The sequence below is a fragment of the Variovorax paradoxus NBRC 15149 genome (genome assembly GCF_001591365.1).
In the GTDB taxonomy this organism is placed as follows: Bacteria; Pseudomonadota; Gammaproteobacteria; order Burkholderiales; family Burkholderiaceae_C; genus Variovorax; species Variovorax paradoxus.
This window is the reverse complement of sequence record NZ_BCUT01000001.1, coordinates 1,779,555-1,835,372: the sequence shown is the minus strand read 5'-3', so window position 1 is coordinate 1,835,372 and position 55,818 is coordinate 1,779,555. Positions and strand designations below refer to the sequence as shown.

Here is a 55,818-nt window from a genome sequence, read left to right as displayed (position 1 = left end):
CCTCCTCCCCCCCACAGCGCCACCGGCCATGCGCCGGCGCGCAGCGACCGCTCCGACTGGGCGACGCTGCGCCGCCTTTTCCCCTATCTCTGGCAGTACAAGTGGCGGGTGATCGCCGCGCTCGGCTTCATGGTGGGCGCCAAGGTGGCCAACGTGGGCGTGCCGGTGCTGCTCAAGAACCTGATCGACACGATGACGCCCAGGCCGGACATGGCGCAGGCGCTGCTGATCGTGCCCATCGGGCTCCTGCTGGCCTACGGGCTGCTGCGCTTTTCGACCGCGCTCTTCGGCGAGCTGCGCGAGCTGATCTTCGCCAAGGCCACCGAGGGCACGGCGCGGCAGATCGCGCTGGAGGTGTTCGGCCACCTGCATTCGCTGAGCCTGCGCTTCCACCTGGAGCGCCAGACCGGCGGCATGACGCGCGACATCGAGCGCGGCACGCGCGGCGTGCATTCGCTCATCTCGATGTCGCTCTACAGCATCGTGCCCACCATCATCGAGCTGGCGCTGGTGCTCACCATCCTGGGCGTGAAGTTCGATTCGCTGTTCGTCTGGATCACGGGCGCGGCGCTGGTGCTCTACATCACCTTCACGGTCACCGTGACCGAGTGGCGCACCCAGTTCCGCAAGACCATGAACGAGCTCGACTCCATGGCCCAGAGCCGCGCGGTCGATTCGCTGCTGAACTACGAAACCGTCAAGTACTTCAACAACGAGGAATTCGAGGCGAAACGCTACGACGCCAGCCTGGACCGCTACCGCAAGGCCGCCATCAAGAGCCAGCGCACGCTGAGCATGCTCAACACCGGCCAGCAGCTGATCATCGCGACCAGCCTGGTGCTGATGCTCTGGCGCGCCACCTCGGGCGTGGTCGAAGGGCGCATGACGCTGGGCGACCTGGTGATGGTCAACGCCTTCATGATCCAGCTCTACATTCCGCTCAACTTCCTGGGCGTGATCTACCGCGAGATCAAGCAGAGCCTGACCGACCTGGACAAGATGTTCGTGCTGATGGAGAAGGAGCGCGAAGTGCGCGACGCGCCCGGCGCGCAGCCGCTGTCTTTGCTCCCTCTCCCTCCGGGAGAGGGCCGGGGTGAGGGCGGCGGCGTCGACTCCACCATCCGTTTCGAGGACGTGAGCTTCGCCTACGAGCCCGACCGGCCGATCCTCAAGCACGTGAGCTTCGAGATCCCGGCCGGCAAGACGGTGGCTGTGGTCGGCCCCTCGGGCTCGGGCAAGTCGACGCTCGCGCGGCTGCTCTACCGCTTCTACGACGTGCAGCAGGGCCGCATCACCATCGGCGGGCAGGACATCCGCGAAGTGCAGCAGTCCAGCGTGCGGCGCGCAATCGGCATCGTGCCGCAGGACACGGTGCTGTTCAACGACACGGTCGAATACAACATCGCCTACGGCCGCCCCGGCGCCACGCGCGAAGAGGTGGAAGGCGCAGCCCGCGCCGCGCGCATCCACGATTTCATCGCCGCCACGCCCAGGGGCTATGAAACCACCGTGGGCGAGCGCGGCCTCAAGCTGTCGGGCGGCGAGAAGCAGCGCGTGGCCATTGCGCGCACGCTGCTGAAGAACCCGCCGATCGTGATCTTCGACGAGGCCACCTCGGCGCTCGATTCGGCCAACGAGCGCGCCATCCAGTCGGAGCTCAGGAGCGCCGCGCAGGACAAGACCACGCTGGTGATCGCGCACCGCCTCTCGACGGTGGTCGATGCGCACGAGATCCTGGTGCTCGAGGCGGGCGTGATCGTCGAGCGCGGCACGCATGCCGAGCTGCTTGCGAAGCAGGGACGTTATGCGCAGATGTGGGCTTTGCAAAAGAGCGAAGCCACGCCGCTGATGTAGCCCGATCATTCTTTTTTACATCGATCCAGGAGTTCAGACGTGTCGACCAAGATTCCCCTGCTGGTGCTCAACAGCCTTTCGAGCGCCCACCAGGCCCAGATTGCCGAGGTCTATGACATGACCTATGCCTTCGACCCCGCCGCGCGCGCCGCCGCGATTGCCGAGCACGGCAAGAAATTCCGCGCGGTGCTGACCATCGGCGTGATCGGCATCACGCCCGAAGAAATTGCGGCCATGCCCGCGCTCGAGCTGATCTGCTGCCTGGGCGCGGGCTACGAAGGCGTGCCGCTCGAAGTGACGCGTGCGCGCGGCATTGCCACCGCCAATGGCGCCGGCACCAACGACGACTGCGTGGCCGACCATGCCTTCGGCCTCTTGATTGGCATCGTGCGCGAGTTCCGCAAGCTCGACCGGCTGTGCCGCGAAGGCGTGTGGCGCGAAGCCATTCCGCAGCCGCCGAACGTGTCGGGCAAGAAGCTCGGCATCCTGGGGCTCGGCACCATCGGCCAGAAGATCGCCAAGCGCGCGGCCGCCTTCGACATGGAGATCGGCTATCACAACCGCAAGCCGCGCGAAGGCGCGGCGCACCGCTACTTCGGCGACCTGAAGTCGCTGGCGGCCTGGGCCGATTTCCTGGTGCTGGCCGCGCCGGGCGGGCCGGCCACGCGCCATCTCGTGAACGCCGAAGTGCTCGATGCGCTCGGGCCGCAGGGCTACCTGGTCAGCATCGGCCGCGGCAGCGTGGTCGATACCGAGGCGCTGGCGGCGGCGCTGCGCGAGCACCGCATTGCAGGCGCGGGACTCGATGTGTACGAGAGCGAGCCCAAGCGGCCGGAGCCGCTCATCGGCCTCGACAACGTGCTGCTGACGCCGCACATGGCGGGCTGGTCGCCCGAGGCCACGCAGAAGTCGGTCGACCATTTTCTTGCGAATGCCGAAGGGCATTTTGCGGGGCGCGGTGTGTTGACGCCAGTCTGAAGGTCTTGCTCCTTCCCCCGCCGGGGGAAGGCTGGGATGGGGGCGGGCAGGGCGCCCAATGGATGCGCCGCTTGCCCCCACCCCTGCCCTCCCCCGGGAGGGGAGGGAGAGAGTCAAGCCAGGATCGACGGGCGTTGACGTCCCCAGCCGCAGGCCTGGTCATAGGCATGCCCGAGCCGCAGCACGTCCAGGTCCGCATGGATCGGCCCGGCCAGCTGCAGGCCCATCGGCAGCCCGCCTTCGCCGAAACCCGCGCGCACGTTGAGCGTCGGCAGGCCCGCCAGCGTGAACGGCGTCACGATCTCCATCCAGCGGTGGTAGGTGTCGCTCGGCACGCCGGCCACTTCGGCGGGCCAGTGCAGCTCGGCCTCGAAGGGGAACACCTGCGCCGTCGGCGCCAGCACGAAATCGAAGCGCTCGAACAGCCTGAAGAACGCGCGGTACACGTTCGAGCGGTAGAGCGAAGCCTGGTAGAGCGAGGCCGCATCGAGGTGCCGGCTCTGCTCGATTTCCCATTGCGCTTCCGGCTTGAGCTGCGCGAACAGCTGGGGGTCGCTGAGATACGCGCCGAGCTTGCCGCCCACCAGCAGCTGGCGCAGCCGCAGCCAGGCGCTCCAGTTGTGCTCGCGCGGCACGTCGAGCGTGCAGGGCTCGACCTCGCAGCCGATGGCGCGGAAGGTGCCGAGCGCCTGCTCCCCCAGTTCGCGGATGCCGGGCGCGAGCGGCAGTTCGGGCCAGAGGCTGCCGAGCCAGCCGATGCGCAGGCCTTTTCCGTCGCCGTCGAGCGCGATGGCATCGGCCGAGGGCAGCGCCTGCGGCGACGACAGCGGCACGCGCGCATCGAAGCCCGCCTGCACCGCGAGCAGCCGCGCGGTGTCTTCCACCGTGCGGCCCATCGGGCCTTCGGTGCCCAGCTGCTGGAAGAAGAGTTCCTGCTCGGGGTCGCCGGGCACGCGTCCGCGCGAGGGCCGCATGCCGATCACGTTGTTGAAGGCGGCCGGGTTGCGCAGCGAGCCCATCATGTCGCTGCCGTCGGCCACCGGCAGCATGCCCAGGGCCAGCGCCACGGCCGCGCCGCCGCTGCTGCCGCCGGCGCTGCGCTCCGGCGCATAGGCGTTGCGCGTGATGCCGAACACCGTGTTGTAGGTGTGCGAGCCCAGGCCGAATTCGGGCGTGTTGGTCTTGCCGATCACGATGGCGCCGGCTGCGCGCATGCGCGCGACGTGCAGGCTGTCGGTGCACGCCGGCGAGCGCGGTGGCAGCGGCGAGCCCATGGAGGTCGGCAGGCCGGCCGCATGGCTCAGGTCCTTCACCGCCAAGGGAAAGCCATGCATCCAGCCGCGCCGTTCGCCGCGCGCCAGTTCGGCATCGCGCTCGCGGGCTTCGGCCAGCAGCACCCCGGGTTCGCGCAGCGAGACGATCGCGTTGAAGCGCGGGTTGAGCGCCTCGATGCGGGCCAGCGAGGCCTGCATCAGCTCATGGCAGGACACGCTGCGGGCCGCGATGCGGCGCGAGAGTTCGGTGGCGCTGAGGTCGAGCAGATCGGCTGGAGGCATGGCGAATGCGGGAAAAGGAGGGGGAGCCCAGTATGGCGCGGCGCTCGCATAATCGCCGCGTATGGAAACAAAGTGGCTCGAAGACTTCATCAGCTTGGCGGAAACGCGCAGCTTCAGCCGCTCGGCCCAGTTGAGGCACGTGACCCAGCCCGCGTTCTCGCGCCGCATCCAGGCGCTCGAAGGCTGGGCCGGCACCGACCTGGTGGACCGCAGTTCCTACCCGACGCGCCTCACGCCTGCGGGCCAGACGCTCTATAGCCAGGCCATCGAGATGCTGCAGTCGCTGCAGAGCACCCGCGCCATGCTGCGCGGCCACTCGGCCGCCGGGCAGGACGTGATCGAGATCGCGGTGCCGCACACGCTGGCCTTCACCTTCTTTCCCTCCTGGGTGACCAGCCTGCGCGAGCACTTCGGCCCCATCAAGAGCCGGCTGATCGCGCTCAATGTGCACGACGCCGTGCTGCGCCTGGTCGAGGGCAGCTGCGACCTGCTGATCGCCTACCACCATCCTTCCCAGCCGCTGCAGCTGGACGCCAACAAGTACGAGATGGTCAGCCTGGGCGAGGAAACCGTGGCGCCCTGGGTCAAGGCCGACGCCGACGGCGCGCCGCGCTTCCGGCTGCCCGGCCGGCCGGGCCAGCCGCTGCCCTACCTGGGCTATGCGCCGGGTGCCTACCTGGGGCGCGTGGTCGACCAGCTGCTGAAGGAGTCGGGCACCGCCATCCACCTCGACCGGGTCTATGAAACCGATATGGCCGAAGGCCTCAAGGTCATGGCGCTCGAAGGCCACGGCATCGCCTTTTTGCCGCAGAGCGCGGTGCGCAAGGAAATCAAGGCGCGCAAGCTCGTGAGCGCGCTGCCGCCCGAGATCGACAGCCTGGAGGCGACGATGGAGATCCGGGCCTACCGCGAGCGGCCGAGCGCGCCGGCGCCGGTGAAGGCCGGCAGCGGCCGCGCCGCCAAGGTGCCGGTGTCCGAAGGCCTGCAGCCCAAGCGCACGGCCGATGCGCTGTGGTCGTACCTGGTCGGTGCCCAGCCGCCGGGCCGCTGACCGCCACCCGGCCGATCGACGCGCGGAATTTGTGCGCTGCACAATCTATAAATGCCGCGCATAAGCCTCCCCGCAAACGGCATTGGCGCCGCAGGTCCGCGGCCACTACAGTCGCGGCAGTTTTTTGCCGCTGTCACACAGCAATCTTCAGGGCACGCGCCATCCGCGTGCTTTTTTTTAGCCGAGGAACCTGTATGAGCCCGAATTTCAGGACCGAACACGACTTTCTCGGCGAAAAGCAGATTCCTGCCTTTGCCTACTGGGGCGTGCACACGGCGCGCGCGGTCGAGAACTTCGCCATCTCCGGCACCCGCGTGTCGGCCATGCCCGACCTGGTGCGCGCGCTGGCCTTCGTGAAGAAGGCCGCCACCCGCGCCAATGCCGACCTCGGCGCCATCGACCGCGACCGCGCGGCCGCCATCATCCTGGCCTGCGAGGACCTGATCGAAGGCAAATTGCTCGACGAATTCGTGGTCGACGTGATCCAGGGCGGCGCCGGCACCTCCACCAACATGAACGCCAACGAGGTGATCTGCAACCTCGCGCTCGAGAAGCTCGGCCACGAAAAGGGCCGCTACGACGTGCTGCATCCCAACGACCACGTCAACGCCTCGCAAAGCACCAACGACGTCTATCCGACGGCGGTGCGGCTCGCGCTGTGGTTTGCCATCGGCCGGCTGCTCGAATCCATGGCGGCGCTGCGCAAGAGCTTCGAAGCCAAGGCGCTCGAGTTCAAGGACATCCTGAAGATCGGCCGCACCCAGCTGCAGGACGCCGTGCCCATGACGCTGGGCCAGGAGTTCCTGACCTACGCCGTCATGATCGGCGAGGACGAGGCCCGCCTGGGCGAGGCGCGCGCGCTCATCGAGGAAATCAACCTGGGCGCCACCGCCATCGGCACCGGCATCAACGCGCCGCACGGCTATGCCAACCTGGCCTGCCAGTACCTGGCCGAGCAGACCGGCGTGCCGCTCAAGCAGTCGGCCAACCTGATCGAGGCCACGCAGGACACCGGCGCCTTCGTGCAGCTGTCGGGCGTGCTCAAGCGCGTGGCCACCAAGCTCAGCAAGACCTGCAACGACCTGCGCCTGCTCTCCAGCGGCCCGCAGGCGGGCTTCGGCGAGATCCGGCTGCCCGCGCGCCAGGCCGGCTCGTCGATCATGCCGGGCAAGGTGAACCCGGTGATCCCGGAAGTGATGAACCAGGTGGCCTTCGAGGTCATCGGCAACGACATCACCGTGACCATGGCGTCCGAGGCCGGCCAGCTGCAGCTCAACGCCTTTGAGCCGATCATGGGATGGAGCCTGTTCAAGAGCATCAAGCACCTGAGCAACGCCTGCAACACGCTGCAGCTCAACTGCGTCGAAGGCATCGAGGCGAACCGGGAGTTCCTGGCCAAGCGGGTGCGCGAATCGGTCACGCTGGTCACCGCGCTCAATCCGCTGATCGGCTACGAGAAGGCGGCGCTGATCGCCAAGACCGCGCTGGCCACCGGCGGGCCCATCGACCTGGTGGCCGAATCGCTCGGCATCATGACGCGCGCCGAGATGGAGGCGCTGCTCGTGCCCGAGAACCTGACCCAGCCGGTGCGCCTGTCCGCGCCGGTGCCGCCGGCTGCCGAGCCCTCGGGCACAAAGGCTGCTTAGTGAAAGTCGGACAATGCCAATGGGTCCACCTGCACCAAGGCGGCGCCCGGATGCGCGCGGCCGGTGCGGCCGTCGCCGAGAATGCACCGGGTTGGTCCGGGTATTCCCCATCACGTGAATGTCTAGAATTTCGTTGTATCTGTATCTTCCAGTCACCTCAGGAGTTTTCCGTATGAACAAGCAAGTATTGGCATTGGCAATTGCAGCCCTGGCTGCCGGCAGCGCTTTTGCCCAAGCCAATGACACCCTGGCCAAGATCAAGGCCTCGGGCAGCATCACCGAAGGCGTGCGGGAATCTTCCGGCCTGTCGTACACGCTGGGCAACGGCCAGTACACCGGCTTCCACTACGACATCTGCGCCAACATCATCAAGGACATCCAGAAGCACCTGGGCCTTGCCAAGCTGGAAACCAAGTACCAGCCCGTCACCTCGCAAAACCGCGTGCCCCTGGTGCAGAACGGCACCGTCGACCTGGAGTGCGGCTCCACCACCAACAACGCCACGCGCCAGAAGGATGTTTCCTTTGCCGTGACCACCTACGTGGAAGAAGTGCGCATCGCGGTCAAGGCCAACTCGGGCATCAACAGCATCAAGGACCTCAACGGCAAGACCGTGGCCACCACCACCGGCACCACCTCGGTGCAGACCCTGCGCAAGAACGAGCGCGCCGGCGGCATCGACTTCAAGGAGCTCTACGGCAAGGACCACTCCGACAGCTTCCTGCTGCTCGAATCGGGTCGCGCCGACGCCTTCGTGATGGACGGCTCCATCCTGGCCTCGAATATCGCCAAGTCGAAGTCGCCCGCCGACTTCAAGATCGTCGGCGAAGTGCTCAGCGTCGAGCCCATCGCCATCATGATCCGCAAGGACGACCCCGCCTTCAAGAAGGTGGTGGACGACAGCATCAAGGCACAGATCAAGAACGGCGACCTCGCCAAGCTCTGGGACAAGTGGTTCCTGAAGCCGATCCCGCCGGCCAACGTCACGGTGAACCTGCCGCTGTCCGACGCCACGAAGGCCGCCTGGGCCAACCCGAACGACAAGCCGATGGAAGACTACGCGGCCAAGAAGTAAACACGGCAAGGCCATCCGCGCAACGCCCGCCGCCCCCGGCGGGCGTTTGTTTTCGCAAATGCGGCGCGCGGGCACGGCCTCTGCAAGCTAGCAGTCTGGAAATCTGAAAGAAGGAGAGTCCCCGATGGGATCAAACTGGGATTGGCAGGTCTTCTTGCAAGACCCGGGCGGGAAGTACCCGACCTATTGGCAATGGATGCTGTCCGCATGGGGCTGGACCGTGTCCGTGGCCCTGCTGGCGCTCGTCGTTGCGCTGGTGCTGGGTTCGCTGGTCGGCATCATCCGCACCCTGCCCAACAGCCCGTGGCTCATACGCCTGGGCAATGCCTGGGTCGAGCTGTTCCGCAACATTCCGCTCCTGGTGCAGATCTTCCTCTGGTACCACGTGATTCCGGCGCTGGTGCCGGTCATGAAGGGCGTGCCGAGCTTCGTGCTGGTGGTGCTGGCGCTGGGCTTCTTCACCTCGGCGCGGATTGCCGAGCAGGTGCGCTCGGGCATCCAGGCGCTGCCCAAGGGCCAGCGCTACGCGGGCATGGCGGTGGGCTTCACAACGCCGCAGTACTACCGCTACGTCATCCTGCCGATGGCCTACCGCATCATCATTCCGCCGCTCACGAGCGAAACGATGAACATCTTCAAGAACTCGTCGGTGGCGTTTGCCGTGTCGGTGACCGAGCTCACGATGTTCGCGATGCAGGCGCAGGAAGAAACCTCGCGCGGCATCGAGGTGTACCTGGCGGTGACGGGGCTCTACGTGATCTCGGCCTTTGCGATCAACCGCATCATGGCGTACATCGAGAAGAAGACGCGCGTGCCGGGCTTCATCGTCTCGGCCAGCGCCGGCGGCGGGGGGCATTGACATGATGAATCTCGACCTGTCGTTCTACAACTGGGACGTCATCAGCAACTTCGTCGTCAAGGGCTTCTATTTCAGCATCATGCTGACGATCGTCGCCACCATTGGCGGCGTGCTCTTCGGCACCGTGCTGGCGCTGATGCGGCTGTCGGGCAAGAAGTGGCTCGACGCGCCGGCCGCCATCTACGTCAACGGCATGCGCAGCATTCCGCTGGTGATGGTGATCCTGTGGTTCTTCCTCTTGGTGCCGGCCTCGTTCTACGCGGCCTTCGGCTCCATCGGCTCGAACTACCGCTCGGAAATCTCGGCCGTGATCACCTTCATCGCGTTCGAGGCGGCCTACTTCAGCGAGATCATGCGCGCGGGCATCCAGTCGATTCCGCGCGGCCAGGTGAATGCGGGCCAGGCGGTCGGCATGACCTACGGCCAGAACATGCGCCTCGTGGTGCTGCCGCAGGCCTTCCGCAACATGCTGCCGGTGCTGCTCACGCAGACCATCATCCTGTTCCAGGACACCTCGCTGGTCTACGCCATCGGCGCCTACGACATGCTCAAGGGCTTCGAGACCGCGGGCAAGAACTTCGGCCGCCCGATCGAGGCCTACCTGCTCGCGGCCGTGGTTTACTTCATCATGTGCTATGCCTTGTCGTGGCTCGTCAAGCGCCTCCACAAGAAGATCGCCATCATTCGCTAGCCGAGTGGCTGAACCGGAGAAAGAAATGTCCGAAAAAATGATTGAAATCAAGAACGTCTCGAAGTGGTATGGCCCGGTGCAGGTGCTCAACGATTGTTCGGTGAGCATCTCCAAGGGCGACGTGGTGGTGGTGTGCGGGCCCTCGGGCTCGGGCAAGTCCACCCTCATCAAGACCGTGAACGCGCTCGAGCCCTTCCAGAAGGGCGAGATCACCGTCAACGGCATCCCGCTGCACGACCCCAAGACCAACCTGCCCAAGCTGCGCTCCAAGGTCGGCATGGTGTTCCAGCACTTCGAGCTGTTCCCGCACCTGTCGGTCACCGAGAACCTCACGATCGCGCAGATCAAGGTGCTGGGCCGCAGTCCCGACGAGGCCAAGACCCGCGGCCTCAAGATGCTCGACCGCGTGGGCCTGATGGCGCACAAGGACAAGTTCCCGGGCCAGCTCTCGGGCGGCCAGCAGCAGCGCGTGGCCATTGCCCGCGCGCTCAGCATGGACCCGATCGTGATGCTGTTCGACGAGCCCACCTCGGCGCTCGACCCCGAAATGGTCGGCGAAGTGCTCGACGTGATGGTGAGCCTGGCCAAGGACGGCATGACCATGATGGTGGTCACGCACGAAATGGCCTTTGCGCGCAAGGTGGCGAGCCGCGTGATCTTCATCGACGTGGGCGGCAAGATTTTGGAAGACTGCCCGAAGGACGAGTTCTTCAGCCACCCGGAGAACCGCCAGCCGCGCACCAAGGATTTCTTGAACAAAATTCTGCAGCACTGATCGATTCGCTGCGGCACCAAAAGCCACGCTGTTCGCAGCGTGGCTTTTTTATTTGCCCGGAGCCTACGGCAGCCGCGCGATGTGCTCCGTCAGCAGGTCGAAGAAGCCCTGCGCATCGCCATCGACGATCCAGTTCACGTTGGGTGGGCGGTGCAGGCTGCCGTGCCAGTCGGCCGCGGTCTGGCCGAAGCCCATGCCTTCGCGGCTGTCGACCTCGACGTGGATGCGCCTGCCCCGGAAGAGCGAGGGCCGCAGCAGATAGGCCGTGACGGTCGCGTCATGCACCGGCCCGCCGGGCATGCCGTAGTGCTGCATCTCCTGCGGCGCATAGGCGTCGAGGATGTCGGCGACGATCGCGCCGGCCCGGTTGCCCAGGCCGCGCAGCCGCGCGATGCGCTCGTCGCTCGTGAGGATCTTGTGCGTCACGTCGAGCGGCAGCATGGTGATCGGCACGCCGCACTTCAGCACGGCCTCGGCCGCATGCGGATCCGCGAACACGTTGAACTCCGCCGTGGGCGTGATGTTGCCGCCATTGAAGTGCGCGCCGGCCATGAGCACCAGTTCGCGCAGGCCGCGCACGATGTCGGGCGCCTGCTCGAGCGCGAGCGCCAGGTTGGTCTGCGGGCCGAGCATTGCGAGCGTGATGCTTTTTTCAGGCGCGGCGCGCAGCGTGCGGACCAGGTAGTCGACCGCATGGCCTTCAGCCAGCGGCGCGGCGGGCTCGTGCACCTTCACGCCGGTGATGCCTTCGCGGCCATGGATGTTGGCCGCGTAGATCGGCGTGCGCAGCAGCGGCCGTTCGGCGCCCGCGTACACCGGAATGCCGGGCCGCCCGGCCCATTCGCAGGCGAGGCGCGCATTGCGCGAGGTCTTGGCCAGCGGCACGTTGCCGGCCACCGTGGTCAGCGCCTGGACCGCGAGCGATTCGGGTGCCGCCAGGGCGAACAGCAGCGCGATCACGTCGTCCGCGCCGGGGTCCGTGTCGATGATCAGGGTGTGGTGCATGGCCGCATTGTCGCGGCCTCCACCCCGATCTGCAGGAACGCGAGCTTTACTTCTGGCGCGCCGCGATCGCCTTCTCGGCCTTGGCCACGAGGTCCGCGCCCACGGTCGACTTCCACTTGTCGTACACCGGCCGCGTGGCCTTCACGAAGGCTTCGCGCTCGTCGGGCGTGAGCTGGGTCACGGTGACGCCCATGGCGGCAATGTCCTTGAGCACCGGCTTGTCGGCTTCCACCAGGCCCTTGCGCGCGAGCGCGATTTCCTGCTTGCCGGCATCGACGGCGGCCTGGCGCACGATGGCCTGGTCGGCCGGCGTCCACGAGGCCCAGATTTCCTTGTTGACCACGAACACCAGCGGGTCGGCCACGTAGCCCCAGGTGGTCACGAACTTCTGGCCCACGGTGTGCATCTTGAGCACGGTGAACAGGAAGAGCGGGTTCTCCTGGCCGTCGACGGCGCCGCTGGCGAGCGCGGGCTGCGCGTCGGCCCAACTCATCTGCGTGGGATTGGCGCCGAGCGCGGTGAACATGTCGGAGTAGATCGGCGAGCCGACGACGCGGATCTTCATGCCCTTGAGGTCGGCAGGCGACTTGATCGGCTTCTTCGAGTTGGTGATCTCGCGGTAGCCGTTCTCGCCCCAGGCGAGCGGCACGACACCGGCCTTGTCGAGGGTCTTGAACATGTCCTTGCCGACCTCGCCCTGGGTGAGGGCGTCGATGGCCGCGTAGTCGGGCATCAGGAAGGGCATGGAAAAAAGGTTGAGCTGCTTGACCTGCGGCGACCAGTTGATGGTCGAGCCGACGGCCATGTCGATCACGCCCTGGCGCAGCGCGCTGAATTCGCGGGTCTGGTCGCCCTGGATGAGGGACACGCCGGGGTACAGCTTGATGTTGATGCGGCCCTGGGTGCGCTCCTTGACGAGGTCGGCCCAGATCTTTCCGGCCTGGCCCCAGGGGGTGGGCGGGCCGAGCACCAGGGACATCTTGTACTCGGGCTTGTAGGCGGCCTGCGCCATGGCGCCGGTCGAGAACATGCACAGGGCGGTTGCTGCGGCGGCAAGGCCGAGCAGGGTGCGGCGGAATTTCATGAGAGGTCTCCTTGTTTTCTGAACACAACTAAGCGATGGATGTTTTTGGGAGCGTTCGGGGCGATGCTGTTCGGGGCGTGTGCACAGATCACCGGGTACTCCCCTCCGCGAATGTCCCCCGGCCTGCGGCCTCCTCCTTGATTTCGCTGCGGGGAGCACCCGATGCTCTGTGCACGAGGGCACGCTCGTTGTGCATCGCTGATCAACCACCGCTCCGCATAACGCTCCCGCTGATGGGGTGCCTTGCGCAGCGAAATCAAGGGGGAGGCCGCAGGCCGGAGGACATTCGCGGAGCAAGGTACCCCGTCGGCGGGAGCGCGCCCTGAACAGCAAGCCTTGAACACAACGCGGCGCAAGGAAAAGCAGCGCCGCACTTCAATACCCCAGCTTGCGCGGCAACCAGAGCGCAAGTTCCGGAAACACGATCACCAGCACCATCACCACGAACATCGAGAACAGCATCCAGCCGACCCAGCGCACGGTTTCTTCCATGCGAACCTTCGCGATGCGGCAGGACACCATCAGGTTGACCGCAAGCGGCGGCGTGAACTGGCCCAATGCGACCTTGAGCGTGAGGATCACGCCGAACCACACCGGATCCCATTTGTAGTACTGCACGATCGGCAGCAGCAGCGGCACGAAGATCAGGAAGATCGACACACCGTCCAGGAACATGCCCACCGTGATGAGCAGCAGGATCAGGAGCGCCAGGATGCCGTATTCGCCGAGGCCCGAATTCACGATGGCGCGCGTCACCGGGTCGATGATGCCCAGCGTGGAAAGCGAGTACGCGAAGATGCCCGCGAGCGACACCACCAGCAAAATCACGGCCGAGAGCTCGCCCGATTCGCGCAGGATGACGAACAGGTCGCGCACCTTGATGGTCCGGTGCACGCACATGCCCACGAACAGGCCGTAGAACACCGCCACCACCGCGGCCTCGGTGGGCGTGAACCAGCCCGCGCGCATGCCGCCCAGGATGAGCACCGGCGCCGCCAGGCCCCAGATCGCTTCGCGCAGGCTCTTCCAGAACGGCGGGCGCGGCAGCGTCGCTTCGAGCGCGCCCATCTTGTGCTGGCGGGCCAGCAGCACGGCCGGGATCATCAGCGCCAGGCCGGCCATCACGCCCGGGATCATGCCGGCTGCAAAGAGCGCCGGCACCGAGGCGCCGGGCACCAGCACCGAGTAGACGATGAACGCGACCGAGGGCGGAATCAGGATGTCGGTGGCCGCTGCGGCGCCCACCACGCTGGCCGAGAAGGCGGCCGGGTAGCCCGCGCGCGACATGGCCGCGATCATCACCGCGCCCACGGCGGCGGCATTGGCCGGGCCCGAGCCCGAGATGCCGCCGAGGAACATCGCCACCGCAATCGCCACCAGCGGCAGCATGCCGGGCCCGCGCCCGACGATGGCCACCGCAAAGTTCACGAGCCGCAGCGCCACGCCCGAGCGGTCGAAGATGGAGCCCACCAGCACGAACATCGGGATGGCCAGCAGCGGGTACTTGCCGAGGCCGGCATAGAAGTTCTGCGGCACGGCCAGCAGGCCGAACCACTGGGCGTCGCTGTTGGCCAGCGCGATGCAGGCGGCGCCGGCCAGGCCCAGCGCGGCGCCGATGGGCACGCCCGCCAGCATCATCGCGACGAAGGCGACGAAGAGCAGGGTGGGGATCACGATGCGTCGCCCTTGCCGCCGGAGCTCTTCGTGTCGCTGCGGTATGCCTTGCGGCCGCGGCGGATCATGAGGCCCACCGCGCGCAGCGCGATGGCAAACGACACGATCGGCAGCCAGACCGAATACCACCACGCCGGCAGGCCGATGCCCGGCGTGGTCTCGTCGAAGCGGTAGTCGTCCCACACCATGCGGATGCTGAGCGCGCCGATCAGCGTGAACAGGATGGCGATCATGAGCGCGCCGAACTGCGCGAGCCGCTTGCGCCGCGCCATGGAGCCGCTTTCGGAAAAATATTCGATGCGGATGTGGCGGTCGCGCGCCACCGCGGCCGAGCCAGCCACCAGCGCCAGCATGATCATCAGGAAGACCGAGAACTCTTCGGTCCACGCGAACGAAGAGTCGGTGAAGTAGCGCACCAGCACGTTGGCAAAGGTGATGAGCGCCAGCGCGCCCATGATGATGACGGTGAGCCAGTCTTCGATGGCGAGCGGCACCCGGGTGGGCTCGTCGGCGGCTTCGATGTCTGGGGGAAGGGGGCTGGCGGCGTCCAGCAAGGGGCCGGACTCGTTGGGAGTGGTCATCGAGAGGGAGGGGGAAAGCAGCTATGGATGGTAACGATCCATGTCCATCCGTTCATCGGGGTTTTCCTAAGCTGCGGCCCCGTTGCACGCCCCTCCCGGCTCTCTCGAAGCGGGCTACTCGAGCTTGGCGCCCGAATCCTTGATCAGGCGCTCCCAGACCGGGCTTTCCTTCTTGTAGACGGCGGCAAAGGCCTCGGGTGAGCTCTCCTTCAGGTCGAAGCCCATTGCCGCCACGCGTGCCTGCACGTCGGGCTGGCGCGTGGCCTTGCCCACCTCTTCGGCAATGCGCTGCACGATCGGCTTGGGCGTGCCGGCCGGCATGGCAATCGCGAGCCAGCCGGCCACGCGGTAGGCCTCGTCGTCCAGGCCCTGCTCGGCCAAGGTGGGCACGTTGGGCAGCGTGGCCATGCGGCGCTCGCCGCTCACGCCGATGGCCCGGAGCTTGCCGGCCTCGATGTGCGGCTTGGCCACCAGCGCGCTCGCAAAGGCCATCTGGATCTGGCCGCCGATCAGGTCCTGCAGCATCGGCGCCTCGCCCTTGTAGGCGACGTGGTTCATCTCGGCCTTCTGCGTGAGGCTCATGTGTGCGCCGGCCAGGTGCGGGTAGGCGCCCACGCCGTACGAGCCGTAGGCCACCTTGCCCTTGTTGGCGGCCACGTACTTCAAGAGCTCGGGCCCGCTCTTCACCGGCACGCTGGGGTGCACCACCAGCACCAGCGGCGCGGTGGCGATCTGGTAGACCAGCGTGAGGTCGCGCTGCGTGTCGTAGGGCAGCTTCTGGTAGAGGAACTGGTTGGTCAGCAGCGAATTGCTCAGCGCCAGCACCAGGGTGTAGCCGTCGGGCGGCGCCTTGGCCACCGCATCGGTGCCGATGATGCCGGCAGCGCCGGGCTTGTTGTCGATGATCACGGGCTGGCCCAGGCCCGCCGCCATCTTCTCGCCGACCACGCGGGCCAGCACGTCGGTGGCGCCGCCCGCGGCAAAGGGCACCACCATGCGGATCGGCTTGCCCGGATAGGCCTGCGCCCAGGCGGCCGGGGTGGTGGCCGCGAGCGCGAGCGAAGCAATGCCGCAGTGCAGGGCGCGGCGGGTGATGCCGTGCGCGGTGTTGGTGGTGGTGAAGGTTGCGCTCATGTCCGATGTCTCCGGCGGTCGTTGTTGTCTGTCGAAAAAAGAAACCGGCACGCGGTGGCTATTCGGCCAGCACCTGCGTCTTGAAGGGAAGCGCCTCGAGCGCCGTGCGGATCCGAGCCTGCAGCGGCGCCGCGAGCGCGCCCGCGGCCGCGGCATCGATGCGCACCTGCACCAGGCTTTCGCCCTCGCTGCGCACGCGCGGCCAGGCGGCCGGCGGCGCGCCAAGCTCCCCGCACACCTGCGCCACCGTGGCCGCCACCACGCGGCTCGCGGCCATGGCGCGAAGCTCGGGCTTGTAGATCTTGCCGACGTTGGTCATCGGCATGTGCTCGATGATGCTCACCGAGCGGGGCTTGGCGGGCGCCTCGTCGACGCGCGCGGCGGTGAAGGCCAGCAGCTCCTCCTCGCTGGCCGAGGCGCCCGGCACCAGCGTGGCAAAGACCACCGGCAGCTCGCCCGCATAGGCATCGGGCGCACCCACGGCCGCGCACAGCTGCACCGCGGGATGCGCACCCAGCGCGTCCTCGATCACCTTGGGGTCGATGTTGTGGCCGCTGCGGATGATCAGGTCCTTCGAGCGGCCGCTGAGGTTGAGCCTGCCGTCGCCGTCGATCCAGCCCAGGTCGCCGGTCGCGAGCCAGCCGTCGGCGGTGAAGGCCTTGGCGTTGTCGGCCGGATCGACGAAGCCCGAGAACAGGTTGGGCGACTTGAACAGCACCATGCCCTGCTCGCCGGGCGGCAGCTCGCGGTCGCTGGCGTTGCCGTTCTCGTCGAGCGCCACGATGCGCATCCGCATGTGGGGCAGCGCAAAGCCGACGCAGCCCGCGGGCCCGTCCACGCCCGGCGGCGTGATGGTCGAGATGCCGGCCATCTCGGTCATGCCCAGGCTCTCGTGCACATGCAGGCCGAACAGGCGCTCGAAGCGCGCGGCCAGCTCGGGCGAGAGCACGGCGGCGCCCGTGCGGCAGTAGCCGATCGACGAGATGTCGGCGCCGTTGAGCGGCACGTTCGCGAGCGCCGCCAGCACCGTGGGCACGGCCGAGAGCGAGGTCGGCCGGTACTTCTCGACCAGCTTCCAGTAGTTGGCGAGCACCTCCTTGTTGCGCAGCAGCGAGGTCGTCGGGATGATCACTTCCATGCCCGCCGAGAGCGAGGCCAGCGAGGCCGGTAGCACGCCCGCCACGTGGAACAGCGGGTAGCCGTTGATCGAGATGCCCTGGTCGTTCATGCCCGCGACCTGCACGCTGGCCCAGGCCGTGAACACCTGCGCGCCGTGGCTGTGGCGCGCGAGCTTCGGCGCGCCGGTGGTGCCGCCGGTGTGGAAGTAGGCGGCGATGTCGCTGGGCGCAATGTCGCGGCCGCTCACGAGGCGATCGGACGGCTGTGCCGAACGCAGCACGTCGAAATCGGCCACGCCCTCGGGCAAGGCGCCGGCCGCGCCCGGTGCTTCGTCATGCGGTGCCACGCGCAGCACCGTGGTGAGCGTGGGCACCTGGCCGCGCAGGCGCATCGCCTTCGACCACATGCCCGATTCGCTGTCCGAGCCGTAGGCGATCAGCACCTTGGCGCGGCCCGCGGTCATCAGCGCCACCAGCTTCTCGTCGGTGAGCAGCGGGTTGAGCGGCTGCACGATGCCCGCCGCCTCGCCGCCCCAGAGCGCGAGGTGGTACTCGAGGCAGCCCGGCAGCAGCACCGCCACCGCATCCTGCGGACCCACGCCCAGCGCGTGCAGCATGTTCGCGGTCTGGTGGATGCGCGCGAGCAGTTCGGCGTACGACCAGCGGATCGGCGCGTCGGCCGGGTTGCCGGTGCGCAGGAAGGTCAGCGCGGTCTTGCCGCCGAAGGCCGCGCCCGCGTTGCGGAAGATCTCGTAGGTGCTGCGGACCGTCAGCGCCTCTTCGAGCGGCGTCTCCTCGAGCCTGCGGATGTCGGCGAGGCTGCGGACCGGGAGCGTCGGGCGAAAGGGTACGCCGGCCGGGTTCGTCTTCTTGCTGTCTGCCATGGCATGTCTCCTGGATATTTGTTGTGGTGCCGGCCGCGCGCAAAGCGCTGTTCTACTGGTTCGTGATCTTGTTGTCGCGAATGACCTTGCCCCAGCGCTCGAAATCCTGGCGCATGCGCACGCCGGTCTGCTCGGCCGTGCGATAGGCCGCGAAGGAGCCGACGCCCTCGAGCTTGTCCTGCACTTCCTTGTCGGCGAGCGCGGTCTTGAGCTCGGCGCTCATGCGCTCGACCACGTCCTTGGGCGTGCCGGCCGGTGCCAGCAGGCCGCCCCAGGACGTGGCATCGAAACCCGGGAAGCCCTGCTCGGCGACCGTCTTCACGTCGGGCAGCAGGCTCACGCGCTGGCCCGAGCCGACCGCGATCGCGCGCAGCGTACCCGAGCGGATGTGCGGCATCACCGCCACCAGGTCCGAGAACATCGCGGGCACCTGCCCGCCGATCAGGTCGGTCACGGCCGGTGCGCTGCCGCGGTAGGGCACGTGCTGCATCTCGAACTTGCCGATGTTCTTGAGCTGCTCGGTCGTCAGGTGGCCGAAGCTGCCTGCGCCGGCCGTCGTGTAGTTGAGCTTGCCGCCCTCGGCCTTGGCCTTGGCGATCAGGTCCTGCAGGCCGTTCACGCCGGGCAGTACCTTGGGGTTCACCACCATCACGATCGGCAGGTCGTACACCGTGCCCACGGGCGTGAAGCTCTTGAAGATGTCGTAGGGCGTCTGGCCGTACAGGTGCGCGGCCAGCAGCGTGGGCGTGGCCAGCATCACGAAGGTGTAGCCGTCGGGCGCGGCCTTGGCAGCCGCCGCCGCGCCGATGGTGCCCGAGGCGCCGCTGCGGTTGTCGATGAGGATGTTCTGCTTCAGGCCCTGCGACATCTTCTGCGCCACGATGCGCGTGGCGACGTCGGTCGGGCCGCCGGGCGGAAAGGGCACCACGAAGGTGATCGGCTTGGCGGGCCAGGCCTGCGCGAAGGCGGTGCCGGCCACGAGCGGAAGGGCCAGCGCGAGGAGTGCGCGGCGTGCGGGATTGCGAAGGGAGCGGGAAGAAGAAAAGGCCATGGACTTGTTCAGGAGGAATCGGAAAGGACGGGCGCCTTCAGACGACGCCGCTGGTTTTCAGTTGCGCGAGCCGGTCGTCCGACAGGCCGAGCAGGGACTGCAGCACCTCGTGCGTGCCTTCGCCCAGTTGCGGCGGCGCGCTGCGCACGGGCAGGCGCTCGCCGTCGAAGCGGTAGGGCGGGGCCAGCACGTTGACCTTGCCGGCCACCGGATGCGGCTGCTCGGTCACCAGGCCGGCATCGGCCGCGCGCCTGGAGTTGAGCGCTTCGAGCAGGCCCAGCACTTCGCCGCAGGGAATGCCCGAGGCGCTGAGCCTGGCCAGCAGGTCGGCGCGCTGGCGCTTGGCGAGCTCGGCGTGCAGCTCGGGCAGCAGCACCGCGCGGTTCGCCGAACGCAGGATGTTGGTCTTGAAGCGCTCGTCGGCCGCGAGGTCAGGCCGCTCGATCACTTCGGTGCAGAAGCGCGCGAACTGCGCGTTGTTGCCCACGGTGATCACGAGCGGGCCGTCGGCCGCGTCGAACACGCCGTAGGGCACGATCGACGGATGCGAGTTGCCGTAGCGCGGCGGGTCCTCGCCCATCAGCAGCGCCTCGAGGCCGTAGTAGGCGGTGATCATCAGGCCGCAGTCGAAGAGAGCCATCTCCACATGCCGGCCCTTGCCGGTCTTCTCGCGCTGGTAGAGCGCCGCAAGCACGGCCTGCGCCGAGTACATGCCGGTGAACAAGTCGACCATGGCCACGCCGAACTTCAGCGGCGGCTGGCTGGCTTCGCCGTTGAGCGCCATCAGCCCGGCCTCGCCCTGCACCACGAGGTCGTAGCCGGGGCGCGCGGCCTCGGGGCCGGTGCGGTCGTAGCCCGAGATCGAGCAGTAGATGAGCCCCGGATGCTCCTTGCTGAGCTGTTCGTAGCCCAGGCCCAGCTTGTCGATGCCGCCGAACTTGAAGTTCTGGATCACCACGTCGCACTGCTTCGCGAGGTCGCGCGCGATCTGCTGGCCCTCGGGCGTCTGCAGGTCGAGCGTGACCGAGCGCTTGTTGCGGTTCACGCTGTTGAAATAGGCGGTCTCGGTGTTGCCGACGCGCAGGCCCCAGTCGCGCGTGTCGTCGCCGCGGCCCGGGTGCTCGACCTTGATGACTTCGGCGCCCATGTCGGCCAGCACCATGCCGCACCAGGGGCCCGCGAGGATGCGGGACAGATCGAGGACGCGCACGCCGGCCAGCGGCAGCGAGGAATTCAGCATGGGCATGAGGGCAACTCCAGGAAAACGAACAACCCCCGCGTCCGAATGCGAGGGCGGGGCACGACGCGCGTCAGGACGCGTCCGGCTTTGCCTTGCGGCGCAGCGCGTTGAAATCCGCGCGCCGCTTGCCGAGGAAGGCACCGATGCCTTCGGCCGCCTCGGCATCGGCCTGCGACTCGACCATGTACACGGCCTCGGCATCGAGCTGCTGCTCGAGCGTGGCGCGGTGCGCCTGGCGGCACAAGGTCTTGATGCGTGCGATCGCGCGCTGCGGGCCATCGGCCACCTTGGCCGCGAGCGCGATGGCCTCGGCCAGCGCGGCGCCCTTGTCGGTCAGCCGGTTGACCGCGCCCAGCGCATGCAGGCGCTCGGCCGTCATGCGGTCGCCGGTCAGGCACATCTCGGTCAGCACCTGGCGCGAGACGAATTCCGCAAGGAAGGCCGTGGCGCCGCCGTCCGGCGTGAGGCCGACCTTGACGTAGGCCACCGTGTAGAACGCGTCGCGCGCCGACACCAGCATGTCGCAGGCCAGCGCCATCGAGAGGCCCGCGCCCGCCGCGCCGCCTTCGACGGCCGCGATCACCGGCTTGCCGCAATCGCGGATGCCGCGGATCAGGTCGTGCAGGCCTTCGAGCTTTTCGCGGCGCTCGGAGGCGGGCAGCTCGCGGCGCTTGGCCAGCAGGTTGAGATCGCCGCCCGAGCAGAAGAAATCGCCCGCGCCGGTGAAGACGACGGCGCCGACTTCGGGGTCGTTTTGCGCATCGGCGAGCGCGGCGCTCAGCTCCGCATACAGCGTCGGCGTGATCGCATTGCGTGCGCCCGGATTGCTGTTGGTCAGGATTCGGACCGCGCCCTGCTGCGAAATCAAAACGGTCTTTTCGGTCATGCGGCCACCTCCTGGCCCAGCGCGATGTAGCGCTGCAGATGGTGGTCTTCGTCGCCGAGCTGGTGGTCGATCATCACGAGCCGCTTGGCGTAGTGCGGCAGCGGCAGCTCCCAGGTCATGCCGATGCCGCCGTGCATCTGGATGCTTTCTTCGGCCACCAGCGCGCCGATGCGGCCGACGCTGAACTTGGCGGCCGACAGCGCACGCTCGCGCGCCACGCGGTCGCTGCCGTCGATGGCGGCCGCGGCGTTGATCACGGCCGAGCGGGCCTGCTCGATCTCGAGCAGCAGGTCGGCCATGCGGTGCTGCAGCGCCTGGAAGCTGCCGATCAGCATGCCGAACTGCTTGCGCGTGCGCAGGTAATCGAGCGTCGCGGTCTTGGCGGCTTCCATCGCGCCGAGTGCCTCGGCGCACAGCGCGAGCACACCGCGGCCGATGGCGCGTTCCAGCGTCGCGTGGCCCTGGCCTTCGGTGCCCAGCAGCGCGTCGGCGCCGAGCTTCACGCCGTCGAGCGCGAGTTCGGCGACGCGGCCGCCGTCGATGGCGGGGCAGCCGCGCACCGAAAGGCCTGCGGTCTTTGCGGGCACCAGGAACAGCGAGATGCCGGCTTCATCGTCGACCTTGCCCGAGCTGCGGGCCGAAACCAGGAACAGGTCGGCCTGCTCGCCTTGCGGCACCACGGCCTTGGCGCCGTGGAGCACCCAGCCGTCGCCGCTGCGTTCGGCGCGGGTCGCCACGCGCGTGCGTTCGTAGTGCGTGTCGGCTTCGTCATGCGCAAAGGCTGCGACGGTCACGCCGTTGATGATGTCGCCAAGCGTTTGCTTCTGCGCATCGCTGCCGGCCGCGCTGAGCGCCTCGCCGACCATCACGGCGCCCAGCAGCGGCTCGACCACGAGCCCGCGGCCCAGCGCCTCGAAGACCACGGCAATGTCGAAGCCGCCGCCGCCGAAGCCGCCGTCGGCCTCGCTGAACAGCGCGCCGATCACGCCCAGTTCGGCGAAATTCTGGAAGATCTCCTTGCTGAAACCGTGCGCGGATTTTGCGATGCGGTCGCGCGCATCGAAGGCGTACTGCTCGGCGATGAAGCGGTTCAGGCTGTCGGCGAGCATGCGCCGGTCTTCGGTGTGTTCGAAGTTCACTGCATGTCTCCTTTAGAGGCCCAGGATCATCTTGGAGATGATGTTCTTCTGGATTTCGTTCGAGCCGCCGAAGATCGACAGCTTGCGGTTGTTGAAGTAGCGCGCGGCTGCGGCCGATGCGTAGGGCGGGCCGAAGGTCTCGCCGTCGAAGCCGTCGTGCAGCGCTTCCTCGACGAAGGGCCGGCCGTAAACGCCCATCGCGCGGCGCGCGAGCGACGAGATCTCCTGCCGGATCTCGGTGCCGCGGATCTTGAGCATCGAGCTTTCCGCGCCCGGCACGCCGCCACCGGCCACGGCAGCGATCACGCGCAGGTTGGTGGTCTTCATGTTCTCCAGATCGATCTCGACGCGCGCCATGCGTGCGGCAAACGCCGGGTCTTCGGCCAGCGGCTTGCCGTTCTTCGTCTGCGTGGCCGCAATGCCCTTGAGCTGCTCGAGCGCCGCCACCGAGAAGCCCACGCCCGCGATGTTGGTGCGCTCGTAGGTCAAAAGATACTTGGCGCAGGTCCAGCCCTTGTTCTCTTCGCCCACGAGGTTTTCGGCCGGCACGCGCACGTCGGAGAAGAACACTTCGTTGACTTCATGCTCGCCGTCGAGCGTGATGATCGGGCGCACTTCGACGCCGGGCGAGGTCATGTCGATCAGGAGGAAGCTGATGCCTTCCTGCTTCTTCGCCTCGCGGTTGGTGCGCACCAGGCAGAAGATCATGTTGGCGTGCTGGCCCAGCGTGGTCCAGGTCTTCTGGCCGTTCACGATGTAGTGGTCGCCCTGGGCGTCGATGCCGCGCACGGCTGAGGTCTTCACGGCCGCCAGGTCGGAGCCCGCGCCGGGTTCCGAGTAGCCCTGGCACCACCAGTCGGAGCCATCGAGGATGCGCGGGAGCCAGCGCTGCTTCTGCGCCTCGTTGCCGTACTTGATGAGCACCGGGCCGAGCATGTTCACGCCGAAGGGCACGATGCGCGGCGCGAAGGCCAGCGCGCATTCGTGTTCGAAGATGAATTTTTCCACCGCCGTCCAGCCCGGGCCGCCGTACTGCTCGGGCCAGTGGTTGGCGAGCCAGCCGCGCGCGTTGAGGATGGCGTGCCATTCCTCCATGTCGGCCTTGGCAAGGATCCTGCCGCCGCGTACTTTCTCGGACAGCCGCACCGGCAGCTTGTCGGCGAGGAAGGCGCGCACTTCCGCGCGGAAGGCTTCTTCTTCAGGGGTGAAGTTCAGGTCCATCGTGCGCTCCTCAATAGATTTCGAACAGGCCCGCCGCGCCCATGCCGCCGGCAATGCACATCGTGACCACCGCGTACTTCGCGCCGCGGCGCTTGCCTTCGATCAGCACGTGGCCCGTGAGGCGCGCGCCGGTCATGCCGAAGGGGTGGCCGATGGAGATCGCGCCACCGTTCACGTTGAGCAGTTCCGACGGAATGCCCAGCTTCTCCTGGCAGTAGATCGATTGCGAGGCGAAGGCTTCGTTGAGTTCCCAGAGGCCGATGTCCTCGACCTTGAGGCCATGGCGCGCGAGCAGCTTGGGCACCGCGAACACCGGGCCGATGCCCATCTCGTCGGGCTCGCAGCCGGCCACCGCAAGGCCGCGGAAGGCGCCGAGCGGCTTGAGGTTGGCACGCTCCGCGTCCTTCGCTTCCATCAGCACGCAGGCCGAGGCGCCGTCGGACAGCTGCGAGGCGTTGCCGGCCGTGATGAACTTGTCGTCGCCCATCACGGGCTTCAGCTTGGCGAGCGCCTCGTAGGTGGTGCCGCGGCGGTTGCAGTTGTCTTCGGTGGCGGTGACTTCGCGGTAGCTGACTTCCTTGGTCTCCTTGTCGGTCACGGCCATGGTGGTGGTGCAGGCGACGATCTCGTCCCTGTAGCGGCCGGCGAGCTGCGCTTCTTCAGTCTTGCGCTGGCTCTCGGCCGAGAAGCGGTCCTGCGCCTCGCGGCTGATGCCGTAGCGCTGGGCCACGATGTCGGCGGTCTCGATCATCGCCATGTAGAGCGCGGGCTTGTGCTCGACGATCCACGGGTCCAGGCTGAGGTCGCCACCGTCGCCGGGGCTACGTCCGCGGATCTGCGAGATGCTCTCGACGCCGCCCGCGATCATGGCCGGCGCGCCGTCCACCACGATGCGGCCCGCGGCCATCGCGATCGCCTGCAGGCCCGAGGCGCAGAAGCGGTTGACCGTGGTGCCGGCGATGCTGATCGGCAGCCCTGCGCGGATGATGCTCTGGCGCGCGATGTTGCGCCCGGTCGTGCCTTCGGGGTAGCCGCAGCCGAGGATCGCGTCCTCGATCAGCGCGGGATCCAGGCCCGAGCGCTCGACAGCGGCCTTGACCGCAAAGGCCGCGAGCGTGGGGCCCGGCGTGATGTTGAATTCGCCGCGGTGCGCCTTGGTGAGCGGGGTGCGGGCGGTGGAAACGATGACGGCTTCGCGCATGGGGGATGTCTCCTGGACGGCTGGCTCTGGTTACTCGGATTGGTTCAGGCTGGCGAAGTCGGCACCGCGCTCGACCAGCTCCACCAGCAGCGGCGAGGGCTTCCAGAAGATCGGGTCCTCTTTCGCGAATTCGCGGATGTCGGCCAGCACCTTCGGCAGGCCCACGGTGTCGGCGTACTTCATCGGGCCGCCGCGGTGCCGCGGAAAGCCGTAGCCGTAGAGGAAGGTCACGTCCACGTCGAGCGGGCGCAGCGCGATGCGCTGGAGCACGACGTTGGCGCCCTCGTTGATCATCGCGGCCATGTAGCGGCGCATGATTTCTTCCTCGGTGAAGGTGCGCGGCGTGATGCCTGCGCGCTCGCGCTCGGCGTCGATGATGGCCAGCACCTCGGGGTCGGGCTGGCCGGTGCGGGCGCCCTCGGGGTACAGGTAGTAGCCGCGCTGCGTCTTCTGGCCGAACCAGCCGCGCTCGCAGATGCGGTCGGCAATCTGCACGTAGCGCGCCTGCGGATCGCGCGTGGCGGCCTTGCGCTTGCGCGTGGCCCAGCCGATGTCGCCGCCCGCGAGGTCGGACACCTGGAACGGGCCCATCGGGTAGCCGAAGTTGCGCACGGCCTCGTCGATCTGGTAGGGCGACGCGCCGTCTTCCATCATGTGGTCGGCGGCCTGGCGATACACCGCGAGGATGCGGTTGCCGATGAAGCCGTCGCACACGCCGGCGCGCACTGGCACCTTCTTCAATTTCTTCGCAAGCTCGAAGCCGGTCGCGACCACGTCGGCGCTGACCTTGGCGGGCACCACGATCTCCAGCAGCTTCATGATGTTGGCCGGCGAGAAGAAGTGCAGGCCCACCACGTCCTGCGGACGCGAAATGCTCTCGGCGATCTCGTCGATGTCCAGGTAGGAGGTATTGGTGGCGAGCACCGCGCCACGCTTGCACACGCGGTCGAGCTCGGCGAACACGGCCTTCTTCACGCCCATGTCCTCGAACACCGCTTCGACCACGATGTCGACCTGCGCGAGCGCGTCATAAGACGTGGAACCCGAGAAGCGCGCCATCACGGCGGTCTTGGCCTCGGGCGTCATGCGGCCCTTCTTGATGAGGCCGTCGTACACCTTCTCGACATGCTGGCGGCCGCGCGCGAGGCTGGGCTCGTCGCGCTCGATCATGGTCACGGGCAGGCCCGCGTCGAGCATCGCCACCGCGATGCCTGCGCCCATGGTGCCGCCGCCGACGATGCCGGCCGACGCGAGCGCGCGCGGCGCGGCGGACCGGGTCTCGGGCGCCTTCAGCACTTCGCGCTCGGCGAAGAAGGCGTGGATCAGGCCGGCGCGCTGCGGGCTGTCGATGCACTGCAGGAACAGCTTGCGCTCCAGCGCCATGCCTTCGTCGAAGGGCAGCGTGAGCGCGGCCTCGACGGCTTCGATGATCTTCATCGGCGAGAACAGGCCGCGGCTCTTCTTCGCGGTGTCGGCGCGCGCGGCTTCGAGCGCGGCGCGGCTGGCTTCCTTGTCGGCCAGGCCGCCGGCCTCGCGCGTGCGGCGCACCGGCGCCTTGGCGGCCACCAGTTCCTGCGCATAGGCCAGGCCTTCAGCGCGCGCATCGGCCTCGTTGCCGAGCCGGTCCACGAGGCCGAGCGACAGCGCTTCCTTCGCGCCCGCGTGGCGGCCGCTGAGCATCAGTTCGAGTGCGGGCTTCACGCCGATCAGGCGCGGCGCGCGCTGCGTGCCGCCCGAGCCGGGCAAGAGGCCGAGCTGCACTTCGGGCAGGCCGAGCTTGGCCGACGGTGCGGCCAGGCGGTAGTGCGCCGACAGCGCCACTTCGAGCCCGCCGCCGAGCGCGGCGCCGTGGATGGCGGCAACCACCGGCTTGCTGCAGTTCTCGATAGCAAGGCACACCTCGGGCAGCGAGGGCGGCTGCGGCGTCTTGCCGAATTCGCGGATGTCGGCGCCCGCGATGAAGTTGCGGCCCGCGCCGACGAGAAGCACCGCGGCCGCGGCGCCGTCGGCCTCGGCCGCCTCGATGGCGGCCACGAGGCCGCGGCGCACATCCACGCCCAGGGCGTTGACGGGCGGGTTGTCGATGGTCACCACGAACACGTCGCCAAGACGCTCGAAGCTGACGGGACCGGAAGACGTGGAAGGGCTGGAGGGTGTGGTGGCCATGTGCTTGTCTTGTCTCTTGCGTGGCGAGCCCTGCTGCAAACGCGAGGGGCCCGAGGCTCTGGGGGTGAACCCCGCATTCTTGGCCGGTGCCGGTGCTTTGACAATTGCATAGACCATTGACAGACTGTCAAAGAATTTTTGACACAATCCGCTCATGGATCTCCAATCGCTGACCCTGCTGGTGGAAATCCTTGACGCCGGCAACCTGAGCGCGGCCGCGCGCCGGCTCAAGATGAGCCGCGCCAACGTCAGCTACCACCTGAACCAGCTGGAGCGCTCGGTCGGCGCCCAGCTGGTGCGCCGCACCACGCGCCGCGCCGAACCGACCGAGATCGGCCTGCGCCTGTACCAGCACGGCGTGGCGATCCAGGCCGAACTGCTGGCCGCGAAGGAATCGGTCACCACGCTGGGCCAGGGCCTGCAGGGCCGCGTGCGCCTGAGCGTGCCCAGCGGCTACGGCCAGCTGGTGATGGCCGGCTGGCTGATCGACTTCAAGCGGCAGTACCCCGGCATCGTGCTCGACGTGGTGTTCGAGAACCGCATCGAGGACCTGCTGCGCGACGAGGTCGACATCGCGATCCGCGTGATTCCAGAGCCGCCGCAGAACCTGGTGGCGCGCGAGATGGGGCCGGTGCGCTACGTGGCCTGCGCTTCAAGCGGCTATGCGCAGAAGCATCCGCTGCCGGTGCAGCTCGACGAACTGCAGGGCGCGCCGGTAGTGACGGCCGCCGTCATCGGCCGGCAGCTGCGCGTGTCGGCCTACCAGGGCCAGAATCTGGGAGAGGTGCGGCGCGAGGTGATCCTGGAGCCGACGCTGATCTCGGAGAACTTCTTGTTCCTGCGCCAGGCTATCCTCGCGGGCCTGGGCATCGGCCTGGTGCCCGACTACGTGGTGCAGGAGGACGTGCGCAAGGGCGACGTGGTGACCACGCTGGACGACTGGCGCCTCAGCATCTTCGGCACGCAGATGTTCATGCTCTACATGCCCAACCGGCAGCACACGCGGGCGATCCGCACCTTCATCGATTTCATCCTGGAGCGGGTGCGGGTGCCCGGCGCTGAATCGGTTGATCAGTCGCAGCGGTAGGAAGCGCACGCAGGCCCGGTGACCATCGGCATGTTTTCTGCTGTACTCCGCCGCATGAACGATGCAGCTTTCCTCGCCCCGATGCCGCTCGCGGTGCAACCGCTGACACCCCAGGCTTTCGCGCCCTACGGCACGGTGCTGGCCGCGCCCGCCGGCAAGAAGGGCCGCCCGATCAATGGCGGCAATGCCGAACGCTTCGACCTTGTCGGCGACCTGCAGCTCGGCGCGCAGGGCGGCCGGCCGATGCTCGCGCTGTTCCGTGCGCAGGCGCGGCGTTTTCCGCATGAAGTCACGGAGATGGAGCGCCACGCGCTCGGCAGCCAGACTTTCGTGCCCTTGGGAGAAAGGCGCTTCGTCATCGTCGTGGCGCCGGCCGGCGAGGCGCCCGCGCCCGCTGCGCTCGCTGCGTTCGTGACCGACGGGCTGCAGGGCGTGACACTCGCGCCCGGCACCTGGCACCACGCGCTGCTGGCGGTGGATGCGGGCGACTTCGTGGTGGTGGAGCGGGCCGCGGCGAGTGTCGATTGCGATACCTGCGCGCTGGCGGCGCGGGTGGTCGTCGATTGGCGCGACTAACTAGGCGCGCTTGCCGGCCGGCTTCTTTGTCTTCAGGCCTTGCGCCGCGAGAACGGCTTCCCTTGCCAAGGCCGCCAGCGCCTCATGGTCCTCGATGATCTCGATGGGAACCTCGAAATACTTGCGCACCTGGACCCGCCGCGCCTTCGTGTCATAGGCAAAGCAGGTGCTGCCCAGCTTCTCGTACCTGGGCCGGGTGTCCTTGTCCACGACGAAGTAGAGGCTGCCGCCCATGACCATCGCGAACTGCGTGGCGTGGGCCGAGAGGCCGGTGCCGCCGAAGAAGCGGTTGGTCGTGATGCCGTCGATTCCAGAGAGCCGGTCGACGATGAAATCCACGAATTGCGGCGAGGCCTGCGACATGTTGCTGTTCCTGCGCTCAATGCATGATGGAAGGCCGCAGTGTCGCCCAAGTCAGGGCCAGGGCGCGATGGCCGCGTCAGCCGCCGGCAATGCGCTCCGCCAACCCGATCAACGACCGGTCCGACCCCGCCGGCCCGAGCAGCGAAATGCCGAGCGGCGCACCATGGCGCTGCGCGAGCGGCATCGACAATTGCGGAAAGCCGGCAAGGCCCGCAATGCACAGCATCCGGATCGCGCGGTTGCGGTAGTCCTCCAGGCCGGCCTCGCCTTCGCTGCGCAGCGGCGCGATGTCGGGCATGGTCGGCATCAGCAGCACGCTGTCGCTGCCGAGCAGCTTGGCCAGGTGGCTGCGGAAAGCGATGCGGAAGGCGCGGCCCGCGACGATCTGCGCATCGGTCACGCCGCGCGACCAGGCAAAGCGCTCGGCCACGCCCGGGCCCAGCGGCGGCGCGTAGCGCTCGATCAGCGGGCCATCGGTGAGCCAGGCCTCGTGCGACTGCACGTAGCGGAAGTTCCAGTACATCGCGTCGAAGGAGTCGAGCGCGACCTCGATGCCCGCCGCATCGCCGAGCACGCGCTGCACGCGCGCGGCCGCATCCGCCAGCGCGTCGGCCGCGGCCGGCACGGCCAGCGACCACACGTCCTCGGGCCGCAGCAGCCGCACGCGCGCGGGCAGCGCGGCCGTGTCAGCGCCCAGCAGCACGTCGGCCACGCGCGCAAAGGTGCCGATGTCGCGTGCGAACCAGCCGCAGGTGTCGAGGCTGGGCGCAAGGTCGAGCGCGCCTTCGAGGCTCACGCGGCCATGCGTGGGACGCAGGCCGTACAGGCCGCAGTGGTTGGCCGGCGCGCGCACCGAGCCGCCGGTGTCGGTGCCGAGCGCGAAGTCGCACAGGCCCGATGACACGGCCGAGGCCGAGCCCGACGACGAGCCGCCGGTGATGCGGTCTTTTGCGGCGCCGTTGATCGGCGCCCCGAAGTGCGCGTTGTTGCCGTTCATCGAGAACGCGAGTTCGTCGGTCACGGTCTTGCCCGCGAAGCGCGCGCCCGCATCGAGCAGCTTCTGCACGGTGGGCGCGGTGCGGGTCTTGATGCCCGACATCGCAAGCACGATCGGGCTGCCGCCGCCGGTGGGATAGCCGGCCACGTCGAACAGGTCCTTGGCTGCAAAGCGCAGGTCGGCCAGCGGGCCGGTGGGCGCATGCGGCACCGGCGCGTCGGGGTACGGAACGAAGGCGTGGGCGGGGTCGTGCAGGGGCATGGCGTGTCGTGGTGTGTGTGTGCAGGGGCGGGTCAGGCGGCCAGCGTGGGCGCGATGGCGGCGGCGGCATCGGTATGGATGCAGCGCGCGCGATGCTTCGGCGCGAGTTCGACCACCGGCGGCTGCGCGGCGCGGCAGGCATCGGTGGCGAGCGTGCAGCGTTCGGCAAAGGCGCAGCCGGGCGGCAGCGCCGACAGGTCGGGCGGCGTGCCGCCGATGGTCTCGAGCCGCGCGCCGCGCGCCAGAGCGCCGTGCGCGCGGCTCTTGAGCAGCGCGATGGTGTAGGGGTGGCGCGGCGAGCGGATCAGCTCGCGCGCCGTGCCTTCCTCGACGATGCGGCCCGCATACATCACAGCGATGCGGTCGGCCACCTCGACCGCGGCGCCGATGTCGTGCGTGACGAAGATCACCGACAGGCCGAGGTCGCGCTGCAGTTCGCGCAGCAGCAAAAGGATCTGGATCTGCACCGTGGCGTCGAGCGCGGTGGTCGGCTCGTCGGCCAGCAGCAGCTGGGGTTTGCATGCCAGCGCCAGCGCGATCATCGCGCGCTGCCGCATGCCGCCCGACATCTCGTGCGGATAGGCCGCCAGGCGCCGCTCGGGGCTCGGGATGCGCACGCGCTCGAACAGCGCAAGCGCACGCTGCTGCGCCTCGGCCGCCGTGGCCTTCCTGTCGTGCCGGCGGATCGACTCGACGATCTGCGCGCCGACCGAATACACCGGATCGAGCGCAAGCAGCGGCTCCTGGAAGATCATCGAGGCGACCTTGCCGCGGAAGTCGTCGAGCTCGCGCGCGGGCATCGCGAGCACGTCGCGCCCGGCCACCTGCACCTGCCCGCCGATGCGCGTGCGGCGCTCGGGATGCAGGCGCAGCAGCGTGCGCAGGGTCACGCTCTTGCCGGAGCCCGATTCGCCGATCAGCGCGACCACCTCGCCGCGCTGCACCTCCAGGCTCACGCCGCTGACCGCATGCACGGGCTTGCGGCCGCCGCTGAAGCTGACGCTGAGGTCGCGCAGGCGGACCATCGGCTCGGGGGAAGAAGAGCTCGGGTTGTTCATCGTTGTCGTCGTGGTCGTCATGCGTTCACGCCGCCCGGGCCAGCGGCACGGCCATCGGATGTCCGCTGCCGGTCTCGTGGACCAGGCAGCTCGCCGCATGTCGCGCGCCGGTGGCGATGGGCTCCGGCACCACCTGGCTGCACACCGGCGCGGCCAGCGCGCAGCGCGGATGGAAGCGGCAGCCCGAGGGCGGGTTGATCGGGTTCGGCGGGTCGCCGGCCAGTGCCGCTTCCTCGGTGCGGTGGTCGGGGTCCATCGAGGGCATCGACGAGAGCAGCGCGCGGGTGTAGGGATGCGCCGGCGCATCGTAGAGCGCGTCGGCCGGCCCGATCTCGGCCACCTGGCCCAGGTACATGACCATCACGCGGTCGCTCACGTAGCGCACCACGTTGAGGTCGTGGCTGATGAAAAGATAGGTGAGGCCAAATTCGGCCTTGAGGTCGAGCAGCAGGTTGATGACCTGCGCTTCCACCGACTTGTCGAGCGCCGACACGGCCTCGTCGAGGATCACCATGCGCGGCTGCAGCGCGAGCGCGCGCGCGATGTTGACGCGCTGGCGTTGCCCGCCCGAAAGCTCATGCGGATAGCGTTCGGCAAAGCGCTGCGGCTCGAGCCCGACGCGCGCGAGCAGGTCGCGCGCACGCGCCACGGCCTCGCGCCGCCCGACGCCGTGCACCTGCGGGCCGAAGGCGACGGAGTCTTCGATGGTCAGGCGCGGGTTGAGCGAGGCGTAGCTGTCCTGGAACACCATCTGCACCTGGCGCCTGAACTCCTTGAGCGGCAGTTCGCGCCCGCCGACTTCGCGGCCGTCGAAGATCACTTCGCCCCGCGTTGGTGCAATCAGCTGCATCAGCAGCCGCGCGGTGGTCGACTTGCCGCAGCCCGATTCGCCGACCACGCCGAGCGTTTCGCCCTTGAGCACTTCGAAGTCCACTCCGTCGACCGCGCGCACCACGCCACCGCCGCGGCCCAGCGGATCTTTCTTGAGCGGAAAGTGCTTGACCAGGCCGGTGATGGTGAGAAGCGGTTGTGCGGGGCCGCCGATGTCTTTCAGTGCGTCCATGTTTTCACGCTCCTTTGTTGCTCTTGTTGCTGTTGTTCGGGGCGCGTGCACAGGCCACCGGGTACTCCCCTCCGCGAATGTCCCCCGGCCTGCGGCCTCCTCCTTGATTTCGCTGCGGGGAGCACCCGATGCCCTGTGCACCTGGACACGCTGCTGGTGTACCGCCGATCAACAACTGCTCTGTCCAACGCTCCCGTCGATGGGGTGCCTTGCGCAGCGAAATCAAGGGGGAGGCCGAAGGCCGGAGGACATTCGCGGAGCAAGGTACCCCATCGGCGGGAGCGCGCCCCGAACAAAGAACCTCAAACACAAAGCGGCGAACAAGAAGAGATCCCATTCCTAACCCTTGTTGTCCATCGCCGACCGCAACCCATCGGACAGAAGATTGAAGGAGATCGATGTGATGAAGATCATCGCGCCCGGCAGCGCAGCGACCCACGGCTGCACATAGATCGCGGTGCGCAGCGTGTTGAGCATCAGGCCCCACTCCGGCTCCGGCGGCTTCACGCCCAGGCCCAGGAACGACAGGCCCGAGGCCAGGATCATCGACACCGCGATCAGGCTCGTCGCGTACACGAAGATCGGGCCGAGCACATTGCCCAGCACATGCACCCGCACGATCGTGAACGGGTTCGCGCCCGAGGCGCGCGCCGCCTCCACATAGTCGCGCGTGCGCACCTGCGTCGTCACGCTCTCGGCCACGCGCGCGATCTGCGGAATGAAGACGATGGTCAGCGAGATCAGCGAATTGACCACGCCCGCGCCCAGCGTGCCCGACAGCGCAATGGCCAGCAGCACCGAGGGAAAGGCGTAGAACACGTCGATGGTGCGCATGATCAGCGTGTTGGTGAAGCCGCCCGCATAGCCCGCAACGATGCCGATCACTGTGCCGAGCACGAAGGCGCAGATCACCGGCGTGATGCCGATGAACAGCGACAGCCGCGCGCCGACGATCAGGCGCGACAGCATGTCGCGGCCCAGTTCGTCGCTGCCCAGCGGCAGGCCCTCGGTGCCGATCGGCTTGAGCCGCTTGAGCATCGACGAGGCATAAGGATCGGCCGGCGCGAGCCACGGGCCGAACACGGCCAGGCCGATCAGCAGCAGAACCACCAAGGCGGCACCCATGGCGACCGGATCGCGCGTGAAGCGCAGCAGCGCCGAGGTCCAGTAGCCGCGCGAGCGCTGCATCGGCGGCAGCGGCTTCACGTCGGCGGCGGCGGAGGAAGAAGAGGGGATGGGCAGTGCGCTCATGGTGGTCATGCCCGCGCGATCCGCGGGTCGAGCATGGTCTGCAGCACATCGACCAGCAGGTTGAGCAACACGAAGAACAGCGCCAGCACCAGGATGGTTCCCTGCAGCAGCGGCAGGTCGCGCTGGAAGATCGCGGAGTTCAACAGAAAGCCGGTGCCGGGCCACGAGAACACGGTCTCGATCAGGATCGAGCCGCCCAGCAGGTAGCCCAGCTGCAGGCCCATCACCGCGAGCGCGGTGGGCGCCGCGTTCTTCACCATGTGGCGGAACACGCCGAAGTGCGTGAGGCCCTTGGCGCGCAGGCCGACGATGAATTCCTGGTCGAGGATGTCGGCCACCAGCGCGCGCACGGTGCGCGCGATGATGCCCATCGGGATCACCGACATCGTGAGGGCCGGCAGGATCAGGAACTGCAGGTGCGCCCAGTCCCAGGCCCAGTCGCTCGAGCCGCCCGGGCCCGCGCCGGTGGCGGGCAGCCACATGAGCTGCGACGAGAACACGATCACCATCACCATGCCCAGCCAGTAGTGCGGCACGCTCACGCCCAGCACCGACAGCATCGAGGCAAGGCGGTCGAGCCATGAGTTGCGGAAGTAGCCGGCCACGAAGCCGAACAGACAGCCCAGCACGAAGCCGATGAAGGTCGCCACCACCGCCAGTCGCAGCGTGTTGCCCACGGCCGTGAACACCTCGCCCGCCACGGCGCGGTTGCTCGCGATCGAGACGCCCAGGTCGCCATGCAGCGCGCGCCAGACCCACATCGCGAACTGCTCCGGCAGCGAACGGTTGAAGCCGTAGAGCTCGCGCAGCTGCGCCTGCAGGTCGGCCGAGGCGTCGGGCGGCAGGATCGACACCAGCGGATCGCCGGGCGCAATGTGCACGAGCAGAAAACACACCAGCGCCACGCCGACCATGATCGGCACGGCGTAGACGACGCGGCGCAGGAGGTAGGCCAGCATCAGTCCATCGTCATGGTTGCAATGTCGATGAACCAGCTTTTCGGCTGCACCACGTTCTTCACCTTGGCCGACATCGCGCGCGGACCCACGTCATGCGCGATCCAGACGAAGGGCGCGTCGTCCACGATGTGCGTATGCAGCCTGGCCAGCGCAGCGTCGCGCGCCTTGTCGTCGAAGCTGGTGCGCGCATCGGCCACGAGCTTGTCGACTTCGGCGTTGCCGTAGTAGCCCCAGTTGTTGGACACCGGCGGAAAGGCCTTGGTGCTCACGAAGCGCACCATCGCGAAGAACGGGTCCATCGCCGCGAAGCTGATGTTGACCGCGTTGGCACCGTTGGCCGAGGGGTCCTTCGCGCCCTTGCGCCAGTTGGTGAAGAGCGTGTTCCATTCGATCACGTCGAACTGCACGTCGAAGAAGCACTGCTTGAGCGACTGCTGCGCGAACTCGTTCATCGGCAGCGGCTGCATCTGGCCCGAGCCCGAGGCCGAGATCTGCACCTTCACCTTGATCGGCTTGGCGGCCGAGTAGCCGGCCTGCGTCATCAGCGCCTGCGCGGCCTTCACGTCGTACTTGATGTCGAAACCCGGCGTGCCGAACCACGGATGGCCCGGCGGCACCGTGCCCTTGGGCTCGGCCATCATGCCGCCGAGCAGCTGCTTCATGCCGCCGCGGTCGATGCACAGGTTGGCGGCCTGGCGCACGCGCTTGTCGAGCCAGGGCGAGCCCTCGGCAAAAGACAGCTGCCACGGCCACACATGCGGCTGCGCGTTGGAATAGATCTTGAAGCCGCGCTGCGTGATCTGCGCCATGGCATCGGGCGCGGGCGCCTCGATCCAGTCGACCTGGCCGCCCAGCAGCGCGGCGGTGCGCGCATTGGCCTCGGGCATCGGCAGCATCACGACCTTGTCGATCTTGGGTACGCGCTTCGCGTCCCAGTAGGTCTTGTTGGCGGCCAGCTCCAGGCGTTCGCGCGCCACGAAGCGCGTGACCTTGAACGGGCCCGATCCCGCGGGGTCGGCGGCGAAGGCGGTCCATGCGGCCTTGGACTTGTCGGCGGGCGTGGCGCCGGCCGCGGCGTCGAACTTCTTCTGCCACTGCGCGGGCGAGGCCATGAACAGGTTGCTCAGGTTGATCGGCAGGAAGGCGTCGGGCTCGCTCGTGGTGAGCTCGACCGTCATGTCGTCGATCTTGCGCGCGGTGCGCAGCGTGGGCATGCGCGAAGCGGTCACGCCGACCTGGCTGGGGTCGAACTGCGGCGCGTCCTTGTCGAGCACCTTCTGCACGTTCCACACCACCGCGTCGGCATTGAAGGCCGAGCCGTCATGGAACTTGACGCCGGGGCGCAGCTTGAAGACCCACCTGGTCTTGTCCTTGGCGTCGACGGCCCAGGAACTGGCCAGCGCCGGGATCAGCACGCTCGGCGCGTCGGCCTTGGACAGGTCCCACTGCGTGAGCGAGTCGTAGATCGGGATGCCGGTGAAGCGGTTGCCTTCGAAGCCCTGGTCGGGCTGGCCGAGCGTGCGCGGAATGTCGGCCGCGGTCATGGCGATGCGCAGCGTCTTCTCCTGGGCCAGCGCCGGCGTTGCGAAGGCCAGGGTGGCGAGCGCCGCGCAGGCGGCCAGGGGTTTCAGGATCGAGGCAGGAACGGCACGCTTCACAGGAGCTCCTAGGGGTGAAAGGGCAAAGGGATCGAACCGGTGGTGAAGCACGACGTGTGCCAGCCGCAAGGCCGCGATGCGACAATGGCCCTCCCATGACAGACACCCTCACCATCACCCGCCCGGACGACTGGCACCTGCATGTGCGCGACGGCGCCGCCCTCGAAGCCGTGGTGCCGCACAGCGCGCGCCAGTTCGGCCGCGCGCTGGTCATGCCCAACCTGCGCCCCCCTGTGACCACCGCGGCGCAGGCCATCGCCTACCGCGACCGCATCCGCGCGGCGGTGCCGCCGGGCACGGCCTTCGAGCCCGTGATGTCGCTCTACCTGACCGACAAGCTGCCGCCCGAGGAAATCGCGCTGGCCGCGGAAGCCGGCGTGCGCGCGCTCAAGCTCTACCCGGCCGGCGCCACCACCAACAGCGATGCCGGCGTGACCGACATCCGCCACACCTACAAGACGCTCGAAGCCATGCAGAAGCACGGCCTGCTGCTGCTGGTGCACGGCGAGGTCACCGACCCGGCCGTCGACCTGTTCGACCGCGAGGCCGTCTTCATCGACCGCGTGATGATCCCGCTGCGCCGCGACTTCCCCGAGCTCAAGGTGGTGTTCGAGCACCTCACCACCCGGGAGGGCGCCCACTACGTGCGCGATGCCAACCGCTTCACGGCCGCCACCATCACCGCGCACCACCTGCTGTACAACCGCAACGCCATCTTCACCGGCGGCATCCGCCCGCACTACTACTGCCTGCCCGTGCTCAAGCGCGAGACGCACCGCGTGGCGCTGGTCCAGGCGGCCACGAGCGGCAGCGACCGCTTCTTCCTGGGCACCGACAGCGCGCCGCACCCGGCCCACCTGAAGGAACATGCGCTCGGCTGCGCCGGCTGCTACACCGCGCTGACCGCCATCGAGCTCTATGCCGAGGCCTTCGACAGCGTGGACGCGCTCGACAAGCTCGAGGGCTTCGCAAGCTTCCATGGCCCCGACTTCTACGGCCTGCCGCGCAACAGCGGCACCATCACGCTGAAGCGCGAAAGCTGGACCGTGCCCGAGACCGTGCCCTACGGCGACGCCACGCTCAAGCCGCTGCGCGGTGGTGAAACCATCGGCTGGAGACTCGCATGACGCCCGCGCTGCGGGTGATGCTGCTGATCGATGCCGACAACGTCTCAGCCGACGTGATCGAGCAGGCCGTGCAGCGGACCCTGGCCGAGCACGGCGCGGTTCATGTGCGCCGCGCCTATTGCAACGCCGAAACGGCGCTCAAGCAGCAGGCGCTTTTCAAGCGGCTGTCGGTGCGGCCGATGGTCAACCTCTCGGCCGGCAAGAACAGCACCGACATCGCGCTGGCGGTCGATGCGCTCGATCTCGTGATCGCCGAGCGTCCCGACGTGGTGGTGCTGGTGTCTTCCGATTCCGACTTTGCGCCGCTCGTGATCCGGCTGCGCGAAAAGGGCTGCCGCGTCTGCGGCCTGGGCCAGCAGGGCAAGACCGGCGAGGAGACCGTGGCGGTCTACGACGAGTTCACCGACCTGCAGCACCACGGCGCGCCGGTCGCGCCCCGCACCGCGCCGGCGAAGAAGGCCGCGGCCAAGGTGGCCGCGAAGCGTGCTGCGCCGGCCAAGACGGAAAAGGCCGAGAAGAGTGCGGCCACGCAGCCGGCCCGCAAGGCTGCGGCCAAGACGCCGGCCCGAAAGACCGCCAAGGCAGCAGCGAAGCCGCCCGCGCCGCAGCCGCCCTCCGAGGCCGCCGAATTCATCCTGCGCGCGGCACCCGCGCTGCGCAGCGGTGCCGACGTGCCGCTCAACGACGTGGCCCAGGCGCTGCGCGCGGCTGGCCTCCTCGGCAAGCACGGCAGTTCGCTCAAGCTGTTCGACAAGCTCCCGGCGGAGTTCGCCGTGCTGCAGCACCCCGACCGCATCCGCTGGACCGGAGCCGCCACGCCTTGAGCCTGGCGGCGGTCGACTGGGCGCAGCCCTGGCTCGCGCCCTATCGCGCCATCGGCCAGGCGGCGGCGCAGGCGGCACTGCGCACCTCGGTCGCGGCCGCGCTGCAGCGGCATGCGGCGCCCGATTCCAGGCCCGCCTTCGTGCCGCAGTCGGCGCTGCCCGCGGGGCAGGCCTATGAAGCCCACATCTTCCAGACCGGCACCGTGCCGACGCGCGACAACCTGCACGACTTCTTCAACGGCCTCGTCTGGCTCGCCTTTCCAGAGGCCAAGCGCCGCCTCAATGAACTGCAGGCCGCCGAGATCGCCCGCGCGGGCGTCGGCGCCACGCGCGGCCCGTTGCGCGATGCACTCACGCTGTTCGACGAGAACGGCGCCGTGCTCGATGCGCCCGAGCCGCTGTGGCGGGCGCTCGCCGCGCGCGACTGGCACACGCTCTTCGTGACGCAGCGCGCGCTGTGGTCCGGGGCGCGCCTCTGGGTGTTCGGCCATGCGCTGCTCGAGAAACTCGCCGCGCCGCGCAAGGCGCTCACCGCGCATGTGCTGCGGCTGCCGGCACCGGCTGCCGGCGGTTCGGCGGCGTCCTGCGACGGGGCGCTGGCGCGCAGCCTCGCGCCGGATCACCTGGCGCAAAAGCCCTTCGTTCCGCTGCCCGTGCTCGGCGTGCCGGGCTGGTGGGCCGGCAACGCGGCGGCGAATTTCTACGACGATCCCAAGGTCTTCAGGCCCGGTCCGTAGAACTTTTGCTCCTATCATCGCTCTACCTGCAAGCCGCGGTGCGGCTCCTCCAGAACCCCAACAACACAGGAAGAGCGCCATTTCCTGCACGGCTTGAAGAGGGCCATCCGGTCCTCATCTAGGCGGCAGCATTCCCCCACGGAGAATTCAACTTGAAACGTATCCTTCTGTTCGTTTTGACCAATGTGATGGTCGTTGCAGTGCTCGGCATCGTCGCCAGCCTGCTCGGCGTCAACCGCTTTCTGACGGCCAACGGGCTGAACCTCACGGCACTGCTCGGCTTCGCGCTCGTCATGGGCTTTGGCGGCGCGATCATTTCGCTCCTGATCAGCAAGCCCATGGCCAAGTGGACCACCAAGCTGCACATGATCGACAACCCCCAGTCGCCCGACGAGGCCTGGATCGTCGGCACGGTGCGCAAGTTTGCCGACAAGGCCGGCATCGGCATGCCCGAGGTCGGCATCTTCGAGGGCGAGCCCAATGCCTTCGCGACCGGCGCGTTCAAGAACTCGTCGCTGGTGGCGGTGTCCACCGGCCTGCTGCAGAACATGACGCGCGAAGAGGTCGAGGCCGTGATCGGCCACGAAGTGGCGCACATCGCCAACGGCGATATGGTCACCATGACGCTGATCCAGGGCGTGATGAACACCTTCGTCGTGTTCCTCTCGCGCGTGATCGGCTATGCGGTCGACAGCTTCCTGCGCCGCGGCGACGACCGTTCGTCGGGCCCGGGCATCGGCTACTACGTGAGCACCATCGTGCTGGACATCGTGCTGGGCTTTGCCGCCGCCATCGTGGTGGCGTGGTTCTCGCGCCAGCGCGAATTCCGCGCCGACGCCGGCTCGGCCGCGCTCATGGGCCAGAAGCAGCCGATGATGAACGCACTCGCGCGCCTGGGCGGCCTGCCGGCCGGCGAACTGCCCAAGGCGGTGGAAGCCATGGGCATCACGGGCAGCATCGGCAAGCTCTTTGCCACGCACCCGCCAATCGAAGAGCGCATTGCGGCGCTGCAGAACGCGCGTAGCTGATCGATCGATCCGCTGCCACAGCAAAAAAGGAAAAGCCGCCACGGGTTGCCGTGGCGGCTTTTTCATTGGGGCCGGCGCGGGGCAGCCTCAATACGAACGCAGCGAAATACCCCAGCGCCCGTCTACGCGCGTAGCGATCCAGAGATTGCGGTGCGTGCTGAGCACCGTGCCGGCTTCGTCCTCGCGCGTGTAGCTGACGACGAAGTGCACCTTGTCGGCGCTTGCGAGCACCGCTTCCTTCGACTGGTAGCGCGTGCGCTGCCAGCCCGAAGCCATGAGCTGCTCGAAAAACCCGGCCGGATGATGGCCGGACGCCTGCCATTCGAGGCGGTCGGCGCCCGAGAGCATCAGGTGCGGAAAATGAAGCTCGCCGTCCATGCCCGCGGTGTCGCAGGCATTGAAGCGTTCGGTGAAGCGGTCGAGGCAGGCGGAGGCTTCGGCGATCGCGTCCGACACAGCCGCGCCTGCGGAGGCCTCCGGCGTGACGAAGCTGGCGAAGCCGGTCATGGTTGCTGCGGCGGCGACAACGCCAGGGCGATCAGGCCGCCGGAGCCGCCGGCTGCCGCTCGGTCCGTGCGCGTGCGAGCGTGCTTGCGACCTCGTCGGCATCCATGCCGTACATCTCGGCGAACTCGTGCTCGCTGCTGCGGCCGCTGGCCTCGAAGGCGCGCAGCAGCGCCTCGCGCTTGGCGGCCTGGCGGGCCAGCTCGGCCAGCGCTTCGTCGAGCACGGCGTTGGTTTCCTCGTCGCGCGAGCGCACCAGCACCGCGTAGGCCTCGCGGTCCAGGCCCGAGGCTTCCACGGCGCGGGCGATGCGCGCCACCAGCTGCGGGCGCAGGTCCTCGCCGGGGTTGCGCTGCACGCGGCGGCGGTGCAGTTCGAGGATCGCGTGGTGCACATGCTCGGGCGCGACCGGCTCCACCGCGTTGCCGTCGAGGTCGTGGCGCGCCAGGCCCGCGGCCACCGCCTCGAGATAGCGCGTGGAGCGTGCGTGCAGGCCCAGCGCAACCTTCAGCTCGTCCTTCTTGAAATCGTCGGGGTGCTTCTCGAGCAGGTCCTGGAACACGCCGAGCTTGAGCGGCAGGAAGCGCGCGCCGAACATGTTGGGGTACAGCTCGAACAGCTTTTCGAGCGCCGGGTGCACCTTGCGCGCGCGCTGCGGCTGTGGCTGCTGCGCGGCCTGCCTGGGCTTCTGCTTTTGTTGTTGCTGGCGCGGCGCGCGCGGCGGCCGGGGCCGGCGTGCGTCGGCCTTCGGCTGCTGCTGCGACTGGTGCAACTGGGCGGTGCCCTCGGCTTCCGCCGGCTGGACTTCCTGGATTTCTTCTTGGGGCGTGGCGGTGTCGGTCATCGGTCGGTTCTTGTCAGGTTGGCTGGCAGCGGCGGAGAAAAATGGATTCCGCGCGTTCAGCGCGGGCGGAACATCTTGAAGAGATTGTCGGGGCTGATCTCGAAGTAATCGGCCGGGCCGCCGCCGCGCAGGATGGGCTGCGCCGCGGCGGTGTCGTAGATGCCGTTCTTCAGCAGGTGGCGCGCAATGTGCACGCCCACCACTTCGCCGAGGATCAGCCAGGTGGGCACCGGCACGCCGTCCACGCCCTCGAGCTGCAGCAGCTGCGTGAGCCGGCATTCGAAGGACACCGGGCTCTCGGCCACGCGCGGCACCGCAATGTGGCGCGACGCTGCGGGCGTGAGGCCGGCGAGCTCGAACTCGTTCACCTCGGGCGGCACCGCGGCGCACGACTGGTTCATCTGCTCGGCCAGCGGGCGGGTGGCCAGGTTCCAGCCGAACTCGCGCGTCTGGCGGATGTTGTGCAGGCTGTCCTTGGCGCCGATGCTCGCAAAGCCCACGATGGGCGGCGTGTAGTTGAAGGCGTTGAAGAAGCTGTAGGGCGCGAGGTTGAGCGCACCGTTTTCGTCCTGCGACGAGATCCATCCGATCGGCCGCGGGCCGACCATGGCATTGAACGGATCGTGCGGCAGGCCGTGGCCCTTGGCGGGTTCGTAGAAGTGGAAATCGTCGTTCGGCAGGGCCATGGGTTCCTTGCTCATGTTCCGGTGACGCTGCGCGCCACCGCTTCGGCCACCTTGATGCCGTCGACGCCGGCCGACAGGATACCGCCCGCGTAGCTCGCGCCTTCGCCGGCGGGGTAGAGGCCGCGCACGTTGAGGCTCTGGAAGTCGTCGCCGCGCGTGATGCGGATCGGCGACGAGGTGCGCGTTTCCACGCCGGTGAGCACCGCATCGTGCAGGTCGAAGCCCTTGATCTTGCGGCCGAAGGCGGGAAAGGCCTCGCGCATCGCCTCGATGGCGTAGGCCGGCAGCGCCTGGTGCAGGTCGGTGGGCGTGACGCCGGGCTTGTACGAGGGCGTCACGCTGCCGAGCCCGGTCGAGGGCCTGCCCGCGATGAAGTCGCCCACCAGCTGGCCGGGCGCGCGGTAGTCGCCGCCGCCGAGCACGAAGGCGTTCGATTCGAGTTCGCGCTGCAGCGCGATGCCGGCGAGCGCGTCGCCCGCGGTCTCGGGCGTCCAGCCGGGAAAGTCGCGCGGGTCGATGCCCACCACGATGCCCGCGTTGGCGTTGCGCTCGTTGCGCGAATACTGGCTCATGCCGTTGGTGACCACGCGGCCGGGCTCGCTGGTGGCCGCCACCACGGTGCCGCCGGGGCACATGCAGAAGCTGTAGACCGAGCGGCCATTGCTCGCGTGGTGCACCAGCTTGTAGTCGGCCGCGCCGAGCAGCGGATGGCCCGCATGGCGGCCCCAGCGTGCGCGGTCGATCAGGCCCTGCGGATGCTCGACGCGAAAGCCGATGGAAAAGGGCTTGGCCTCGACGTGCACGCCGCGTGCGTGCAGCATGGAAAAAGTGTCGCGCGAGCTGTGGCCGAGCGCCATCACCACATGGTCGGCGCGCAGCTCGCTGCTCGTGCCGGTCGCCTGGTCGAGCACGGTGAGGCCGCGAAGCTGGCCGTTCTCGATCTGCACGTCGGTCACGCGCTGCTCGAAGCGGATCTCGCCGCCCAGCGAGACGATCTGCTCGCGGATGTTTTCCACCACCTTCACCAGCTTGAAGGTGCCGATGTGCGGATGCGCGACATAAAGGATCTCTGGCGGCGCGCCGGCCTTCACGAACTCTTCCATCACCTTGCGGCCGAGGAAGCGCGGGTCCTTGATCTGGCTGTAGAGCTTGCCGTCCGAGAAGGTGCCGGCGCCGCCTTCGCCGAACTGCACATTCGACTCGGGGTCGAGCACGCTCTTGCGCCACAGGCCCCAGGTGTCGCGGGTGCGCTGGCGCACGGTCTTGCCGCGTTCGAGCACGATGGGCTTGAACCCCATCTTCGCGAGCATCAGCGCCGCAAAGATGCCGCAGGGGCCGAAGCCGATCACCACCGGCCGGGGCGCGCCTTCGGGTGCCTGCGCGGGCGGCGTGTAGCGCATGTCGGGCGCGGCCTGGATGTGCGGATGCGCAGCGTGCTTCGCGAGCAGTGCGGCTTCGAGCCCGGCGTCGGCCAGCTGCACGTCGGCGATGTAGACCGTGAGCAGGTCGGCCTTGCGCGCGTCGAAGCTGCGCTTGAAGACGGTGTGGGAAGCGATCGCTTCGAACGGGACGTCCAGCGTCCGGGCGATCAGAGCGGCCAGCGCCTCGGGGGCGTGGTCCAGCGGGAGTTTGAGTTCGGAAATTCTCAGCATGTCATGGGGCTTGTGGTTATCAAGCAGGCCACGGATTTTACGCGCCGAGGCGCTATGAAAGAGATAGCTGGGTCAGGCTGGGAGGAAGCCCTCGACGGAGAGATAGCGCTCGCCGGTGTCGTAGTTGAATCCCAGCACCACCGCATCGGGTGCCAGCGAGGGCAGCTTCTGCGCGATGGCCGCGAGCGTGGCGCCCGAGGAAATGCCCACCAGCATGCCTTCCTCGACCGCGCAGCGGCGGGCCATTTCGCGCGCCGGTTCGGCGTCGACCTGCAGCACGCCGTCGAGCAGCGAGGTGTCGAGGTTCTTCGGGATGAAGCCCGCGCCAATGCCCTGGATCGGGTGCGGCGAGGGCTGGCCGCCCGAGATCACCGGCGAGGCCACCGGCTCCACCGCGAACACCTGCAGCTTCGGCCACTTCTTCTTGAGCACCCGCGCCACGCCCGTGATGTGGCCGCCGGTGCCCACGCCGGTGATCAGCACGTCGATGCCGTCAGGAAAGTCGGCCGCGATTTCCTCGGCCGTGGTGCGCACGTGCACGTCGATGTTGGCGGGGTTGTTGAACTGCTGCGGCATCCACGCGCCCGGCGTGCCGGCCACGATTTCCTCGGCGCGCGCGATGGAAGCCTTCATGCCGCCGGCGCGCGGCGTGAGGTCGAAGGTGGCGCCGTAGGCCAGCATGAGGCGGCGGCGCTCCACCGACATGCTGTCGGGCATCACGAGGATCAGCTTGTAGCCCTTGACGGCCGCGACCATGGCCAGGCCGATGCCGGTGTTGCCCGAGGTGGGCTCCACGATGGTGCCGCCGGGCTTCAGCGCGCCGGACTTCTCGGCGTCTTCCACCATCGACAGCGCGATGCGGTCCTTGATGGAGCCGCCGGGGTTGGCGCGCTCGGACTTGATCCACACCTGCTGCTTCGCATTGCCGAACAGGCGGTTGATGCGGATGTGCGGCGTGTTGCCGATGGTCTGGAGGATGTTCTGGGCCTTCATGGGATCTCCTTGGGCTTTTGTCGGGGCAGTCGAAGCGCCATTGTGGAGCGGACGGCCGGCGCCCGCGAGGTAATCGAGCGATAATCCCCGGCGTGAAGCACGCCAGACCGCCGCTGGTGCAAGCCCGCAAGGGGCGACGCCGCAAGGCGCCGCGTCGAAAGACCGCACTGGAGGAACGTCCGGACTGCACAGGACAGCGCAGGAGTTAACGACTCTCCACCGTGAGGTGAGGATCAGAGCAACAGAGACGAGCCGATTCAGTTCGGGTGAAACGGGCAATCTCTGCGCGCAGCAACACCAAGTAGGCCAGTATCGAGGTGGTTCCGCTGAGCTGGCGGGTAGGTGGCATCGAGCCGTTTGGCGACAAGCGGCCCAGAGTAATGGCGGTCACGTTGGGGGCAACTCCAACGCACAGAATCCGGCTTATCGGCGGGCTTCACACTTTTCTTCTTTCCTGATTTCCCCCTGGGGTTCTTCCATGGGGCGCTGCAGTGCTGCGGCTTTTCTCCTAAAATAGATAGCAAGCTAACTAATTTGAGAGAACCATGGCCCACGTCTCGAAGACCCGAGAAGCCGCGCTGATGTCGCTCGGCATGGCGCTGTCGCCGCTGCAGCGCGGCTACCGGGCCGCGGCCGACAAGGCGGTGGCGCATGTCGGGCTTTCGCAGTCGCTGGCGTGGCCGATCGTGATGATCGGCCGCCTGCACGGCGGCGTGCGCCAGGGCGTGCTTGCCGAGGCGCTGGGCATCGAGGGGCCTTCGCTGGTGCGCTCGATCGACCAGCTGGTGGAGGCCGGCTTCGTGGAGCGCCGCGAAGACCCGGCCGACCGCCGCGCCAAGACGCTGCATCTCACGCCGGCCGGCGAGGCCGCCTGCCAGCCCATCGAGGCCGCGCTGCGCGGCCTGCGCGCCACGCTGTTCGAAGGCGTGGCCGACGAGGACATTGCCGCCTGCCTGCGCGTGTTCGCGGTGCTCGGAGAGCGGCTCGGCCGCGCCGCGCCGGCGCCGCAGGAAGGGCGCAGGTAGATGGCCGCCTTCCAGCTGCCGCGCTTCAGCCGCGCGGAGCTTCTCTTTTCTGCCAAGAGCTTTGCCGCCGCGATGCTGGCCATGTACCTGGCCAGCCGCGCCGGCCTGCCGCGTCCGTTCTGGGCCTTGATGACCACCTACGTGGTGGCCCATCCGCTGGCCGGCGCGGTGCGCTCCAAGGCGCTCTACCGCTTCTGCGGCACCTTGATCGGCTGCGTGGCCACGGTGCTGCTGGTGCCTGCCTTGTCGAACGCGCCGGAGCTGCTCACGCTGGTGCTCGCGCTGTGGGTGGGCCTGTGCCTGTGCATTTCGCTGTTCGACCGCACGCCGCGTTCCTACGTCTTCATGCTGGCGGGCTACACCGCCGCGCTGATCGGCTTTCCTTCGGTGCAGACGCCGCTCGCGCTGTTCGACACCGCGGTGGCGCGGGTGGAGGAAATCGGCCTGGGCATCCTGTGCGCCACGCTGGTCCACAGCATTGCGTGGCCCACGGGCCTGGCGCCGACCGTGCTGGGCCTGCTCGACCGCACGCTGCAGGACGCGCGCCAGTGGCTCGGCGACCTGCTGCAGCCCGCCGGACGCCGCGCCGATGCCGATCCGCAAACGCTCGCGGCCGACCGCCGCCGCCTGGCCGGCGACATCACCCAGCTGCGGCTGCTGTCCACCCACGTGCCGTTCGACACCACGCACCTGCGCTGGACCGCCGGCGCGATCCGCGCCATGCAGGACCGCGTGGCCGCGCTCACGCCCGCGCTGTCGGCCGTGGAGGACCGGCTGCTGGCGCTGGAACAGGCCGACGGCGCGCTGGCGCCGGACGTCGCCGCGGTGCTCGCGCAGGCCGCGCAATGGCTGCAGGAAGACGATGCAGCGCGCGCGCAGTCGCTGCAGCTGCTGCGCCGCTCGATCCAGGCGCTGGGCGCGACGCCGCAGCACAGTCCCTGGAGCCGCGCCCTGCGCATCGGGCTCGCGGGCCGGCTCGAGGAACTGGTCGAGGGATGGCGTGCCTGCGCGCGGCTGCGCATGGACATCGACGAGGGCCTCCAGGGCGCGCTTGCGCCGCGCCGCACGGCCGCGCTCGGCAGCCGCGTGCTGCACCGCGACTACGGCATGGCGCTGCTGTCGGCGCTGGCCGCGGTGCTCGCCATCTGCCTGTGCGGCGCCTTCTGGATCGTGACGGGCTGGCCCATGGGCTCGGCCGCCACCATGATGGCCGCGGTCTTCTGCTGCTTCTTCGCGACCATGGACGACCCGGTGCCCGCGATCCACGGCTTCCTGAAGTACACGCTGTGGTCGATTCCTGTCTCCGCGCTCTATGTGCTGGTGCTGATGCCGCTGGTGCAGGACTTCGGCATGCTGGTGGTGGTGTGTGCGCCGGCCTTCCTGCTGCTGGGCGTCTATATGGCGCGGCCGGCGCATTTCATGGCGGCCATGGCGCTGCTGTTCGGCGTGGCCGGCACGCTGGCCATGCACGACACCGCCAATGCCGACCTGGTGAGCTTCATCAACAGCATGCTCGGCCAGGTCATCGGCGTGGTGGTTGCCGCGCGCGTCACGCGGCTGGTGCGCTCCGTGGGCGCTGACTGGAGCGCGCGGCGCATCCAGCGCGCCACCTGGCGCGAGCTCGGCGAGATGGCCGGCGCCTCGCAGCGCCAGGGCGCGCAGGGCGACGCCTACGCCGTGCGCATGCTCGACCGCATCGGCCTGCTCGCACCGCGCATCGCGCAGGCCGGCGGCAGCATCGAGGGCGTGGCCGCCAACGACGCGCTGCGCGACCTGCGCACCGGCGCCGACATCGACGTGCTGCAGCGGGTGCGCACGCAGCTGCCGCCGGCCTCGGCCGCGGCGCTCCTGGGCGGCATCTCGCAGTTCTTCCGCCAGCGCGGCAGGGGCCGCATGCAAGCGCGCCCCGCCAGCCTGCTGCCGCAGATCGACGAGGCGCTGTCGGCCGTGCTTGGCGCGCAGCATGCGCCGTCATCCGCATCGCGCAGCGCAGTGACCGCGTTGGTGGGCCTGCGCCGCAATCTCTTTCCCGATGCACCGCCGCGCCTCGCCGCGGCCGGACAAGGAGCCTCCAGATGATTGGCGAAGCAAGTTTCTACGGCCTCTACCTGCCATGGCTGCTGGTGCTGGCCGGCATTGCGCTGGCCGCCCTCTGGGGCGTGCGCCATCTGCTGGCCCTGGCCGGCCTCTACCGCTGGGTGTGGCACCCCGCGCTGTTCGACATGGCGCTTTATCTGCTGCTGCTCTACGGCCTCAGCCGTGCGGCGTCCTTCCTTCAATGACGAGATCCAGATGAAAGCCCCTCTTTCCACCGACAGCTCCTGGCCGATGCGCCTCGGGCGCATTCTTCTCACCGCGGCCGTGGTGGCGGCCGCCGCATGGGCCGGCTTGCAGCTCTGGGACCACTACGAGCTCGCCCCCTGGACGCGCGACGGCCGCGTGCGCGCCAACGTGGTCCAGATCGCGCCGGACGTTTCCGGCCTGGTCACCGCGGTGCCTGTGCGGGACAACCAGGCCGTGCAGGCCGGGGCACTGCTGTTCGAGGTGGACCGCGCGCGCTACGACCTTGCCGTGCGCCAGGCCCAGGCCGCGCTGGCGGCGCAGCGTGCCGCCAGCGCGCAGGCGCAGCGCGAGAACGCGCGCAACACGGGGCTGGACGCGCTGGTGTCGCAGGAGGCCCGTGAACAGACCCGCGCCCGCGCGGAGCAGGCGCGCGCCGCCGTCGCGCAGGCCGAGGTGGTGCTCGACGCGGCGCGCCTCAACCTGCAGCGCGCCGAGGTGCGCGCGCCGGTCAACGGCCTGGTGACCAACCTCGACCTGCGCACCGGCAGCTATGCATCGGCCGGGCGGCCGGTGCTGGCGCTGGTCGATGCGCATTCGTTCTTCGTCGAGGGCTACTTCGAGGAAACCAAGCTGCCGCGCATCCACCTGGGCGACCGCGTGCGCGTGACGCCAATGGGCGGCGGCGCGGTGCTCGAAGGCGCGGTCGACAGCGTGGCTGCCGGCATTGCCGACCATGACCGCTCGACCAGCGCCAACCTGCTGCCCAGCGTGAACCCGACCTTCAACTGGGTGCGGCTCGCGCAGCGCATTCCGGTGCGCATCAGGCTCGATCCGCTGCCGCAGGGCGCACGGCTCGTGGCCGGCCAGACCGTGACCGTGCAGGTGCTCGAGCATCCGCCGGCGCGCAACGCCGGTGCACCGGCCGCCGAGCCGAAGAAGGGATGAACGCCATGCCCCGTCTTGCACTTCGCATGGCTTCGCTCGCGGTTGCGGCGGGGCTCGCGACTTGCGCGGCCGTCGGCCCCGACTACCGCCAGCCGCCCGAGGCGCTGGCCAGCCAGCCCGGCGCCGCACGCCCGTTCGCCGAGGTGCCCGCCAACGCCGCCCCGCTGCCCGCGCACTGGTGGCGGCTGTACCACGACCCGCTGCTGGACCGGCTCGTCACGCAGGCCCTCGCGCACAACACCGACCTGCGGCAGGCCGTCGCAAACCTGGAGCGCGAGCGCGCCATCGAGGCCGAGGTTGCCGGCGGCCAGCGCCCCACGCTCGGCGTGAGCGGCGGCCCTTCGTTCGGCCATGCGTCGGGCCTGTCGATGCTGCAGAAGGGCTATGAGCCGCCGAGCCGCTTCAACTACAGCGCGGCTGCCTCCCTGTCCTACCAGGTCGACCTGTTCGGCCAGATACGCCGCAGCATCGAAGCCGCGGGCGCCAACACCGAGGCCGCCGCGGCCGCGCTCGACCTCGTGCGCGTGAACGTGGCCGCGGGCACCGCGCGCGCCTACGCGCAGGCCTGCTCGACCGGGCTGCGCCTGCAGATCGCGCAGAAATCCGTCGCGCTGCAGCAGGACGCGCTGAACGTCACCGAGCGCCTGCAGCGCGCGGGCCGCGCCGGTGCCATCGACGCCAACCGCGCGCGTGCGCAGCTGGAGCAGCTGAATGCCGCGCTGCCGCCGCTGCAGGCCGAGCGCCAGGGCGCGCTCTACCGCCTGACCACGCTGACCGGCGCCCTGCCGCAGGACTTCCCGCGCGAGGTGGCCGGCTGCACCGTGCCCCCACGCGTGGCCGGCACGCTGCCGGTGGGCGATGGCGCGGCTCTGCTGCGGCGCCGCCCGGACATCCGCCAGGCCGAGCGCAGCCTGGCGGCCTCCACCGCACGCATCGGCGTGGCCACGGCCGATCTCTATCCGAAGGTGACGCTGGGGCTCTCGGCCTCGTCGGCCGGGCCGGCCAGCGATTTCGGCCGCAAGGACACCATTGGCTGGAGCATGGGCCCGCTGATCTCCTGGACCCTCCCCAACACCGGCATCGCGCAGGCCCGCATCGCCCAGGCCGAGGCCGGCACGCGCGCCGCGCTCGCGAAGTTCGACGGCACCGTGCTGACCGCATTGCGCGAAACCGAGACCGCGCTCGGCACCTATGCGCGCGAGCTCGACCGCCGCGCCGCGCTGCAGGCTTCGCGCGACGAAAGCGCCAAGGTGGCCGCGCAGGCGCGCCAGCTCTACCAGGGCGGCCGCACCGCGTACCTCGACGCGCTCGATGCCGAACGCTCGCTGGCCGCGAGCGACGCGGCGCTCGCGGCCAGCGAGGCGCAACTGGCCGACGACCAGGTGGTGCTGTTCATGGCGCTCGGCGGCGGCTGGGAGCCGGACGATGGCACCGGCCTTGCGGCCAACGAAGCCGCGCCCGCGTCCACCTCCGTCAAGGCTCGCTGACCATGGCCGCTGCCGCACTTTCCTCCACGCCGCGCCGGCATGCGCCGCTGTGGCTGCTGGCGCTCGTCACCTTCAGCGGCACGCTCGCCATGCACATCTTCGTGCCCGCGCTGCCCGTTGCTGCGCAGGGCCTGGGCGCCGGCATGGGCGCGATGCAGATGACCGTGAGCCTCTACATCCTCGGCCTGGCCGTGGGGCAGCTCGCCTACGGCCCGCTGGCCGACCGCTACGGCCGCCGCCCGGTGCTGCTGTGCGGGCTTGCGCTCTATTCGGCCGCGGGGCTTGCTGCGGCGCTCGCACCCGATGTCCATGCGCTCATCGCCGCGCGGCTGTTCCAGGCCATGGGCGGCTGCGCGGGGCTGGTGCTGGGGCGCAGCATGGTGCGCGACACCGCCGAGCCGCAGGAAGCCACGAAGCGCCTCGCACTCATGAACCTCATGGTCACCGTCGGCCCGAGCATTGCACCGCTGCTCGGCGGCGCGCTGGCCAGCGCCTTCGGCTGGCGCTCGATCTTCCATGCACTGTTCGCGCTCGGCCTCACGGGTCTCGTGTTCGCATGGAGGCTGCTGCCCGAGACCGGCATGCCGGGCATGCGCGTCGAAGGCCGGGTGTTGGCACGCAACTACCGCTTGCTGCTCGCGTCGCCCGCGTTCCTTGGCTTTTCGATCGGCGGCGGCTGCGCCACCACGTCGATGTATGCCTTCATCGCGTCGGCACCTTTCATCTTCGTCGACCAGCTGCATCGCCCTGCGCACGAGGCCGGCATCTACCTTGCGATATTGGTGTCGGGCGTGTGGCTTGGCAGCTTTCTCACCAGCCGCCTGATCGTGCACGCGAACCTCGACCGGTTCATGACGCGCGCCAACCTGCTGAGCTGCGCCGCGGCCTTCGTTCTGCTGGGCGCAGCGCTCGCGCAGCGGCTGTCGGTGCCGCTCATCGTGGCGGCGATGTTCCTCTACACCGTGGGCGCGGGCATGGCTTCGCCGGCCGCGCTCACGCGCGCCATCGGCGTCAATCCGCTCGTGATCGGCTCGGCTTCAGGGCTCTATGGCGCCACGCAGATGGCGGTGGGCGCCGCATGCACCGCGCTGGCGGGACTGGGGCACCGCAACCCCGCGATGGCGGCGGCGCTGGTGCTGGCCGGTGCCAGCATCGTGGCGCAGGCCTCATTCGCGGTGGCGCTGCGCGCGCAGAAGAGGGCGGAGGCGGCTGCGTAGCCTGCGCGCGTCAGCGCGTGAAGAGCCAGCCGCCCCTGGGCTGGCGCGTCAGCTCATGCCGCCGGACCGAGCGCTCCTCGCCGTCGTCGCCCACGTACACCACTTCGAAGCGCAGCCGCTTCGGCGACACCATCTTCCAGTTCTGGATGCGCTTGACCGTCACGCAGGCGGTCTTGTCGTGGTACTGCATATCGGCCATCGGCCCGCCCTGGAAGCCGGTGCCGTCGAACAGCCGGCCCGGCGCCGCGAACGGGCTGAGCACGGCGCCGTTGCGCGCGGTGATGCAGCCCTCGGTCCGCACGAAGGATTCGATGGTGGGCGCCGCGCTTTGCACCACCTTGGCCACGGCCGGCGTGGGCGGCCTGGTCACGATGGCTTCGCGGATGCGTTCCACTTGCTCCTCGGTGATCGGCGCGAGCCCGCTGGGCGACACGACCGGCGGCGGTGCCGGCGGTGGCGGCGGCGCGTACGAGGGCAGCAATGGCGCGAGATAGCTGCAGCCTGCCAGCGCCAAAGGGGCGGTGCAGGCGAGTGCGGCGGTCCGGGTTCCGAACTTCATGGATGGGTCTCCTGTCGTCGATTCCTCTTCGGGCCTCTTGCGTGCCTCTTCTTCGATGTCAAAAGCGTTCGTGCGGCGAAAGATAGCGCCACTGGCCGGGCTCCAGCCCCGCCAGCGGCACGCGGCCGATACGGATGCGCCGCATGGCCAGGATGCGCAGGCCGGCTTCGTCGCACAGGTGCGCGATCTGCCCGGGCCGCGCGCCCTTGAGCGCAAAGCGCAGGCCGGTCTGCTCGTCGGCCTGGCGGCCGATGCTCACGCGCGCGGGCGACCGCTCGAAGCGCACGAGCTGCTCGGGACTGAGCTTGCCGGCCACGTCGACCATCACCTCGTGTTCGAGCACGCCCGCGTCCTCCTGCAGCTTGCGCTCGATGCGCCATTCCTGCGTGTAGACCACGAGGCCGCTGGCGCCGGTTTCGAGCGGCGTCATGCAGCGCTGCGCCTTGGCGTGCGCGGGCAGGAAGCGCATGCCCGCGCGCTCGGGCTCGTGATGGTTGGCGGCCACCAGCAGCCGGTGCGCGGTGTCGGTGGCCATGCCGGCCGGCTTGTGCAGCAGCAGGGTGACGGGCACCACCGGCTCCGGCTTGGCGCCGGGCTCGATCTCGACTTTCTGGTGAGCGTGCACGCGCGACTGCGGCAGCAGCGCCGGCACGCCGTCGACACGCACCGCGCCGTTCTCGATCAGCAGCTCGGCCTCGCGCCGCGAGCAGCCTGCGAGCGCGGCCACGCGCTTGGCCAGGCGGATGCCTTCTTCTTCGGAAGCGCGGCTCATGGCGCGGAGGCCCGTTGCCGGATGCGCGCCACGTGCGCGGCCAGCGACCGGGCGGCTACCGGCCACATGCGCTCGGGCACGTCGTCGTAGGCCAGCGGCAGCCAGTCGTCCGGCGTGCCCTGGGGCAGCCTTTGCATGGCCGCGGCGATCTTGGCTTCGCGCTTCAGGCGGTGCGCCTTCAACTGCGCGATGGCGCTGCGTGCGCTGCCGATGACATGGCCGTGCGCGGGCAGGATGAAATCGATGCCGCCGGCCTCGCAGGCCGCATCGAGCTTGTCGAGCGAATCGAGGTACGCGTTCATGTCGCCGTCGGGCGGATCGACCACCGTGGTGCTGCCATTCAGGATGTGGTCGCCGGAGAACAGGAGTCCGTCTTCCTCGAGCACCAGGCACAGGTGGTTGGCGGCGTGGCCCGGCGTGTGGATGGCGCGCAGCGTGTGGCTGACGGGCTCGCCTTCGGCCGTGCTGCCGCTGAGCACCAGGCGCTCGCCGTCGCGCAGTTCGCGCTCCGCGGCAAAGCGCGCCGACGAACGCGCGGTGGGCGCCGAAGACAGCCCGAGGATCGGCGGCTTCTGCTTGCACAGCGCCTGCAGCGGCGCCGCGCCGGGCGAATGGTCGGCATGCGAATGGGTGCACACGATCATGCGGATGTTTCCTTCGGTGGCGCGCCACAGCCGGTCGATATGGGCCGCGTCGTTCGGGCCCGGGTCGATCACGAGGTAGCCCGTGGCCGCATCGCCCACGATGTAGCTGTTGGTGCCCGGGCCGGTCATGGCGCCGGGGTTGGGCGCGGTCAGGCGCTGCACGTTCCTGAGCAGCGGCACGGCGCGCTCGCTCTGCCAGTCGAGCGCATGCAGCAGCTGCCCGTCGGGACACACCAGCGCGAGCTCGCCGTACGGCGAATCGCTTTCCATGTAGCGCGCGTCCTGGCCGCGCAGCAGGCCCGCGCGCGGGCAGCTGGTCCACAGCGGCTGCTCGGCGCCGCCCTGGGGAGCGCAGGCCTGCAGCACCGCGTCCACGCTGGCATAGGCCGCGAGCCGCTGCAGCGTGCGCACGGTCGGAAAGATCATGAAGAAGCTGCCTGCCGCGTGGCGCGCCAGCGCATCGGCCGGCCGCACCCAGCAGGGCTCGAACTGCTCGCTCTCGTCGGCCGTGGGCACCTGGCCCTCGGGCATGCGCGCCACCAGAAAGGGCACGTCGAAGCGCTTGGGAAGGTCGCGGTCGGTGATCCAGTGCGCGAGGCTGAACACCTGGTCGCAGGCAAGCACCAGCCCGCGCGCGGCGCATTGCTCGGCAAAGGACACGGGCGACGCGGTGCTGCGGTCCATCGATGCGATGTCCTGCGCGCTCACGGGCCGGCCGTCGGCATGGCGCGCGAGCAGCACGCCAAGCTCCTCGAAGCCTTCGCGGATCGCCGCAATGGCCTGCGTCAGCTGCAGGCCGCTCTGGGTGGACCGCCGTGCGGCGATGCGCGCGGCGGCTTCATCGGCTGCATCGATCTGCCCGCCGGGGAACACATAGGCGCCTGGCGCGAAGCTTGCAGTGCCGGAGCGGCGCGTCATCAGCACTTCGATGCCGGCCTCTGAATCGCGCAGCAGCAGCACGGTGGCTGCCGCGCGCACGGGCGCGGGCTCGCGTGCGGGGTGGAGTTGTTGGGTGGGACGGACCATGCGGCGATTATGGAGAGATCGCTCGATGCGGTTGCGTGCCGCATAAGCTCATACCGGATCGGGCATGAACCGCGCGCCACAATCCCGGGCTGCACCGCCCGCATCGAGGAAAGACATTCATGATCCATTCTCCCTTCACTCGCCACCTCAGGTTCTCGTCGTCGTCGTTCTTCGCGCGGCGCCTGCGCCCGGCCTTGCTGCTGGCAGGCGCCGCCCTGGGTGCGGCCGCATCGTCCGCTGCCTTTGCGCAGGGCGACTGGCCGCAGCAGCCGGTCACGCTGATCATGGGTTTTCCGGCCGGCTCGGGCGTCGACGTGGTGGCCCGCGCCATCCAGGAGCCGCTCGCCCGGCAGCTTGGAAAGCCCGTGATCATCGACTACAAGTCGGGCGCGGCCGGCAACATCGCGAGCGAGTACGTGGCCCATGCCAAGCCCGACGGCTACACGCTTTCGTTCGGCACCGCTGCCACGCATGGCAGCAACGCCGCGCTCTACAAGAAGCTGCCGTTCGACGTGGAGGCCGACTTCGTGCCGGTGGCGCCGGTGCTCGACGTCTCGAACGTGCTCACCGTCAACCCGGAGGTGATCAACGCCAGGACCTTGAAGGAGTTCGTCGATCTCGTCAAGGCCAACCCCGGAAAGTACAACTATGCGTCTACAGGCAACGGCGCCGGCACGCACATGGCCTTTGCCGAGTTCAATTCGCGCCTCGGATTGAACATGGTGCACGTGCCGTACAAGGGCGGGCCCGAGGCCATCACCTCCGTGGTGCGCGGCGAGACCTGCTGCATCATGAACCAGGTGCAGACGGTACTGCCGCACTACAAGGCCGGCAAGGTGCGCCTCCTGGGCGTGACCACCGCCGCGCCGGTGGCCGCGGTCAAGGAGGTGCCGACCATCGCCTCCAGCGGCCTTCCGGGCACCAAGGGCTTCGACAGCTCGATCTGGTTCGGCATCTTCGCGCCCAAGGGAACCGACGCGCAGATCGTCGACAAGCTCAACGCCGCCGTGAAGGCGGTGCTCGAGCAGCCCGAGATCCGCGAGCGCTTCGAAAGCCAGGGCAACACCGTGCGCATCGAATCGCCCGCGCAGTTCAGGAAGACGGTGCACGACAACCGCGTGAAGTGGGCCGAGGTGGCCAGGGCTGCGAACATCAGCATCGATTGAGGGGGCGCCGCGGCTGCCGACTCAAGGGCCCCCGCGCGCGGGCACCGTCATCGCGACCACGCCCGCCACGATGCACGCGAGCCCGGCCCACGCGGTGAGCGAGAGCGCTTCGCCGAGGAACACCACGCCGATCATCACGCCGATGGGCACGCGCAGG

General features: G+C 68.8%; 51 protein-coding genes and 1 other RNA gene (2 of these 52 running past the window's edge). 22 read left to right on the top strand and 30 right to left on the bottom strand.

Annotated elements, in window-relative coordinates:
* Window positions 1-1,854, top strand: the 3' portion of a protein-coding gene (locus tag VPA02S_RS08675; RefSeq protein WP_062363281.1) for an ABCB family ABC transporter ATP-binding protein/permease. The gene continues 24 nt to the left of window position 1, outside the view; 1,854 of the gene's 1,878 nt are visible here — the last part of the coding sequence; its start codon lies beyond the left edge, outside the window; its stop codon occupies window positions 1,852-1,854.
* Between the two features lie 39 nt (window positions 1,855-1,893).
* The gene (locus tag VPA02S_RS08670) at window positions 1,894-2,832 is read left to right on the top strand and encodes a 2-hydroxyacid dehydrogenase (RefSeq protein WP_012745977.1); all 939 of its coding nucleotides are present in this window, start codon (window positions 1,894-1,896) and stop codon (window positions 2,830-2,832) included.
* 113 nt (window positions 2,833-2,945) lie between these two features.
* Here the strand turns inward: VPA02S_RS08670 and VPA02S_RS08665 are convergent, their stop codons facing one another.
* Window positions 2,946-4,388 carry an amidase gene (locus VPA02S_RS08665; RefSeq protein ID WP_062363278.1) on the bottom strand — a complete coding sequence of 481 codons (1,443 nt, stop codon included), beginning with the start codon at window positions 4,386-4,388 and terminating at the stop codon, window positions 2,946-2,948.
* 61 nt (window positions 4,389-4,449) lie between these two features.
* Between VPA02S_RS08665 and VPA02S_RS08660 the strand changes: the two genes are divergently transcribed.
* From VPA02S_RS08660 to VPA02S_RS08635, 6 genes are all read left to right on the top strand, one after another.
* Window positions 4,450-5,439 (top strand): LysR substrate-binding domain-containing protein, encoded by a 990-nt coding sequence (locus VPA02S_RS08660; protein WP_012745979.1) that lies wholly within the window; start codon window positions 4,450-4,452, stop codon window positions 5,437-5,439.
* A 194-nt stretch (window positions 5,440-5,633) separates the two neighbouring features.
* Window positions 5,634-7,085: an aspartate ammonia-lyase gene (locus VPA02S_RS08655; RefSeq protein ID WP_012745980.1), complete on the top strand. Its 1,452-nt coding sequence runs from the start codon at window positions 5,634-5,636 to the stop codon at window positions 7,083-7,085.
* A 172-nt stretch (window positions 7,086-7,257) separates the two neighbouring features.
* On the top strand, window positions 7,258-8,160 hold the full coding sequence (locus VPA02S_RS08650; RefSeq protein ID WP_012745981.1) for an amino acid ABC transporter substrate-binding protein: 903 nt from the start codon (window positions 7,258-7,260) through the stop codon (window positions 8,158-8,160).
* A gap of 124 nt (window positions 8,161-8,284) precedes the next feature.
* Window positions 8,285-9,019 (top strand): amino acid ABC transporter permease, encoded by a 735-nt coding sequence (locus VPA02S_RS08645; protein WP_012745982.1) that lies wholly within the window; start codon window positions 8,285-8,287, stop codon window positions 9,017-9,019.
* 1 nt (window position 9,020) lies between these two features.
* Window positions 9,021-9,710 carry an amino acid ABC transporter permease gene (locus tag VPA02S_RS08640; RefSeq protein WP_018903697.1) on the top strand — a complete coding sequence of 230 codons (690 nt, stop codon included), beginning with the start codon at window positions 9,021-9,023 and terminating at the stop codon, window positions 9,708-9,710.
* 37 nt (window positions 9,711-9,747) lie between these two features.
* On the top strand, window positions 9,748-10,485 hold the full coding sequence (locus VPA02S_RS08635; protein WP_018903696.1) for an amino acid ABC transporter ATP-binding protein: 738 nt from the start codon (window positions 9,748-9,750) through the stop codon (window positions 10,483-10,485).
* Between the two features lie 63 nt (window positions 10,486-10,548).
* On the opposite strand, the gene VPA02S_RS08630 is transcribed toward VPA02S_RS08635, so the two are convergent.
* The 13 genes from VPA02S_RS08630 to VPA02S_RS08570 all read right to left on the bottom strand — a co-directional run bounded on the left by VPA02S_RS08630 (window position 10,549) and on the right by VPA02S_RS08570 (window position 26,869).
* Window positions 10,549-11,490, bottom strand: a complete 942-nt coding sequence (locus VPA02S_RS08630; RefSeq protein WP_062363275.1) for a nucleoside hydrolase — start codon at window positions 11,488-11,490, stop codon at window positions 10,549-10,551.
* 46 nt (window positions 11,491-11,536) lie between these two features.
* Window positions 11,537-12,574, bottom strand: a complete 1,038-nt coding sequence (locus VPA02S_RS08625; RefSeq protein ID WP_018903694.1) for a DctP family TRAP transporter solute-binding subunit — start codon at window positions 12,572-12,574, stop codon at window positions 11,537-11,539.
* Between the two features lie 375 nt (window positions 12,575-12,949).
* Entirely contained in the window at window positions 12,950-14,248 is a 1,299-nt protein-coding gene (locus VPA02S_RS08620; RefSeq protein WP_062363272.1) for a TRAP transporter large permease, read from the bottom strand.
* Entirely contained in the window at window positions 14,245-14,829 is a 585-nt protein-coding gene (locus VPA02S_RS08615) for a TRAP transporter small permease (protein WP_081247506.1), read from the bottom strand. Before VPA02S_RS08615 ends, VPA02S_RS08620 begins: the two co-directional genes overlap by 4 nt.
* Before the next feature lie 114 nt (window positions 14,830-14,943).
* Window positions 14,944-15,963: a Bug family tripartite tricarboxylate transporter substrate binding protein gene (locus VPA02S_RS08610; protein ID WP_062363269.1), complete on the bottom strand. Its 1,020-nt coding sequence runs from the start codon at window positions 15,961-15,963 to the stop codon at window positions 14,944-14,946.
* Window positions 15,964-16,021: 58 nt separating this feature from the next.
* A complete protein-coding gene (locus VPA02S_RS08605; RefSeq protein ID WP_062363267.1) occupies window positions 16,022-17,965 on the bottom strand; it encodes an acyl-CoA synthetase in 1,944 nt (647 codons plus the stop codon).
* A gap of 52 nt (window positions 17,966-18,017) precedes the next feature.
* Window positions 18,018-19,016, bottom strand: coding sequence for a Bug family tripartite tricarboxylate transporter substrate binding protein (locus tag VPA02S_RS08600; RefSeq protein WP_027730927.1), 999 nt, complete (start codon window positions 19,014-19,016; stop codon window positions 18,018-18,020).
* A 37-nt stretch (window positions 19,017-19,053) separates the two neighbouring features.
* The gene (locus VPA02S_RS08595) at window positions 19,054-20,262 is read right to left on the bottom strand and encodes a CaiB/BaiF CoA transferase family protein (protein ID WP_062363264.1); all 1,209 of its coding nucleotides are present in this window, start codon (window positions 20,260-20,262) and stop codon (window positions 19,054-19,056) included.
* Between the two features lie 64 nt (window positions 20,263-20,326).
* Window positions 20,327-21,142 (bottom strand): oxepin-CoA hydrolase, alternative type, encoded by an 816-nt coding sequence (locus VPA02S_RS08590; protein WP_062363262.1) that lies wholly within the window; start codon window positions 21,140-21,142, stop codon window positions 20,327-20,329.
* A complete protein-coding gene (locus tag VPA02S_RS08585) occupies window positions 21,139-22,281 on the bottom strand; it encodes an acyl-CoA dehydrogenase family protein (RefSeq protein WP_062363259.1) in 1,143 nt (380 codons plus the stop codon). The genes VPA02S_RS08590 and VPA02S_RS08585 overlap by 4 nt, the downstream gene beginning before the upstream one ends.
* 12 nt (window positions 22,282-22,293) lie before the next feature.
* On the bottom strand, window positions 22,294-23,502 hold the full coding sequence (locus VPA02S_RS08580; RefSeq protein WP_062363256.1) for an acyl-CoA dehydrogenase family protein: 1,209 nt from the start codon (window positions 23,500-23,502) through the stop codon (window positions 22,294-22,296).
* A gap of 10 nt (window positions 23,503-23,512) precedes the next feature.
* Window positions 23,513-24,703, bottom strand: a complete 1,191-nt coding sequence (locus VPA02S_RS08575) for an acetyl-CoA C-acyltransferase (protein WP_062363254.1) — start codon at window positions 24,701-24,703, stop codon at window positions 23,513-23,515.
* 30 nt (window positions 24,704-24,733) lie between these two features.
* Window positions 24,734-26,869 carry a 3-hydroxyacyl-CoA dehydrogenase NAD-binding domain-containing protein gene (locus VPA02S_RS08570; RefSeq protein ID WP_062363251.1) on the bottom strand — a complete coding sequence of 712 codons (2,136 nt, stop codon included), beginning with the start codon at window positions 26,867-26,869 and terminating at the stop codon, window positions 24,734-24,736.
* A 154-nt stretch (window positions 26,870-27,023) separates the two neighbouring features.
* Between VPA02S_RS08570 and VPA02S_RS08565 the strand changes: the two genes are divergently transcribed.
* Together VPA02S_RS08565 and VPA02S_RS08560 are read left to right on the top strand one after the other, a co-directional pair.
* Window positions 27,024-27,956: a LysR family transcriptional regulator gene (locus tag VPA02S_RS08565; protein ID WP_012745998.1), complete on the top strand. Its 933-nt coding sequence runs from the start codon at window positions 27,024-27,026 to the stop codon at window positions 27,954-27,956.
* Window positions 27,957-28,010: 54 nt separating this feature from the next.
* Window positions 28,011-28,532: an ureidoglycolate lyase gene (locus tag VPA02S_RS08560; RefSeq protein ID WP_012745999.1), complete on the top strand. Its 522-nt coding sequence runs from the start codon at window positions 28,011-28,013 to the stop codon at window positions 28,530-28,532.
* Here VPA02S_RS08560 and VPA02S_RS08555 read toward each other — a convergent pair whose 3' ends face one another.
* The 7 genes from VPA02S_RS08555 to VPA02S_RS08525 all read right to left on the bottom strand — a co-directional run bounded on the left by VPA02S_RS08555 (window position 28,533) and on the right by VPA02S_RS08525 (window position 36,142).
* Window positions 28,533-28,895 (bottom strand): TfoX/Sxy family protein, encoded by a 363-nt coding sequence (locus tag VPA02S_RS08555; RefSeq protein ID WP_012746000.1) that lies wholly within the window; start codon window positions 28,893-28,895, stop codon window positions 28,533-28,535.
* Window positions 28,896-28,971: 76 nt separating this feature from the next.
* The gene (locus VPA02S_RS08550) at window positions 28,972-30,153 is read right to left on the bottom strand and encodes an amidase (protein ID WP_062363246.1); all 1,182 of its coding nucleotides are present in this window, start codon (window positions 30,151-30,153) and stop codon (window positions 28,972-28,974) included.
* A 32-nt stretch (window positions 30,154-30,185) separates the two neighbouring features.
* Complete coding sequence (locus tag VPA02S_RS08545) at window positions 30,186-31,178, bottom strand: ABC transporter ATP-binding protein (protein ID WP_018903680.1); 993 nt, start codon at window positions 31,176-31,178, stop codon at window positions 30,186-30,188.
* Between the two features lie 58 nt (window positions 31,179-31,236).
* Window positions 31,237-32,274 carry an ABC transporter ATP-binding protein gene (locus tag VPA02S_RS08540; RefSeq protein WP_062363242.1) on the bottom strand — a complete coding sequence of 346 codons (1,038 nt, stop codon included), beginning with the start codon at window positions 32,272-32,274 and terminating at the stop codon, window positions 31,237-31,239.
* Between the two features lie 339 nt (window positions 32,275-32,613).
* Window positions 32,614-33,525 (bottom strand): ABC transporter permease, encoded by a 912-nt coding sequence (locus VPA02S_RS08535; protein ID WP_062364438.1) that lies wholly within the window; start codon window positions 33,523-33,525, stop codon window positions 32,614-32,616.
* Between the two features lie 5 nt (window positions 33,526-33,530).
* Window positions 33,531-34,484 (bottom strand): ABC transporter permease, encoded by a 954-nt coding sequence (locus VPA02S_RS08530; RefSeq protein WP_062363239.1) that lies wholly within the window; start codon window positions 34,482-34,484, stop codon window positions 33,531-33,533.
* The gene (locus VPA02S_RS08525) at window positions 34,484-36,142 is read right to left on the bottom strand and encodes an ABC transporter substrate-binding protein (protein ID WP_062363236.1); all 1,659 of its coding nucleotides are present in this window, start codon (window positions 36,140-36,142) and stop codon (window positions 34,484-34,486) included. Before VPA02S_RS08525 ends, VPA02S_RS08530 begins: the two co-directional genes overlap by 1 nt.
* A gap of 95 nt (window positions 36,143-36,237) precedes the next feature.
* Here VPA02S_RS08525 and pyrC point away from each other — a divergent pair, with 95 nt between their 5' ends.
* The 4 genes from pyrC (at window position 36,238) to htpX (ending at window position 39,858) form a co-directional block, all read left to right on the top strand.
* The gene (pyrC, locus tag VPA02S_RS08520) at window positions 36,238-37,269 is read left to right on the top strand and encodes a dihydroorotase (RefSeq protein WP_062363234.1); all 1,032 of its coding nucleotides are present in this window, start codon (window positions 36,238-36,240) and stop codon (window positions 37,267-37,269) included.
* Window positions 37,266-38,093 (top strand): NYN domain-containing protein, encoded by an 828-nt coding sequence (locus VPA02S_RS08515; protein ID WP_062363232.1) that lies wholly within the window; start codon window positions 37,266-37,268, stop codon window positions 38,091-38,093. Before pyrC ends, VPA02S_RS08515 begins: the two co-directional genes overlap by 4 nt.
* Window positions 38,090-38,830, top strand: coding sequence for a DUF3025 domain-containing protein (locus tag VPA02S_RS08510; RefSeq protein WP_062363228.1), 741 nt, complete (start codon window positions 38,090-38,092; stop codon window positions 38,828-38,830). Before VPA02S_RS08515 ends, VPA02S_RS08510 begins: the two co-directional genes overlap by 4 nt.
* 152 nt (window positions 38,831-38,982) lie before the next feature.
* Complete coding sequence (htpX, locus tag VPA02S_RS08505) at window positions 38,983-39,858, top strand: protease HtpX (protein ID WP_062363225.1); 876 nt, start codon at window positions 38,983-38,985, stop codon at window positions 39,856-39,858.
* An 87-nt stretch (window positions 39,859-39,945) separates the two neighbouring features.
* Here htpX and VPA02S_RS08500 read toward each other — a convergent pair whose 3' ends face one another.
* From VPA02S_RS08500 to cysK, 5 genes are all read right to left on the bottom strand, one after another.
* Complete coding sequence (locus tag VPA02S_RS08500) at window positions 39,946-40,365, bottom strand: hypothetical protein (RefSeq protein ID WP_062363222.1); 420 nt, start codon at window positions 40,363-40,365, stop codon at window positions 39,946-39,948.
* A 31-nt stretch (window positions 40,366-40,396) separates the two neighbouring features.
* Entirely contained in the window at window positions 40,397-41,206 is an 810-nt protein-coding gene (locus VPA02S_RS08495) for a ProQ/FINO family protein (RefSeq protein WP_081247505.1), read from the bottom strand.
* A 56-nt stretch (window positions 41,207-41,262) separates the two neighbouring features.
* Entirely contained in the window at window positions 41,263-41,892 is a 630-nt protein-coding gene (locus VPA02S_RS08490) for a flavin reductase family protein (RefSeq protein WP_062363219.1), read from the bottom strand.
* Window positions 41,893-41,903: 11 nt separating this feature from the next.
* A complete protein-coding gene (locus tag VPA02S_RS08485; protein WP_062363216.1) occupies window positions 41,904-43,544 on the bottom strand; it encodes an NAD(P)/FAD-dependent oxidoreductase in 1,641 nt (546 codons plus the stop codon).
* 72 nt (window positions 43,545-43,616) lie between these two features.
* Window positions 43,617-44,537 (bottom strand): cysteine synthase A, encoded by a 921-nt coding sequence (gene cysK / locus VPA02S_RS08480; protein WP_062363213.1) that lies wholly within the window; start codon window positions 44,535-44,537, stop codon window positions 43,617-43,619.
* A 94-nt stretch (window positions 44,538-44,631) separates the two neighbouring features.
* Between cysK and rnpB the strand changes: the two genes are divergently transcribed.
* The 7 genes from rnpB to VPA02S_RS08445 all read left to right on the top strand — a co-directional run bounded on the left by rnpB (window position 44,632) and on the right by VPA02S_RS08445 (window position 51,494).
* Window positions 44,632-44,979: RNase P RNA component class A (gene rnpB, locus VPA02S_RS08475), an RNA gene on the top strand.
* Between the two features lie 103 nt (window positions 44,980-45,082).
* Window positions 45,083-45,562: a MarR family winged helix-turn-helix transcriptional regulator gene (locus tag VPA02S_RS08470; protein WP_012746019.1), complete on the top strand. Its 480-nt coding sequence runs from the start codon at window positions 45,083-45,085 to the stop codon at window positions 45,560-45,562.
* Window positions 45,563-47,641 (top strand): FUSC family protein, encoded by a 2,079-nt coding sequence (locus VPA02S_RS08465; RefSeq protein WP_062363210.1) that lies wholly within the window; start codon window positions 45,563-45,565, stop codon window positions 47,639-47,641. It abuts the gene before it with no gap.
* Complete coding sequence (locus tag VPA02S_RS08460) at window positions 47,638-47,844, top strand: DUF1656 domain-containing protein (RefSeq protein ID WP_062363207.1); 207 nt, start codon at window positions 47,638-47,640, stop codon at window positions 47,842-47,844. Before VPA02S_RS08465 ends, VPA02S_RS08460 begins: the two co-directional genes overlap by 4 nt.
* Before the next feature lie 10 nt (window positions 47,845-47,854).
* Window positions 47,855-48,790: an efflux RND transporter periplasmic adaptor subunit gene (locus tag VPA02S_RS08455; protein ID WP_062363204.1), complete on the top strand. Its 936-nt coding sequence runs from the start codon at window positions 47,855-47,857 to the stop codon at window positions 48,788-48,790.
* Complete coding sequence (locus VPA02S_RS08450; RefSeq protein ID WP_062363201.1) at window positions 48,787-50,277, top strand: efflux transporter outer membrane subunit; 1,491 nt, start codon at window positions 48,787-48,789, stop codon at window positions 50,275-50,277. Before VPA02S_RS08455 ends, VPA02S_RS08450 begins: the two co-directional genes overlap by 4 nt.
* 2 nt (window positions 50,278-50,279) lie before the next feature.
* A complete protein-coding gene (locus tag VPA02S_RS08445; RefSeq protein ID WP_027729865.1) occupies window positions 50,280-51,494 on the top strand; it encodes a multidrug effflux MFS transporter in 1,215 nt (404 codons plus the stop codon).
* 10 nt (window positions 51,495-51,504) lie between these two features.
* On the opposite strand, the gene VPA02S_RS08440 is transcribed toward VPA02S_RS08445, so the two are convergent.
* The 3 genes from VPA02S_RS08440 to VPA02S_RS08430 are packed head-to-tail and all read right to left on the bottom strand — an operon-like array spanning window position 51,505 to window position 54,495.
* Complete coding sequence (locus VPA02S_RS08440) at window positions 51,505-52,053, bottom strand: hypothetical protein (protein WP_027729866.1); 549 nt, start codon at window positions 52,051-52,053, stop codon at window positions 51,505-51,507.
* Window positions 52,054-52,111: 58 nt separating this feature from the next.
* Complete coding sequence (locus VPA02S_RS08435; RefSeq protein WP_062363198.1) at window positions 52,112-52,825, bottom strand: RNA pseudouridine synthase; 714 nt, start codon at window positions 52,823-52,825, stop codon at window positions 52,112-52,114.
* Window positions 52,822-54,495, bottom strand: a complete 1,674-nt coding sequence (locus VPA02S_RS08430) for an MBL fold metallo-hydrolase (protein ID WP_062363194.1) — start codon at window positions 54,493-54,495, stop codon at window positions 52,822-52,824. Before VPA02S_RS08430 ends, VPA02S_RS08435 begins: the two co-directional genes overlap by 4 nt.
* 119 nt (window positions 54,496-54,614) lie before the next feature.
* Here VPA02S_RS08430 and VPA02S_RS08425 point away from each other — a divergent pair, with 119 nt between their 5' ends.
* On the top strand, window positions 54,615-55,661 hold the full coding sequence (locus VPA02S_RS08425; protein WP_062363191.1) for a Bug family tripartite tricarboxylate transporter substrate binding protein: 1,047 nt from the start codon (window positions 54,615-54,617) through the stop codon (window positions 55,659-55,661).
* A gap of 21 nt (window positions 55,662-55,682) precedes the next feature.
* On the opposite strand, the gene VPA02S_RS08420 is transcribed toward VPA02S_RS08425, so the two are convergent.
* Window positions 55,683-55,818 carry the final stretch of a DMT family transporter gene (locus VPA02S_RS08420; RefSeq protein WP_062363189.1) on the bottom strand. Its footprint extends 797 nt past the window's final position, so only the last 136 of its 933 coding nucleotides appear in the window; the start codon falls outside the window, past its right edge — the gene reads right to left on this strand; the stop codon is at window positions 55,683-55,685.

Bases quoted from the DNA above. Each gene is read 5' to 3' on its own strand.
- VPA02S_RS08655 (WP_012745980.1), top strand. From the start codon at position 5,634: ATGAGCCCGAATTTCAGGACCGAACACGACTTTCTCGGCGAAAAGCAG.
- VPA02S_RS08455 (WP_062363204.1), top strand. From the start codon at position 47,855: ATGAAAGCCCCTCTTTCCACCGACAGCTCCTGGCCGATGCGCCTCGGG.
- VPA02S_RS08555 (WP_012746000.1), bottom strand. From the start codon at position 28,895: ATGTCGCAGGCCTCGCCGCAATTCGTGGATTTCATCGTCGACCGGCTC.
- VPA02S_RS08470 (WP_012746019.1), top strand. From the start codon at position 45,083: ATGGCCCACGTCTCGAAGACCCGAGAAGCCGCGCTGATGTCGCTCGGC.
- VPA02S_RS08460 (WP_062363207.1), top strand. From the start codon at position 47,638: ATGATTGGCGAAGCAAGTTTCTACGGCCTCTACCTGCCATGGCTGCTG.
- VPA02S_RS08600 (WP_027730927.1), bottom strand. From the start codon at position 19,016: ATGGCCTTTTCTTCTTCCCGCTCCCTTCGCAATCCCGCACGCCGCGCA.
- VPA02S_RS08630 (WP_062363275.1), bottom strand. From the start codon at position 11,490: ATGCACCACACCCTGATCATCGACACGGACCCCGGCGCGGACGACGTG.
- VPA02S_RS08535 (WP_062364438.1), bottom strand. From the start codon at position 33,525: ATGAGCGCACTGCCCATCCCCTCTTCTTCCTCCGCCGCCGCCGACGTG.
- VPA02S_RS08495 (WP_081247505.1), bottom strand. From the start codon at position 41,206: ATGACCGACACCGCCACGCCCCAAGAAGAAATCCAGGAAGTCCAGCCG.
- VPA02S_RS08650 (WP_012745981.1), top strand. From the start codon at position 7,258: ATGAACAAGCAAGTATTGGCATTGGCAATTGCAGCCCTGGCTGCCGGC.
- VPA02S_RS08435 (WP_062363198.1), bottom strand. From the start codon at position 52,825: ATGAGCCGCGCTTCCGAAGAAGAAGGCATCCGCCTGGCCAAGCGCGTG.
- VPA02S_RS08465 (WP_062363210.1), top strand. From the start codon at position 45,563: ATGGCCGCCTTCCAGCTGCCGCGCTTCAGCCGCGCGGAGCTTCTCTTT.
- VPA02S_RS08595 (WP_062363264.1), bottom strand. From the start codon at position 20,262: ATGCCCATGCTGAATTCCTCGCTGCCGCTGGCCGGCGTGCGCGTCCTC.
- VPA02S_RS08610 (WP_062363269.1), bottom strand. From the start codon at position 15,963: ATGAGCGCAACCTTCACCACCACCAACACCGCGCACGGCATCACCCGC.
- VPA02S_RS08545 (WP_018903680.1), bottom strand. From the start codon at position 31,178: ATGGTCCGCCTGCGCGACCTCAGCGTCAGCTTCAGCGGCGGCCGCAAG.
- VPA02S_RS08615 (WP_081247506.1), bottom strand. From the start codon at position 14,829: ATGACCACTCCCAACGAGTCCGGCCCCTTGCTGGACGCCGCCAGCCCC.
- VPA02S_RS08640 (WP_018903697.1), top strand. From the start codon at position 9,021: ATGATGAATCTCGACCTGTCGTTCTACAACTGGGACGTCATCAGCAAC.
- VPA02S_RS08500 (WP_062363222.1), bottom strand. From the start codon at position 40,365: ATGACCGGCTTCGCCAGCTTCGTCACGCCGGAGGCCTCCGCAGGCGCG.
- VPA02S_RS08645 (WP_012745982.1), top strand. From the start codon at position 8,285: ATGGGATCAAACTGGGATTGGCAGGTCTTCTTGCAAGACCCGGGCGGG.
- VPA02S_RS08605 (WP_062363267.1), bottom strand. From the start codon at position 17,965: ATGGCAGACAGCAAGAAGACGAACCCGGCCGGCGTACCCTTTCGCCCG.
- VPA02S_RS08540 (WP_062363242.1), bottom strand. From the start codon at position 32,274: ATGGACGCACTGAAAGACATCGGCGGCCCCGCACAACCGCTTCTCACC.
- VPA02S_RS08485 (WP_062363216.1), bottom strand. From the start codon at position 43,544: ATGCTGAGAATTTCCGAACTCAAACTCCCGCTGGACCACGCCCCCGAG.
- VPA02S_RS08635 (WP_018903696.1), top strand. From the start codon at position 9,748: ATGATTGAAATCAAGAACGTCTCGAAGTGGTATGGCCCGGTGCAGGTG.
- cysK (WP_062363213.1), bottom strand. From the start codon at position 44,537: ATGAAGGCCCAGAACATCCTCCAGACCATCGGCAACACGCCGCACATC.
- VPA02S_RS08570 (WP_062363251.1), bottom strand. From the start codon at position 26,869: ATGGCCACCACACCCTCCAGCCCTTCCACGTCTTCCGGTCCCGTCAGC.
- VPA02S_RS08565 (WP_012745998.1), top strand. From the start codon at position 27,024: ATGGATCTCCAATCGCTGACCCTGCTGGTGGAAATCCTTGACGCCGGC.
- VPA02S_RS08450 (WP_062363201.1), top strand. From the start codon at position 48,787: ATGAACGCCATGCCCCGTCTTGCACTTCGCATGGCTTCGCTCGCGGTT.
- VPA02S_RS08490 (WP_062363219.1), bottom strand. From the start codon at position 41,892: ATGGCCCTGCCGAACGACGATTTCCACTTCTACGAACCCGCCAAGGGC.
- VPA02S_RS08430 (WP_062363194.1), bottom strand. From the start codon at position 54,495: ATGGTCCGTCCCACCCAACAACTCCACCCCGCACGCGAGCCCGCGCCC.
- VPA02S_RS08550 (WP_062363246.1), bottom strand. From the start codon at position 30,153: ATGCCCCTGCACGACCCCGCCCACGCCTTCGTTCCGTACCCCGACGCG.
- VPA02S_RS08625 (WP_018903694.1), bottom strand. From the start codon at position 12,574: ATGAAATTCCGCCGCACCCTGCTCGGCCTTGCCGCCGCAGCAACCGCC.
- VPA02S_RS08590 (WP_062363262.1), bottom strand. From the start codon at position 21,142: ATGACCGAAAAGACCGTTTTGATTTCGCAGCAGGGCGCGGTCCGAATC.
- VPA02S_RS08445 (WP_027729865.1), top strand. From the start codon at position 50,280: ATGGCCGCTGCCGCACTTTCCTCCACGCCGCGCCGGCATGCGCCGCTG.
- VPA02S_RS08660 (WP_012745979.1), top strand. From the start codon at position 4,450: ATGGAAACAAAGTGGCTCGAAGACTTCATCAGCTTGGCGGAAACGCGC.
- VPA02S_RS08575 (WP_062363254.1), bottom strand. From the start codon at position 24,703: ATGCGCGAAGCCGTCATCGTTTCCACCGCCCGCACCCCGCTCACCAAG.
- VPA02S_RS08665 (WP_062363278.1), bottom strand. From the start codon at position 4,388: ATGCCTCCAGCCGATCTGCTCGACCTCAGCGCCACCGAACTCTCGCGC.
- VPA02S_RS08530 (WP_062363239.1), bottom strand. From the start codon at position 34,484: ATGCTGGCCTACCTCCTGCGCCGCGTCGTCTACGCCGTGCCGATCATG.
- VPA02S_RS08440 (WP_027729866.1), bottom strand. From the start codon at position 52,053: ATGAAGTTCGGAACCCGGACCGCCGCACTCGCCTGCACCGCCCCTTTG.
- VPA02S_RS08580 (WP_062363256.1), bottom strand. From the start codon at position 23,502: ATGGACCTGAACTTCACCCCTGAAGAAGAAGCCTTCCGCGCGGAAGTG.
- VPA02S_RS08425 (WP_062363191.1), top strand. From the start codon at position 54,615: ATGATCCATTCTCCCTTCACTCGCCACCTCAGGTTCTCGTCGTCGTCG.
- VPA02S_RS08515 (WP_062363232.1), top strand. From the start codon at position 37,266: ATGACGCCCGCGCTGCGGGTGATGCTGCTGATCGATGCCGACAACGTC.
- VPA02S_RS08560 (WP_012745999.1), top strand. From the start codon at position 28,011: ATGAACGATGCAGCTTTCCTCGCCCCGATGCCGCTCGCGGTGCAACCG.
- pyrC (WP_062363234.1), top strand. From the start codon at position 36,238: ATGACAGACACCCTCACCATCACCCGCCCGGACGACTGGCACCTGCAT.